The following is a 54,541-nucleotide window of genomic DNA, read 5'->3' as shown; positions in this document are numbered from 1 at the left end:
ATCGACACCGGCCTGCTGCGCGCCATCTGGCCGTCCATGGTGATCGGGGTCGCCATCGGCACGGTGCTGGCGATCTGGCTGCACGGGCAGGCGCTCTCGGCGGTCTTCGCCACCATCGCCCTGCTGGTGGCGCTGAACATGGGCTTCACCGGCGTTGACTTCAAACTGCGCGACATCACCCCGCGCGGGCCGCAGCTCTGGAGCATCGGCGGCTTCATCGGCGGCATCTCGGCGATGATGGGCATCGGCGGCGGCACGGTGGGCGTGCCCATCCTCTCCATGTTCGGCACGCCGATCCGTGCGGCGGTGGCCACCTCCTCGGTGTTCGGGCTGATCATCTCCATCCCGGCGACGATCGGCCTGATCTGGGGCGGCTACGGCAATCCGCTGCTGCCGCCCTTCTCAGTGGGCTTCATCAACCTGATCGGCTTCGCGCTGATCGTGCCCAGCTCGATCCTGGCGACGCCCTGGGGCGTGCATCTCGCGCACACCATCCCGCCGCTGGCGCTGAAGCGCGCCTTCGCCGTGTTCCTGGCGATCACGGCGCTGCGGATGTTCTACAGCCTGATCTTCTGAAAGGGGCCCGGGGGAGGGAATTCCCCCGACCTCGCTAGCCCCGCAGCCGCTCCATCCGGTCCCGCAACCGGTACCAGCCGCCCACCAGCGGCAGGAACCACGGCCTGCCGTCATAGCCCGGCACGGTGGGGAAGTCCGGCCCGTCCAGCGCGAAAGGCTCGTTGGCGGCGCCGGCGATCTTCAGCGCGACGTTGTGGCCGAGCCAGGTCGCCATCGCCACGCCGGAGCCCTGGCAACCGGCCGCGTAGTAGATGCCCTCCTGGTGGCCGATATGCGGCAGCCCGTCGAAGGTGAAGGCGACGTTCCCCGTCCAGGCGTGGCTCAGCCGCACCGACTTGAGCTGCGGGAAGACCTTGCGCATCATGCCGTGCAGCACCGGAGCGGCGGCCTCCGGCGTGGTCGGGCCGAAGCTGGCCCGCCCGCCCCAGAGCACCCGCCTGCCGTCCGGCGAGGGGCGGAAGTAGCTCAGCACCCGCCGGCTGTCGCTGATCATGCGGCGGCCGGGGAACAGCTCCTCGATGGTCTCCTCCGGCAGTTCCTCGGTGGCGATGATGTAGGAGCCCACCGGCACCAGCCGCCGCGCCAGCCACGGCATTGGGCCGCCGCCCTCCGCGCCGCGGGTATAGCCGTTGGTGGTGACGAGCACGCAATCGGCCGCGATCTCGCCCTTGTCGGTATCGAGGCGGAAGCCGGCGCCCTCGGGGCGGATGCCCTGCACCCGCACCCCGTCCGCCAGCGCGGCGCCGGCGCGTTCCGCCGCTTCGGCGAGGCCGCGCGCGAACTTGCCGGGGTGCAGGCTGCCGGTGGCCGCCACCGCCATGCCGCCGTGATAGTAGTCGCTGCCCAGCATCTCGCGCTGCTCCGCGCGGGGCACCATGCGCACGGGCATCCCGGTCAGCTCTGCGAGCCTGGGCGCCCGGAGCGACATCTGCGTGTAGTGGCGGGGCGTCCAGGCCGGCGAGAAGCGGCCGCAGCGGATGTACTCGCAGTAGATCTCCTCGCGCTGCAGCAGGTCCTCCAGGAAGCGGAGGCTGGCGGCCGCCGCCTGCGCGATGGCCTGCGCCTGCTCGGCCCCGAAGCGGCGCTCCAGCGCGCTGCCTGCCACCTTCAACCCGCCGGAGACCATGCCGCCGTTGCGCGAGGAGGCGCCCCAGCCGATCCGCTCGGCTTCCAGCACCAAGGGGCGATGGCCCATCCGCGCCAGGGTGAGCGCCGCCGAGAGCCCGGCATATCCGCCCCCCACGATGGCCACGGCCGCATGGTCCGGCAACGGCGTCTCGCGCGGCTCCGGCTCCGCCTCATCCCACCAGTAGGGAGCGGCGCTGAAGCCGGGGGCGAAGAGGCGCTCGTAAGGGTTCATTCGGTCCTCGGCCATGGCGCGCGGAAGGGAGCAGTTTCTCTCATGACGGTGCCGTGACAAGAGCCTGCCTGCCTCTTGCGCAGCGTGATCAAACCGGTAGCTCCCCAACCCTTGCCGGGCCGTTATCGCGTGGTGCCGGGGCGGCCTGGCCCCTGGACGCGAGACGAGCCACGGCGCAGGCTTCGCGGCGCTTGAAGAATGACAGGGGATTGGCGGCGCGGTGGCGACAGTTCTGGTGAAGTCCGGTGGCGAGGCGGCGGTGGCGGAGTGGCGCGAGGCCTTCCAGGCGGTGGACCCGCGCTTCCGCGTGCACTGGTGGGAGGACCCCTCCGTGGCGCCCGAGGCAGTGGACTATGTGGTCGTCTGGGAGCCGAGGCCAGGATGGCTGCGCGGCCTGCCGAAGCTGAAGGTGGTGTTCTCCTCCGGCGCCGGGGTGGACCATATCACCTGCGACCCGGCCTGGCCGCGCCACCTGCCGCTGGTCCGCATGGGCGGGGCGGGAACGGAGCAGCGCATGGGCGAGTATGTCGTCTGGGCCTGCCTTTCCCTGTTGCGCGAGGCGAGGGCCTTCGCGCGGGCCCAGGCGGAAGGCGCGTGGCTGGGCCGGGACACCACCCGCTCGGCTGCCATGCGCCGGATCGGAATCCTGGGGTTGGGCAATCTGGGCTGCCGGGCGGCGGCGATGCTGCAGGCCGTCGGCTTCCCCGTGCAGGGCTGGTCGCGCTCGCGCAAGGACATGCCGGGCGTGCGCAGCTTCGCCGGGCCGGAGGAACTGGATGACTTCCTCGCCAGCACCGATATTCTGGTCTGCCTGCTGCCCTCGACGCCCGAGACGGCGGGGCTGATCGACGCGCGGCTGCTGGCGCGGCTGCCGCGGGGAGCGCAGGTGGTGAATGCCGGCCGCGGCTCGCATGTCGTCCTGGCGGACCTGCTCGCCGCGCTGGATTCCGGCCAGCTTGACGGCGCGGTGCTCGACGTGTTCGAGCAGGAGCCGCTTGCAGCCGGGAGCCCGCTCTGGGCGCACCCCAAGGTGACGGTGACGCCGCATGTCGCGTCCCTGCCGGGCCGGCCGGAACGTGCGCGCTACGTGGCCGCCGCCATCGCCGATTTCGAGGCCGGCCGCCCGCTGCCCAACCTCTACGACCCCGAGCGAGGCTACTGATGCCGCTTCCGCCGCCCCCCAGCCGCCCCGATCCGGACCATCAGCCCGGCGAGCGCGAACTGCGCGAGGACCTCGCCTGCGCATACCGCCTGCTGGCGCATTTCGGCATGACGGACCTCGTCTATACCCACCTCTCCATGCGCATCCCGGGGGAGGGGCACCGGTTCCTCGTCAATCCCTATGGGCTGCTGTTCGAGGAGATCACCGCCTCCTCCCTCGTGGTGGTGGATGCCGAGGGCGAGCCGCTGCAGCGGACGAGCTGGCCGGTGAACCCGGCGGGCTTCGTCATCCATTCGGCGGTGCACCGCGCGGTGCAGCGGGCGCAATGCGTGATGCACACCCACACCCTGGCCGGCATGACGGTCGCCGCGCAAGCCGGCGGGCTGCTGCCGCTGAACCAGATGAACATGGAGCTGCATGGCCGCGTGGCCATCCACGAGTATGAGGGCGTGGCGGCGGAGGACAATCTCGGCGAGCGGGAGCGCATCGTGCGCGACCTCGGCGACAAGACCTGCCTGATCCTGCGCAACCATGGCCTGCTGACCATCGGCCGCACCGTCGCCGAGGCCTTCTACTGGATGTACTACCTGGAGCAGTCCTGCCGTATCCAGGTCTCGGCGCAGTCCAGCGGCGCCCCGCTCTCGGTGCCTGCGCCGGAGGTGGTGGAACGGGTGCGTGCGCAGTCCTCCGACTCTCCCAGCAAGGGCTGGCTGCCCTGGCAGGCGCTGAGGCGGAAGATGGACCGCGAGCAGCCGGACTATCGGGAGTAAGGCGCTTGAGCGGAGCGACCGGCCACGCCCTGGCCCTGCAGGGCATCGCCAAGCGCTATGGCGGATTCACCGCGGTGGAGGGGGTTGACCTGGCGGTGGAGCGCGGCGAGTTCCTGACCCTGCTCGGCCCCTCCGGTTCGGGCAAGACGACGCTGCTGATGATCATCGCCGGCTTCGTCGAGCCCAGCACCGGCAGCGTGACGCTGGATGGGCGGGACATCACCGCGCTGCCGCCCGAGCGGCGCGAATTCGGCATGGTGTTCCAGGGCTATGCGCTGTTTCCGCACATGACGGTGGCCGAGAACGTCGCGTTTCCGCTGCGGGTGCGCCGCCTGGGCCGCGCCGAGCAGCAGGCCAAGGTGCGCGCGGCGCTCGACCTGGTGCAGCTCTCCGCCTTCGCGGACCGGCGGCCGGCGCAGCTCTCCGGCGGCCAGCAGCAGCGCGTGGCGCTAGCCCGCGCGCTGGTCTTCGATCCGTTGCTGCTGCTGCTCGACGAACCGCTCTCCGCGCTCGACAAGAAGCTGCGCGCGGAGCTGCAGGAGGAGCTGAAGGCGCTGCACCGGCGCATCGGCCGCACCTTCGTCAACGTCACGCATGACCAGGAGGAGGCGCTGAGCCTCTCCGACCGCATCGCCATCCTGAACCGCGGGCGCGTGGTGCAGCAGGGCCGGCCTTCGGAGCTTTACGAGAACCCGCGCACCCGCTTCGTGGCGGACTTCCTGGGCAAATCGAACTTCCTGCGAGGAGTGGGCGAGGGCGGCGGGGTGGTGCGTGCGGGCGGCACCCGGCTGCGCGTCGCCACGGCGCCGGCCGGCCCGGTGCTGCTTTCGCTGCGCCCGGAGAAGATCGCCCTGCTCCCCGAGGGTGCCGAGGCGGAGAACAGCGTCAGCGGGCGCATCGCCGGCTGGTCCTATCTTGGCGCCGGCTTCAGCCTCACGGTGGAGACGGCGGAACTGGGCGAGCTGCGCGTCGCGCTTCCGAGCTGGGGCGCGGCGCTGGCACCGGCCGAGGGCCTGCCGGTGCGGCTCGGCTGGAGCGCCGTCGCTGCCGTGCCAGTCGAGGACGATCAGGCACGGGCAGCCTGAGGCGACGCCAGGCAGGACTGCGCCGGATCAGGCCGGCACAGGCGGCGTGATGATCCCCGGCCAGCGTGAAAGCGCTGGCGAGATCGCCAGGACTCGTCCGCTTCCCGGCCTCGCCACGCTCGCACCGCCGGCGCGGGCCGTGCCGTTCGCGGCCCCGGGGGAGCCGGCCTCCGCGAAGGTGGCGCGGACTGACATGTCTTTTGCCTTGAAGCCAAGCCCGGCCGCGGTGGCGCGCCTGGAGTGGTCATGATGGTGTGGGCGTCGTCGTGCCCCGCCGAGGGCTGCGGCGGGAGACAGCGCGGCCGGACCCTTCTCAAGCCGGGATGCGTGCCCCTTTCTGGCGATGCGTGGGCGGAAGAGTGCCCGCAGGTCGGGCCATCCGGAACGCCCTGCGATCGGGAGGTATCGCACTGCAATCAGGCTGCGCCTGGAAGCCGCGTACCCGGCCCATGGCATGTGCAGCGACGAGGCGATTTTGCCTTGCTCCGGGGCAGCGTCCGACTGCGCCATCCATTTCACGCGTGACAGATGATTGACGGTTTGCCTCCGCACTGATGACATCCGGCGGAGCTGAGGGAGCCGGCCGATGAACGTCGCCACACCGCCAACCCGGATGACCTGTTCCGAGGAGGAATGGCGCGTCCGCTGCGATCTCGCTGCGCTGTACCGCCTGGTCGCGCATTTCCGCATGACGGACTTCATCTACACCCACATCAGCGCGCGGGTGCCGGGTCCGGAGCACCACTTCCTCATCAACCGCTACGGCGTGCTCTTCGACCAGATGCGCGCCAGCGATCTGGTGAAGATCGATCTCCACGGCAACATCGTCGAGGAAGGCGCGGAGACCAAGCAGGTCAACGCCGCGGGCTTCACCATCCATTCCGCGCTGCACATGGCGCGGGAGGACGCGGTGTGCGTGGTGCACACCCACACCGCCGCCGGCATCGCGGTGTCCGCGCAGAAGGACGGGTTGCTGCCGATCAGCCAGCACGCGCTGAAGTTCTACGGCCATCTCGCCTATCACGGCTATGAGGGCGTCGCGCTGGACCTCGACGAGCGGGAGCGGCTGGTGGCCGATCTCGGCCAGCACAAGGCGATGATCCTGCGCAACCACGGCCTGCTGGTGGCCGGGCGCAGCATCCCCGAGGCCTTCAACCTGATCTATTACCTGGAGCGCGCCTGCCAGGCGCAGGTGGCAGCCATGTCGGGCGGCGCCGAGCTGGTCTTCCCGCCTGAGGAGGTACGCCAGAAGACCGCCGCGCAGTTCAACGGCGACCCGGCGCGCTCGTTGGCGCACAGCGAGTGGGCCTGGGGTTCGGCGCTGCAGCTCATCGAGGGCTCCAGGCTGGATTGGCGCGCATGAGCGCCGACCTGCTGATCACCGGCGGCCGCATCTTCCGAGGCCTGAAGGGCGGTTTCGCCGAGGCGCTGGCGGTGAAGGGCGGCCGCGTGGCCGCCGTCGGCACGCTGGACGAGGTGGCCTCGCAGGCCGGCGCCGGCACGCGGCGCATCGACCTCGGCGGGCGCGTGGCGATGCCCGCGCTGAACGAGGCGCATATGCACCTGCTGCCCTATGGCCTCGCCCTCACGCAGGTGAACCTGCGCGCCGAGGAGGTGCGCTCGCTGGACGAGGTGCTGAAGCGCATCGCCGCCGCCGCGCGCAACACGCCGAAGGGGCAGTGGATCCTGGGCCGGGGCTACGACCATGGCGAGCTGGACATCCGCCGCCATCCGCTGGCCGAAGAGCTGGATCGCGCCGCGCCGGACCATCCGGTTTTCATGGTCCGCACCTGCGGGCATGTCGGCGTGGCCAATAGCGCCGCGATGAAGCTGGCCGGCGTCGGCCACAACACGCCGGACCCCGAGGGCGGCGCCATCGAGCGCAAGAACGGCAGGCTGACGGGGCTGTTCCAGGAACGCGCCATGCGGCTGGTGCGCGACAAGGTGCCCGCGCCCTCCGAGGTGCAGATGGTGGACGCCATCGAGGCCGCCGGGCGCAACCTTGCCGCGCTGGGCTTCGCCTCCGCCACCGACATGAACGTTGGCATGAGCGCGGGCATGGCCGAGATCGGCGCCTATCGCCGCGCGGAGGCCGAGGGCCGGCTGATGCAGCGCATGTGGCAGGTGCTGGCGGGCAATCCCGAGGGCATCGCGGCACAGGCCTGGGAGGAGGGGCTGCGGCCGAACGTCGCGGCCGGCCCGACCGCCGAGGCGCTGCTCGCCTGGGGCGCGGTGAAGACCTTCGCCGATGGTTCCGCCGGCGGGCTGACCGCCGCCTTCTTCGACCCCTATCTGGAGAGCGCCGGCGGCGGCACGGGAATCTTCTGCTTCCCGGACGAAGCGCAGTACGAGATGCTCGCCCGCTACCACCGGCAGGGCTGGCAGCTCGACATCCACGCCATCGGCGACGCCGCCATCGAGCAGGTGCTCACCGGCATGGAGAAGGCCGACGCGCCGGATGCGCCGATCGCCGGCCGCCGCCACCGCATCGAGCATTGCGGCTTCCTCAACCGCGACCAGCGCGCGCGGATGCTGAAGCACGGCATCATCCCCGTGCCGCAGCCTTCCTTCATCTGGGAGTTCGGCGACCTCTACGTCACCAATCTCGGCCGCGCGCGCGCCGAGGTGGCCTATCCCATGCGGACCTGGCTGCATGAGGGCCACCATCCGGCGGCCTCGACCGACAGCCCGGTCTGCTCGGTCGATCCCTTCCCGAACCTCTACACCATGGTCACGCGCAAGACCTCCAAGGGTACCGTGCTCGGCCCCGAGGAGACCTTGACGGTGGAGGAGGCGGTGCACTGCTACACCTGGTGTGGTGCCCACAGCCAGTTCGCCGAGGGCGAGCGTGGCACGCTGGAGCCGGGCATGCAGGCCGATATCACCGTGCTCTCGCGCGACATCTTCGCGAGTGCGCCGGAGGAGATCCTGACCACGCGGGCGGACCTCACCCTTCGCGGCGGCCGCGTGCTCTTCGACCGCAACGGCGAGGCGGCCGCGCTCGCCGGCGCCGCGGACTGACCCGATGCTTCGCCATGTCCTGCAGCGCCTGCTGACGACGCTGCCCGTGATGCTCGGCGTGCTGCTGATCGGCTTCCTGCTGATGCAGGTGGTGCCCACCGACCCGGCCGTGGTGCGCGCCGGGCCGACCGCCACCGCCGACGTCATCGCCGCCATCCGTACCGAGCTGGGGCTCGACCAGCCGCTCTATGTCCAGTTCGGCATCTATGTCTGGCGCCTGCTGCATGGCGATCTCGGCGTTTCCATCATCAACAACATGCCGGTGACGCAGGAGCTGGGCGGCACCATTGGCCCGACCCTGGAGCTGATGTTCGCCTCGCTCTTCTGGGCCATTCCGCTCGGCATCCTCCTGGGCACCGTGGCGGCCTATTTCCGCGGAACGGTGCTGGACCGCGCCATCACCGCGCTCTCGGTGGCGGGCGGCTCGGTGCCGGTCTTCTTTCTCGGGCTGATGCTGATCTGGTTTGTCGGCTTCCGGTGGCAACTGCTGCCCTTCACCGGGCGCGGGGGCCCTCTCTGGACCGTCGAGGGCTGGCAGGCCATCGCCCTGCCGGCACTGACACTGGGCGGCGTGTTCGTCGCGCCGGTGGCGCGCATGACCCGCACCGCCGTGCTGGAGGTGCTGGGGGCCGAGCACGTCCGCACCGCCCGCGCCAAGGGTCTGACGGAGCGCGCCGTGGTGCTGCACCATGCGCTGCGCAACGCGCTGATCCCGGTGGTGACGCTGATCGGCCTGCAGATCGGCTTTCTGCTCGGCGGGGCGGTGGTGACGGAAACCGTGTTCTCCTGGCCGGGCGTCGGGCGACTTGCCGTGGGCGCGATCCTTTCCGCCGACTTCCCGATGGCGCAAGGCACCATCATCGTGCTCTCCATGGGCTTCATTCTCGTCAATCTGGCGGTCGATGTGCTGTATGTCGCGCTCGACCCGCGCATGCGGGGGGCGTGAGCATGTCCGGCGTCAATTCCACCGCCGCGGCCGCCGCCACGCCGGTCGCGCCCAGTGTGCCGAGGCAGCCGGGCACGCTGAAGCGGCTGCTGCGCGAGCCGGTGGCGGCCATCTCGCTGGTGCTGGCGGTTCTGCTGGTCCTGGCGGCGGTGCTGGCCCCGCTGCTGGCGCCAACCGATCCCTTCGACAACAACCTTTCCACCGCCATGGCCGTGCCGGGCACGCCCGGCCTGCCGCTGGGCGCCGACGGGCAGGGGCGGGACATGATCACCCGCATGCTCTACGGCCTGCGCGCGACGCTGGTGATGGGGGCCGCCTCGGTGCTGCTCGGCGGCGCGGCCGGCGCGCTGGTGGGTTTCGCCGCCGCCTTCTACCGGCGGCTCGACGGGCTGTTGATGCGGGTGATGGACGTGCTGCTCTCCTTCCCCGCCATCCTGTTCGGCCTCGCCATCGCCGCCATCTTCGGCCCGGGCATTCCGGCGGTGATCCTGGCGCTCTCCATCGCCACGGTGCCGTTGATGGCGCGCATCGTGCGCGGCAGCGCACTGGTGGTGATGCGGCAGGACTATATCGAGGCGGCGCGCGCCACCGGCATGAGCGATGCGCGGCTGATCCTGCGCCATGTGGCGCCGAACTGCCTTTCGCCGATGTTCGTCTTCGCCACGCTGCGCTTCGGGCAGGTGATCCTGCTGGGCTCCGCGCTCTCCTTCCTCGGGCTTGGCGCGCAGCCCCCGGTGGCCGAGCTGGGCGCGATGGCGGCAGAGGGCCGCACCTTCCTGTTCTTCGCGCCGCACGTCGCGGTGCTGCCCTGCGTGCTGATCTTCGTCGTCGTGTTGACCTTCAACCTGCTGGGCGATGCGCTGCGCGACGCCCTCGACCCACGTCTTCGCGTCTGAACTGAACGAGAAAGGGCCAAGGATGTCTGGATTCCTCAAGACGGGGCGCCGCCGCGCCGCCGCGCTGCTCGGCGGCACCATGCTTTCGCTCGCGGGCCTGCTGCCCGCCGGCCAGGCCGCGGCGCAGATGGCGCCGAAGGGCACGCTGGTGGTGCTGCGCGAGATCGACGCCGACCGCTACGACCCGCACCGCACCACCGCCACGGCGGCCGGCGAGGCGCTGTTCCTGCTGACCGACACGCTGGTCTCGATGGATTGGGACCAGAAGACCATCCGCCCCGGCCTCGCCGAGAGCTGGAAGGTGAGCGAGGACGGCAAGCTCTACACCTTCAAGCTGAAGCAGGGCGTGAAGTTCTGCGACGGCAAGCCTTTCACCGCGAAGGATGTCGTCTACAGCATCAACCGCTGGATCGACCCCGCGACGCGCAGCCCGGTGAAGTGGCGTGCCGGCCCGGTGAAGGAGGTGCGCGCGGTCGATGACCACACGGTCGAGTACGAGCTGAAGGAGCCTTACAGCGAGTTGCTGCTCCAGCTCGCGCAGTATTTCGCCGGCATGGTCGATCAGGCGACGGTGGAGAAGCTTGGCGACAACTTCGGCGTCCAGGGCTTCAACGGTGTCGGCCCTTATTGCTGGGCAAGCTGGACGCCGCGGCAGGAAATGGTGCTGACCAAGAATCCCGCCTACAACTGGGGTCCGCCGATCTACAAGAACCCCTCGCCGCAGGTGGACCGCATCAGCCTGCGCGTCATCCCCGAGGCCAACACGCGGCTGGCCGCCATCCAGTCCGGCCAGGGCGACGTGACGCAGTGGATCCCCTATTTCGCGCTGGATGGGCTGAAGCGCATCCCGAACCTGAAGCTGGTGCAGCAGCCGAACTACTTCTACGACAACTTCATGGGCTTCAAGGTGGACAAGCCCGTGATGAACGACCCGGTCATCCGCGAGGCCATCAACATGGCCGTGGACAAGGCGGCCATCAACAAGGCGGTCTGGTTCAACGCAGGCCAGGTCGCGGATTCCTACATCAATCCGAATGCCCTGGACTACAGCGCCAAGGCGGCCTCGGAGATGCCGGAATACAGCCCGGACAAGGCGCGCAAGCTGCTGGATGACGCCGGCTGGAAGCCGGGCAGCGACGGCATCCGCGAGAAGGATGGGCAGCGCGCCAGCTTCCTGCTCTACGGCATCCAGCAAACCTACAACAACGGCATGATGCAGGCGGTGCAAGCCGACCTGCGGCGCATCGGCATCGAGATGCGCATCCAGCTCTGGGATGCCACGGTGGCCTGGGGCAAGCTGGCGACGCAGGAATTCGACGCCTTTGTCATGTCCTACCCCTATGCCTCGGCGACGGACGCGCTCTCGCTCTACTTCCCGAGCGGCAACCGGCCGACACCGAACCGCATGAACTGGAGCAACCCGGAGACCGACCGGCTGATCTCCGACGCCAAGACGGCGCTGGAGCCTGCGGCGCGCGCCGAGGCAATCGGCAAGGTGCAGCAGCAGCTCACCGAATCCTATCCCTGGGTGCCGCTGATCCGCCAGCCGCTCTGGGTGGTGTCAGGCCCGCGCGTGGAGGGTGTCCGCCCGCACGGCATCTACGGCGTCGCCCTCTACAAGGGCCTCGACATCCGCCTGACGCGCTGAAGGGAAGGGCAGGGACCATGGCCACCACCGTTATCCGCAACGCCGACCTCGTCATTGCCTGGGACGGGGCCGCGCAGCAGCATGTCTACCTGACCGATGCGGAGGTGGCCTTTCGCGACGGGGCGATCACCTTCGTCGGCCGTGGCTATGATGGCCCGGCCGAGGAGGTGATCGACGGCAAGGGCATGATGGTCATGCCCGGCCTCGTGAACATCCACTGCCACCCCTCCAGCGAGCCGATGAACAAGGGGCTGATCGATGAGATCGGCTCCCCCGGCCTCTACAACTCCTCGCTCTACGAATACATGCCGATCTTCCGCGCCGATGCGGAAGCGGTGCCGCATTGCGTGCGGGTGGCGCTTTCCGAGCTGCTGCTCTCCGGCGTCACCACCGTGGCCGACCTCTCCATGGCGCATCCGGGCTGGATGGACCTGCTGGCGGAAAGCGGCATGCGCGTCTGCGTCGCGCCGATGTTCCGCTCGGCGCGCTGGTTCACCAAGAACGGCCATGTCGTCGAGTACGAATGGGACGAAAAGGCCGGCGAAAAGGCGATGGGCGAGGCGTTGCAGCTGATGGAGCGCGCCGAGCAGCACCCGTCGGGCCGGCTCTTCGGCATGGTGGTGCCGGCGCAGATCGACACCTGCTCGGAAACGCTGCTGCGCGAAAGTTTCGAGGAATCCCGCAAACGCGGCCTCGCCTGGCAGATCCACGCGGCGCAGAGCGTGGTCGAGTTCCACGAGATCACCCGCCGCCACGGCCTGACGCCGATCGGCTGGCTGGACGAGATGGGGCTGCTCTCCGAGCGCTCGATCATCGGCCACGGCATCTTTCTCGATGACCACCCGAGCACCCGCTGGCACACCGAGAACGACCTGGACCGGCTCGCCGCCACCGGCACCACGGTGGCCCACTGCCCAACGGTTTTCGCGCGGCGCGGCATCACGCTGAAGCATTTCGGCCGCTACCGGAAGCGCGGCGTCAACATGGGCATCGGCACCGACACCTATCCGCACAACATGCTCGACGAGCTGCGCCTGGTTTCCTATCTCGCGCGCACGCAGTCCGGCGATCCGCGCAGCCTCACCTCGACCGATCTCTTCGACGCCGCCACCATCGGTGGCGCCAAGGCGCTGGGGCGGGACGATATCGGCCGGCTCGCGCCCGGCTGCCGCGCCGACTTCGTGACGGTGGACGTGACGCACCCGATGATGCGCCCGGCCCGCGACCCCATGCGCAGCCTGATCTACGCCGCCGGCGACCGCGCCATCCGCTCGGTGCACGTGGACGGCGAGGCGGTGGTGAAGGACGGAAAGCTGCTGACGATGGACTACGAAGGCGCCGCCGCCGCGCTGGATGAGGCGCAGAAGCGCATCCTGGACCGCGCCCCGCAGCAGGACTGGGCGCACCGGCCGGTCGAGAAGATTTCCCCGCCGACCTTCCGGTGGGCGTGATGGCGGAGGATCTCCTGCGCGTCGAGGGGCTGCGGACGGTGTTCCGCAACTCCTCCGGCCTGATCCGCGCGGTGGACGGCATCGACCTTTCCGTGCCGCGCGGCCGCACGCTTGGCATCGTCGGCGAGAGCGGCTGCGGCAAGTCCATGCTTTCGCTCTCTATCATGCGGCTGGTGCCGGCACCGGGGCGCATCACCGAGGGGCGCGTGCTGCTGGAGGGGCGGGACCTCCTGAAGCTCTCCACCGCCGAGATGCGGCAGGTGCGCGGCGGGCAGATCGCCATGATCTTCCAGGAGCCGATGACCTCGCTGAACCCGGTGCACAGCGTCGGCCGGCAGATCACCGAGGCGATGCGCGTGCACTCGCCGAAGGAGAGCGCCGGCGCGCTGAAGGAGCAGGCGATCGCCGCGCTGAAGCGCGTGCGCATCCCGTCCCCCGAGCGCCGCTTCGACGAGTATCCGCACCAGCTCTCGGGCGGCATGCGCCAGCGCGTGATGATCGCCATGGCGCTGGCCTGCCGGCCGCGCCTGCTGATCGCCGACGAGCCCACCACCGCGCTCGACGTCACCGTGCAGGCGCAGATCCTCGACCTCCTGCGCGAGCTGCAGGAGGAGACGGGCATGTCGATCATCCTCATCACGCATGATCTCGGCGTGGTGGCGGAGATGGCCGACGAAGTGGCCGTGCTCTATGCGGGAAAGGTGGCGGAGCGTGCGCCGGCCCGCGCGCTGTTCGAGGACCCGCAGCACCCCTATACGCTCGGGCTGCTCGGCTCCGTGCCGCGGCTGGACGAGGAGCGTGACCGGCTGCTCGCCATCGAGGGCGCGGTGCCGCCGCCTTTCGCCTTCCCGGAGGGCTGCCGATTCCACCCGCGTTGTCCCTTCGCCATCGGGCCCTGCCGCGAAGGCCAGCCGCCGCTGCGCGAGATCGCGCCTGGCCACCATGCCGCCTGCATCCGAGCGCCGGTCGAGGCCTCACTCGCCCTGGAGGACGCGGCATGAGCGGCCTGCTGGAGGTTTCCGGCCTCGCCCGCCACTATCCGGTCAAGCGCGGCGTGGTGCTGCAGAAGCAGGTCGGCACCGTGCGCGCCGTGGACGGCGTTTCCTTCGACCTGGCGCGTGGCGAGACACTGGCGTTGGTGGGGGAATCCGGCTGTGGCAAGTCCACCACCGCGCGCCTGGTGATGCGGCTGATCGAGCCTTCGGCCGGCACCATCCGCTTCGACGGGCAGGATGTCACCAATGTCGGTGGCGGCGCACTCCGCACGCTGCGGCGGCGGATCCAGATCGTGTTCCAGGACCCCTATGCCTCGCTGAACCCCCGCCTGACGGTGGGCGAGGCGATCGCCGAGCCGATGGCGGTGCATGGCATCGGCGATGCTGCCAGCCGCCGTGCCAAAGTCGAGGAGTTGCTGCGGCTGGTCGGCCTCGCGCCCTTCCATGCCGCGCGCTATCCGCATGAATTCTCGGGTGGGCAGCGGCAGCGCATCGGCATCGCGCGTGCGCTCTCGGTCGAGCCGGAGCTTGTGGTCTGCGATGAGCCGGTTTCCGCGCTCGATGTCTCGATCCAGGCGCAGGTGGTGAACCTGATGAAGGACCTGCAGGCGCGGCTGGGCCTTTCCTACCTCTTCATCGCGCATGACCTGGCGGTGGTGAAGCACATGGCGGACCGCGTCGCCGTCATGTACCTCGGCCAGATCATGGAGATCAGCGACAAGCGCACGCTCTTCGCCGACCCGCGCCACCCCTACACGCGCGCCCTGCTGGCGGCCATCCCGCATCCTGATCCGTCGCGGCGTGGCCGTGTCACGCCGCTTGGGGGCGACGTGCCGAGCCCGATGGCCGTCCCGCCCGGCTGCCGCTTCCACACGCGCTGCCCATTCGCGCAGGAGCGCTGCCGCCAGGAGATACCGGCGTTGCGGGAAATCGCGCCGGGCCACCGCACGGCCTGCCACTTCGCGGAAACCCTGCCGGATCCCGGCCTGGATTACTCCGGCGGGCTGACGGAAGCCGCTGCGCGCCGGCTCGCGCTCTATGACGCGGCACGGCGCAAGTCGGCCGCCTGAGCTGTCGAGGCGACCGGCGCCCGGGCCGGACCTGCCCTCCGCCGGAGGGCGCATGGAGCGGGAGGCGGCGTCTCGCGGCTGCGCGCGGCTAGGCTCGGGTGCTGGCTGAGGGGGGAGCGTCCAGCATCTCCAGGACCGCGGCGGCGGCGGCTTCGCTGGAAAGACCCTCGGGGGGCCGCAGCATCGTCAGCACGCGCGCGAAGCCGGCGCGCTGCGCGGCGGCGGCCTCCGGCTCCGTCAGCAGCCGCACCAGTTCGGCCGCGAGCAGTTCGGGGGTGCAGCGCTCCTGCAGGTATTCCGGAATGATCGCCGCATCGGCCAGGAGGTTGACGATGGAGACGTGCCTCACCTGGATCAGCCGCCGCGCGATGGCCGCGGAGAGCGGGTTGACGCGGTAGCCCACCGCCATCGGCACGCCGGCCAGCGCCACCTCCAGGGAGGAGGTGCCGGACTTGATCAGCCCCACCCCGCCGCTTTCCCGCGCGGCGGCGAAGGCATCGTACTTCTCCGCCACGCCATGCAGCAGGACCGGCGCCGGGTGCCAGTCCGCGGCCGCGGCGCGCACCACCTCTTCCACCGGTCCGGCCAGCGGCACCACGGGGCGCAGGCCGGGCACACGCGCCGCCGCCAGCCGCAGCGCCGCGCCGAAGACAGGGAGAAGGCGCCCCACCTCGCTGCGCCGGCTCCCCGGCATCACCAGCACCACGCGCTCGCCCGGTGCGATGCCATGCGCAGCGCGGAAACCTGCGGCATCGCCCTGGTCGGCACCGGATTCCAGAATGGAATGCCCGACGAAGCGCACGGGAATGCCGGCCTTCTCGAAGAAGGGCGCCTCGAAGGGCAGCAAGGCGAGAATGGCGTCCACCTGCTGGGCGATCTTCTTCACCCGGCCTGGCCGCCAGGCCCAGACCTGCGGCGCGACGTAGTGCAGCACCCGGAAGCCCTGCGCCCTCGCGCGAGTGGCGACGCGGAGGGTGAAGCCGGGGCTGTCGATGGTCACCACCAGGGCGGGCCGGCGCGCGGCGATGTCGGCCGCCGTCTCATCCAGCCTGCGGGCCAGGCGGCGGATGTTCGGCAGCACCTCCAGAAATCCCATCAGCGCCAGCTCGCGCATCGGAAAGAGGCTGTGGAATCCCTGTTCCGCCATGCGGTCGCCGCCGACGCCGGCGAAGCGCAGGTCGGGCCGCGCGCGACGCAGCGCGGCCATCAGCCGCGCGCCGAGCATGTCGCCCGAAGCCTCGCCGGCGACAAGATAGACCAGCGTCACGCGAAGGCGGCCGGGCGGGGGGAGGGGAAGCTCTGGCGCGGCCAGTCCCGGTGGTTGAACACCGCGCCCTCGCGCCGCACCGCCTCGATGCGCGCAGGGTCAATATCGGCAAAGACCCACTGGGCCCGGTCCAGCCTGCCCTGGGCGATCACGCCATCCTCCGGGAAGCCATGGTCGATCGGGCCGAAGACAGCGGCGAAGCCCCGGTTGCGGTCCAGAGCGGCGGACCAGCTGGCCTCGCCCACCGTGGGCGCGATGCCGACGAAGCACTGGTTCTCCAGCGCCCGCGCGGCGGCGGAGAAGCGCACACGGTTGAAGCCATGCAGCGTGTCCGTGCAGGTGGGCACCAGCACCAGCCAGGCGCCGGCCTCCACCTGGGCACGGACATGCTTGGGGAACTCGCTGTCGTAGCAGATGGAGATCCCGATCCGCCCCCAGGGCGTGTCGAACACCGCCGGCGCGGCGCCGGCCGATACGCCCCATCGCTCGCTCTCGAAGCGCGTCATGGCGTGCTTGTCCTGGAAGGCGAGGCTGCCTTCGGGCGTGATCAGCGGCGCCCGGTTGCGGAGGGCGCCATCAGGGTCGCGCATGGGCAGGGAGCCAGGAACCAGCCACAGCCCTGACCGTCGCGCGGCGCCACGCATCGCCTCCAGGATCGCCGGCGCCGCCTCGACCATGGCCTCCAGCTCCTCGCGCTCCGCGGCCGGAGATTGGCCGGCGAGGGCGGAGCCCAGCTCGACGCAGGCATATTCCGGCAGGACCGCCAGCTCGGCGCCGCCCCCTTTCGCCTCGAACAGCCATCGGTCGAGCTTGGCGGCCCAGGCGGCGACGCCTTCGGGCCGTTCGACCGGATATTGCAGCAAGGCAAGGCGCAGGGGGCGGGGCGGGGTCACGGCAGGCATGGCTTCCAGTTCGGGCATCGTCGGGCGTGGGCGGAAAGGGAGCGCTGGGGTCAGAGGCGCTTGTGCCAGAAGTCCAGGCGGTGCGGGGTTTCCTCGGTGGCGCCGACCTCCCGCCAGCTCATGGTGCAGGAAAGGCCCTCAAGCGGCGTGTAGCCCCGCTTGCGCCAGAAGGCGTCGAGCGGCACGTAGGCGGCGGGCCTGCGCGGATCGGCGGGGTCGCGGCGCACGCCGCAGAAAGTGGTGAGCGCGGCGCCGGTTTCCAGCGCATGGGCCTCGCGCAGCTGGAAGAAGCGCACCCCCACCCCTTGGCCGCGATAGGCCGGCAGCACCACGCTTTCGCCGAAATAGCAGTAGCGGGCGGGGTCCAGCCCGGCGGCGAGGAAGGCGTCGCGCACCGTGCCGTGGGTCTCCGTCATCGGCCCGCAGGTGGCGGCACCGACCGGCCGATCGCCGTCGAAGGCGACAATCATGGCTGCGCCCGCGCCGTCCGCATAGGCGCGGAGGTAACGCTGCTCATAGGCGGCGTCGCCCTCGTAGAGATAGGGCCAGTCACGGAAGACGGCGATGCGCAGTTCGGCGAGGGTCGGCAGCCAGGGGTGCAGCGCCGGGCCGCGCAGCGTTTCGAACCGGAGCGGAGCAGGGGCCATGCCCCCGGATAGAGCAGAACGGCCGCCCAGGCGAGGCCGGCGCGGCCTATTCGGCGTAGATCATCTTCCGCGTCATGCCGCCGTCGGCGACGAACTCGCTACCGGTGACGAAGCCGGATTCAGGCCCGACCAGCCAGGCGACCATGGCCGCGACGTCCTCCACCCGCCCAACGCGGCCGGCCGGGTGCTGGGCATGGTCCTCCGGGCGCAGCGCCTCGCCCGCCACGTCGATCCAGCCGGGGCTGACGCAGTTCGCGCGCACCTCCGGCCCCAGGCTGATCGCCAGCGCATGGGTCAGCGCCAGGATGCCGCCCTTGCTGGCCGAGTAGGATTCCGTGTTGGCCTCCGACATGTGCGCGCGGGTGGAGGCGATGGTGACGATGGCGCCGCGCGCCGCCTTCAGCAGCGGCACGGCGGCGCGGGTGAGCAGGAAGGCGCTGGTCAGGTTGGTGCCGAGCACACGGTTCCATTCGGAGAGGGAAAGCTCTGCCACCGGCTTGCGCACCATGATGCCGGCATTGCAGACCAGCGCATCCAGCCGCCCCTCCCGCTGCGCGACGCCTTCGACCAGCGCCATGGCCGCCGTCTCGTCGGCGACATCGGCCAGGACGTGGCGGGTACCGGCCTCGCCGGGGTTTAGGTCGGCGGTGACGACGCGCCAGCCGTCCTGCTTCAGGCGACGGGCGATGCCGGCGCCGATGCCGTGCGCGCCGCCGCTGATCAGGGCGACGGGAGAGGGAGACGTTTCAATCATGGTGCGGCGGAAACGCCGCCTGCGCGGGCCGGTGGCATCACAAAGCAGGGCGTGGCCGAAGCGCGGCCGCCGTGCTTTGCTCAACGGGGAGCAGCCCATGACCGCGATCTTCGACGCCCATTTCCATATCTTCGACGCGCGCTTTCCGGCGCCGGGCCATGACGGCTTTGCGCCACCGGCCTTCACGGTGGCGCAGTACCGCGCCGCCGTCGCGGTGCTGGGGGTGACCGGCGGCGTGCTGGTGGCCGCCTCCACGCACGGGCTCGACCCGGAGCCGCTGCTGGCCGCGCTGAAGGAACTAGGGCCGGGCTTTGTGGCGGTGGCTGCCGCCGACCCCGCCATGACGGACACGCGCCTCCGCGAACTGGCGGCACGTGGCGTGCGCGGGCTGCGCTTCAACCTCTACCGCAACATGGTGGACGGCTCGCCGGAGAGCGCGCTGGACCTGGCCGACCGTGCCCATGCCGCGGCCGGGCTGCACGCCCAGTTCTATGCTGACGCGGCCCTGCTGCGCCCGCTGCTGCCGCGCCTTCGCGGCATGGCCGGCCGGCTGGTGATCGACCATCTCGGCATGACCGAGGCGGGGCTGCCGGTGGTGCTGGAACTCGCGGCGGCGGGCGCGAAGGTGAAGGCCACCGGCTTCGGCCGGGTGGAGCTGGACGTCGCGCCCGCCCTGGAGCGGATCGCTGCGGCGGCGCCATCGGCGCTGATCTTCGGCACCGACCTTCCCTCGACCCGCGCCCGGCGCCCCTTTGAGCCGGCGGACATGGCGCTGCTGCGCCGGATCGCCGGGGCGGCGCCGTTCCGGGAGAACGCCGCCGCCTTCTACGGCTTCGCGCCGGCCGGCTGAGGGTCAGATCACCGGGCCGACGCGCGCCAGGTCGGTGAAGATGTCGCGCACCGCGTCGGTCAGGGTGCGGCTCAGCTCCTGCTGCTCGGCCAGGGCGTCGATGCGGGGCTGCACGCTGTCCAGCTCATGCGAGGCGAGCAGCAGGGGGAACAGGCCGGCGGCGCGCACCAGCCCGATCAGCAGCGCGTCGCGAGGGCTCGGCATGTGGTCGTCGAAGATCACCGCCATCAGCCGTCCCTTCACCTCCCGCTCCTCCTTGTCGGAAATCTGCGGGTAGCGTCGCTCGGGAAAAATCCAGAGGAAGCGGCCCTCCTCCAGCTTCAGCACGCCGCGCTCCACCAGCCGGTCGAAGTAGTGGTCGCGCAGCCCCTCGGCCTCGCTGCCGAGCGTCTCGATCCACCAGCGCGTGCCATGCGCTGTCGTCTCGGCCCTGATGCGGGCCAGCACGCCGTCCAGCGCGGCATCGCCGGTCGGCGCGGGGCTGGTGACGGCGAGGTGCTCGGGGTCCGTATGGATGCGGTCTTCGAGCAGCAGTTCGGCGAGCACGCTGGCCGCCAGCGCGTAGTCGCCGGAGGGCGCCGCCCGATCGAACAGCCGGCCGGACTCGTCATCGAGCATGAGGAGCAGCAGCTCCTCCGGCATGGTCAGCGACATGGGGGCGCACTCCGGGTTGCAAGTTTCCGCCGAAGAGGGAAACGCGGCCAGGGCGACCCGTCAACGGCTGCCTAGCCGCCAGCGATGGTTCGCTGACCACTTGCTGCATCACAGAACGCGGCGATGCCCTCCTCGATCACGCTGCGCGGCAGGTCGCGGAGGATGAAGACGATGCTGGAGCGGCGCGGCTGCCCTTCCGGCCAGGCCGGAAGCAGGGTCGGCGCATGCCAGACGCTTTGCACGCCGTGGATCACCACCGGCTGCGCCTGCCCCTCGAGATCGAGAATGCCCTTCACCCGCAGCACCGCATCGGCCCGCGTCGCGGTCAGCATCTCCAGCCAGGTGCCGAGGCCGTCCCATGGCAGGGGGGTGTCGAAGTTCAGGCAGAAAGCGTGGATGCGTTTGTCATGCCTGTTCGGGTCGTGGGGGCTATGCTCGTGGTGGTGATGGTGATGCCCCTGCGATGGCTCGCTCCAGGCTTCGGCATCCAGCCAGCGGCGCAGGTCGGCGTCGCGCCGCGCGAAGGGGGCGCAGCCCAGCAGGTCCGCCGCCCGTGCCGTGCCGGCCGGCATCGGCCGGGCGCCCGGGTTCAGCCCGCGCAGCGCGGCATGAAGCGCCTCCAGCCCCGCCGCGCCGGCGAGGTCCGCCTTGCTGACCAGCAGCCGGTCGGCCACGGCGATCTGCCGTTCCGCCTCCGGCTGCCGCCCCAGCGTGGCCAAGCCGTTCACCGCGTCCACCAGCGTCACCACGCCGTCCAGCGTGAAGTGGCGGCAGGTCGCGCTGTCGGCCATCAGAGTCTGCAGGATGGGCAGCGGGTCGGCGAGGCCGGTGGTCTCGATCACCACGCGGCGCAGGTCCTGGCCCTTCCGCACCCGCTCGGCAATCCCCTCCAGCGCGCGGGCGAGATCGCCGCGGATGGTGCAACACAGGCATCCGGCCTGCAGCAGCACCGCTTCCTGGTCCAGCGTCTCCACCAGCAGGTGGTCCAGCCCGATCTCGCCGAACTCGTTGATCAGCACCGCCGTGCCGGCCATTTCCGGCTGCAGCAGCAGGCGGTTCAGCAAGGTGGTCTTGCCGGCGCCGAGAAAGCCGGTCAGCAGCGTGACCGGCAGGGGGAAGGCGGCGTCAGCGGCCATAGAGCACCGCGGGGTCCACCTCCGGCGTCGAGACCGGCACCAGCTCGCCTTCGCGCAGCGCCTGGTAGAAGCAGGAGCGGCGGCCGGTGTGGCAGGCCACGCCCTGCTGCTCCACGAGCGCCAGGATGGTGTCGCCGTCGCAGTCCAGCCGGAGGTCCTTGAGCTGCTGCACCTGGCCCGAGGTTTCGCCCTTGCGCCAGAGCGCGTTGCGGCTGCGGCTGAAATAGACCACACGTCCGGTGGCGAGGGTTTCTTCGAGAGCTTCGGCGTTCATCCAGGCCATCATCAGCACCTCGCCGGTGTCGTGCGCCTGAGCGATCACGGGCACGAGCCCCTGTTCGTTGAACCGCGTGGCGGCCAGGAAGCGGGCGCGGGCGGCAGGATCGGCAACCGGCATGAACGGCTCCTCGAAAGCTGGTTCGGTTACTATATAACACAGGCTGGCACGCAGGAGGTCCGGGCATGACGACAGGGCAGGGCAGCGCGGCGGAAATGCCCGAGGGGCGGGCGCAGGCGCTGGCGGCAGCCGAGGCACGCTGCCTTCGGGCCGGCGCTCAGCTCACCGAGCTGCGCCGCCAGGTGCTCGCCCTGGTGCTGGAGGCGGAGCAACCGCTCGGCGCCTATGCCCTGCTCGACAAGCTCAAGGCGCAGCGTCCGGGAGCCGCCCCGCCCACGGTTTACCGTGCGCTCGACTTCCTGCTGGAGCATGGGCTGATCCACAAGGTGGAGCGACTGAACGCCTTTGTGGGTTGCGCCGAAGCGACCCACGACCACGGCCGCGCCCATGACCACCCGCACCAGTTCCTGATCTGCGGCGACTGCGGTGCAACGGTGGAGATCAGCGACACCGCGGTCGCGCATGCCCTCGCCGACGCCGCGGCGCGGGTCGGCTTCCGCGTCGGCAACGCGACCGTGGAAGTGGAGGGTCGCTGCGCCGCCTGCACAGCGCAGGTGCCGGAGCGGGCCTGAGCAGGCCCGCCTGCTTCAGCGCCTCGGCTGCATGGCGGGCAGCGAGGCGGGCGGCGCGGCATCCTGCTCCCGCCGCGAGCGACGGCGCCGCTTGAGGCTGAACAGCAGCAGTGAGCGGCCGGTAACCGTGTAGGTCTCGCCGATCGGGAATTCCGGCTCCTCCTCCTCGTCCTCACCGTTGACGTTGGTGTCGAGCAGGCGCACCCAGGCCACGCCATCCGAGCTTTCGGGCAGAGTGAACTCCACCGCATCGTGGTACGCGTTCAGGATCAGCAGCAGCGTCACGTCATGCGCGGCGACGCGGATGCCGCTCTCCTGCGCGCGGCCATCCAGCATGCGCGCGAAGCAACGCGTGTTGGGATCATCCCAATCGGCGCTTTCCATCTCCTCGCCGCTTGGCTTGTACCAGGAGAGGCCCTTGACACCGCTGACTTCATGCGAGGCACCAGAGAGAAAACGGGACCGGCGCAGTATCGGGAACCGGTTGCGCAACTCCGCCAGGCGCTGGGTGAAGGCAACCAGGCGCTCGCCCTTCTCGCCCCACTCCCAGTCCAGCCAGGAAATCTCGTTGTCCTGGCAGTAGGCGTTGTTGTTGCCCTGCTGGGTGCGGCCGAACTCATCGCCCGCCAGCAGCATCGGCGTGCCCTGGGAGAGATAGAGCGTGGCGAGCATGTTCTTGATCTGCCGCTCGCGCACGGCGTTGATCTCGGGATCGTCGGTCGGGCCCTCGACGCCGTAGTTGTAGCTGTAGTTGTGCGAATGGCCGTCGCGGTTCTCCTCGCCATTCGCCTCGTTGTGCTTGTCGTTGTAGCTGACGAGGTCGTTCAGCGTGAAGCCGTCATGCGCGGCCAGGAAGTTCACGCTCGCCCAGGGGCGGCGGCCGTTGTGGTCGAACAGGTCGGCCGAGCCGGAGAGGCGGCTGCCGAGATCGGCCGCCTTGCCTTCCTCGCCCACCCAGAAGGCGCGCACGGTGTCGCGGTACTTGTCGTTCCACTCGGCCCAGCCCGGCGCGAAGTTGCCGACCTGGTAACCGCCGGGACCGATGTCCCAGGGTTCGGCGATCAGCTTCACGTCGGCCAGCACCGGATCCTGCATGCAGGCCTTGAGGAAGGCGGACTGGTCGTCGAAGCCGTGCGGCTCGCGCGCGAGGATGGTGCCGAGGTCGAAGCGGAAGCCATCGACATGCATCTCGTTGACCCAGTAGCGCAAGCTGTCGTTGACCATCTGCAGCACGCGCGGGTGCGAGAGGTTCACCGTGTTCCCGGTGCCGGTGTCGTTGATGTAGTAGCGCTTCTGGTCGGGAAGCAGGCGGTAGTAGCTGGCGTTGTCGATGCCCTTGAAGGAGAGCGTCGGCCCCTTCTCGTTGCCCTCGGCCGTGTGGTTGTAGACGACGTCCATGATGACCTCGAGCCCGGCATCATGCAGGCGGGCCACCATCTCCTTGAACTCGGCGAAGGCGAAGTCGGGCGTGCGGGCGTAGCGCCGCGCGGGCGCGAAGAAGCCGAGGGTGTTGTAGCCCCAGTAGTTGGTCAGGCCTTTGTTCAGCAGGTAGTCGTCGTTCAGGAAGAAGTGGATCGGCAGCATCTCGACCGCGGTGACGCCGAGCGACTTGATGTGCCGGATGACCTCCCGCGTGGCGAGGCCGGCATAGGTGCCCTGCATCTCCGCCGGGATCAGCGGGTGCCGCTTGGTGATTCCCTTCACATGCGTCTCGTAGACCAGCGTGCGCTCCCAAGGGATGCGCGGCCGGCGGTCGTTGCCCCAGGTGAAGGCGGGATCCACCACGCGGCATTTCGGCATGAAGCGGGCGCTGTCCCGCTCATCGAAGGAGAGGTCCTCGTCCTCATGGCCGATGGTGTAGCCGAACAGCGCATGGTCCCATTTCAGGTCGCCAACATGGGAGAGGGCGTAAGGGTCCAGCAGCAGTTTGTTGGGGTTGAAGCGGTGGCCTTCCTCCGGCGCATAGGGGCCGTGCACGCGGTAGGCATACACCGTGCCCGGCCGCGCGTCCGGCAGGAAGCCGTGGAACACCTCATTGGTGTATTCCGGCAGTTCGATACGTTCCAGCTCGGTCTCGCCGGAGGCATCGAAGAGGCAGAGCTCGACCTTGGTGGCGGCGGCGGAGAACAGGGCGAAATTCACGCCCAGGCCGGTCCAGGTGGCGCCAAGCGGATTCGGGCGCCCTTCGGAGATGCGGGAAACATTGATGGCAGGCGGCACGGATGGGATACCTCGGGTGGGAAGCGCAACGGACTAGACGCGCCAGAGGCCGCCGGGTTGCTGCGCCTTGACCTTCCCCACGCAGAGGTGCGTGCCGGTTGGGGGAGGCTGCCCGCCTCCCCGCCATCCGCTCAGCGGGGCAGGCGCTCCAGCCCGGCCGCGAGGTCGGCGATCAGGTCGTCCGTATCCTCCAGGCCGATGTGGAAGCGCACCGTCGGCCCCTCCAGCGCCATGCCGCCGCCGGCCGTGCGGGTGATGGAGGGCTGCGTCGGCAGGGCGAGGCTCTCATAACCGCCCCAGGAGGCGCCGATGCCGAACAGCTTCAGCCCGTCCACCATCGCGTTGATCTGCGCGGCGGTGTGACGCGGTTGGAACACCACGCCGAAGAGCGAGCAGGCGCCGGTGAAGTCCCGCTTCCACAGCGCGTGCTGCGGATGGCTGGGCAAGGCGGGGTGCAGCACGCGCGACACCTCCGGGCGCCCCTCGAACCACTTCGCCACGGCGATGCCGGCGGCCTCCTGGTGCCGCAGCCGCACCGCCAGGGTGCGCAGGCCGCGCAGCGCCAGCCAACAGTCGTCAGGGCTGGCGTAGTGCCCGACCTCGCGGGCGGCGCCGGCGACAATGGCCCAGTCCTCCGGCGAGTTGACGGTGATGCTGCCCAGCAGCACGTCCGAATGGCCGCCGACATACTTGGTCAGCGCCTGGATGGAGACGTCCACGCCGTGTCTGAAGGGCTGGAAATGGTGGATGCCCCAGGTGTTGTCCATCAGCACCTTGGCGCCATGGGCGTGGGCTACCTCGGCGAGCGCGGGGATGTCCTGCATCTCGAAGGTGTGGCTGCCCGGGCTCTCCGTATAGACCACCTTGGTGTTCGGCCGCAGCAGGGCGCGCAGGCCCTCGGCGCCGATGGTCGGATCGTAATATGTGGCCTCGATGCCGAAGCGGGTCAGCATGCCGTTGGCGAGGCGGCGCACCGGGCCATAGACGGAATCCGGCACCAGCCAATGGTCGCCGGCCTTCAGGTAGGCCATCAGTGGCAGGGAGCAGGCGGCGAGGCCGGTGCCGACGATCAGGGCGCGCGTGCCGCCCTCGATCTCCGCCACCATGTCCTCCAGCGCGTAGTGCGTCGGGCCGCCGGCGGTGCCGTAGGTCATCACCTGCTCCAGCGAGCGGGCGCCCAGCGAGACGCGCGCCTCGCAGGAGGGGTAGAGCACGGTGGAGCCGCGATGCACGGGAGGGTTGACGAAGCCATGCGCGCGGGTGCCGGCGCGGCCGCCATGCGACATGCGGGTGGCGAAGCCTTCGCCGTCGTGCTTGGCGCCAGGGGGCAGGTTGTCGGGCATCAGGGCGTGCTTTCCTTCGACGTTTCGGGGCGGCTGGCCCATTCGGTCCAGGAGCCGTCATAGACGGCCGGTTCGGGCAGCCCGGCGCGCACCAGGCCAAGCGCCAGGATGCAGGCGGTGACGCCGGTGCCGCAGGAGGTGACCAGCGCCCGGCTGCCGTCCGCCCCGGCCTGGGCGAAGCGGGCGCGGAGCTGCTCGGGCGGCAGCATGGTGCCGTCCGCGGCCAGCAGGTCGCTGGCCGGCACGCTGGCGGCGCCGGGCATATGGCCGGAGGGCAGGCCAGGGCGCGGCTCGGGCGCGGTGCCGTCGAAGCGGCCCTTGGCGCGGGCATCCAGGATCAGCGCCGAGCGGTCGGCGACGATCTGCTTGATGTCGCCGATGCCGGCGAGGCGGCGGGCGATAAAATCGGCCCAGAAGTCCTGCCGCGGCACGGCGTGGGCGGGGCCGGCCTCGGTCGGGCGGCCCTCCTTGAGCCATTTGGGCAGGCCACCATCCAGCACGGCCGCCCGCTCATGCCCGAAGAGGCGCATCAGCCACCAGCCGCGCGCCGCCGAGAACAGGCCCTTCTGGTCGTAGAACACCACGCGGTGGCGGTTGGAGATGCCAAGCGCGCCGAGCTGGCGCGAGGCGCGGCCGGGGGTAGGCGCCATGTGCGGCAGGTCGGTCTCCGGGTCGGCCACCGCGTCGATGTCGAAGAAGCCGGCGCCCGGGATATGCGCCTGCGCGAACTCGGCCTGCGCGTCCCTCGGCTCGTTCGGCAGGTATTTGGTGGTGTCAAAGACCAGCAGGTCCGGCGCGCCCAGCTCGGCGGCCAGCCATTCGGTGGAAACGAGGTCCTGCATTGCCCTTACTCCTCCAGCACCAGGTAGACCCGGCGGTTCTGCTTGCCCTTGTTCTCGAGCTTGGTGACGGTGATGGTGCCGATCTCGCCGGTGCGCCGCACATGCGTGCCGCCGCAGGGCTGCAGGTCCACCGGCGCCGGATCCGGCCCGATGCGCACCAGCCGCACCTGCCCGGCGCCGCGCGGCGGCTTCACCGAGAGGGTGCGCACCAGGCCCGGGTTCTCGTCCAGCTCGGCCTCGGTGATCCATTGTTCGCCCACCGGATGGTCGGCGGCGGCGAGTGCGGCGAGGCGCTCGGAGAGCCATTCCTTGGTCGGCGGTTCGGCGAGGTCGAAGTCCAGCCGCGAGCGCTCGGCACCGATCTGCCCGCCGGTGACGCCGGCACCCGGGATCAGCGAGCAAAGCAGATGCAGGCTGGTGTGCATCCGCATCAGCCGGTGGCGGCGCTCCCAGTCCAGCGCGGCGGTCACCTCGGCGCCGGGGGCGGGCAGGGGGGCGCCCTCGGCCGGCTTGTGCAGCACCGTGCCGTTCTCGCCCTTAACCGCATTGGCCACCGGCATCTCCTGAGCGCCCTCCCCCTCGGTCCAGCGCAGCCAGCCGGTGTCGCCGGGCTGGCCGCCGCCCTGGGCGTAGAAGACGGTGCGGTCCAGCACGACCCCCTCCGGGCCGGCGGAAAGCACCTTCGCGCGGCAGTCACGGGCATAGGCGTCGGTGCGGAACAGCATCTCGGTCATCAGTCGCTCGTCCATTCGGTGGTGAGGCGCGGCGTGTTGAGCTGCAGCCACATCAGGGCCAGCGCCGCCGGGCTGTTGCGGATCTCGTTGCGCGCGACCTGGGCGAAGGCCTCCTCGGCCGGCAGCAGCACGAGGCGGGTCTCCTCGTGTTCGTCGGCGAGGCCCCGGGTGCCGGGGGCGGCGGCCTCGGGCAGGCGCACGCGGCCGCAGAAGAAGTGCAGGACCTCGTCGGCGCCGCCCTGCATGGTCATGAACTGGCCGATCTTCTCGATGCGGTCGGTGGTGAAGCCCGTCTCCTCCCGCAACTCGCGCCGCACGGTGGCTTCTGGATCCTCGCCCTTCTCCAGCAGCCCGGCCGGGCACTCCCGCATGACCGGCTCCTCGCCGGCAGCCAAAGCCGGCAGGCGGAACTGCTCGATCAGCGCCACGCGCCGGCTCCAGGGGTCATAAGGCAGGATCAGCGCGCCATCGCCGCGCCGCCACATCTCCCAGGTGAGCAGGCCGGAGGGCGTGCCGTCGGCACGGCGGTAGCGGAAGCGCACCCGCTGCACGGGGAAGCGGCCGTCCCAAACCACCTCATCGCTTTCGGGGATGTAGAGCGGATGCGCCGGCACCGGCGGTGCCTTCGGCGGTCTGGCCTTCATGCGGTGGGCAGCCTAACCTCGACAGTGAAACGCCACGATCATGAGCCGCCCCATCCCCATCGTCCATGCCCCGCCGCCCGAAAGCGACGCGGGCGCCGCGCGCCGCCGGGCCATTCTCGCGGTGATGGGCGCCGCCGCGACCTTCGCCCTGGCCGCCGCGGCGGTGAAGGCGCTGGGCGGGGCGATCCCGGTCACGCAGGTCGTCCTGTTCCGCAATCTCTTCGCCATTCCCGTCCTGCTCGGTCTGGCGCTGGCCTCGGGCGTGCCGGGGCGGCGCTGGCGGGTGCTGGCCACCCGGCAGCCCTGGGCGCATGCGCAGCGCATCTTCTATGGGCTGGTGGGCATGTTCGGCAGCTTTTACGGCTATGTCCACCTGCCGCTCGCCACCGTGACGGCGCTCGGCTTCACCATGCCGCTCTTCCTCACCGCGCTTTCGGTGCCGCTGCTCGGGGAGAAGGTGGGCTGGCGCCGCACCAGCGCCGTGCTGGTGGGCTTCCTCGGCGTGCTGGCGATGCTGCGGCCCGGCCTTGGCGCCGCGCCGCTTCCGCTGCCGGCGGTGGCGGGCGTGCTGGCGGGAGCTGTCGCCTGGGCCATGGCCATGATCACCATCCGGCGCATGGGCGAGCGTGGCGAATCCGGCGCCACCATCACGCTGTGGTTCGCCCTCGGCGGCTGCCTGGTGGGCGGGGCGCTGGCGCTGGCGGACTGGGTCTGGCCAACACCTGCGCAATGGGCGCTGCTGGCCTTCATCGGCCTGATCTCCGCCCTGGCGCAACTCCTGATGACGGCCGCCTACCGTAGCGGCGAGGCCACGCTGATCGCTCCCTTCGAATATTCCGGCATCATCTGGACGATGGCGCTGGGCGTCCTGCTCTGGGGCGAGCGGCCGGTGATCATGGACTTCCTCGGCATCGCCGTGCTGGTCGCCTCAGGCCTCTACATCTGGTACCGCGAGGCGCGGCTGCGCGCCTGAGGCATCCGGGGGCGCAGGTCCCGGGCCGGTTTCACTCCCCGAAGCGGTTGGAGCGGGGAAAGCCGTTGGGCGGCTGCTTGCCGGCGCCGGCACGGTTGCCGCGCCAGGTGGTGAGGTCGCTCTCCATCCGCACCCGCTCGCCGATCCGCCAGGTGAGCCCGGCGCTGGCGGCGAAGACCTTCAGGTCCGCCATGCCGCCGTCGCGGTAGCCTTGCAGCGCCACGCCGCGCCCGCGCACCATCTCCGGCACCTGCTCCAGCGGGAAGACCAGCAGCTTGCGGTTCTCGCCGACGATGGCGACGGTATCCCCCTCAACCGGCACGCAGGCGGCGGCCTCGTTGGGCGGATCGACCGTCAGCACCTGCTTGCCGGTGCGCTTCTCGGCCAGCAGGTCGTCGCTCTTCACCACGAAGCCGCGCCCGTCCCGCGCCGCGACGAGGTACTTGCGGCCCTCCTGCCAGACGAAGAGGTCCACCACCTCGTCCTCGTTGGTGAGGTCCACCATCAGCCGCACCGGCTGGCCGTCGCCGCGCCCGCGGGGAAGGACGTCGGCCTTCAGCGTGTAGCTCTTGCCGTTGGTGGCGAAGAGGCAGAGCCGGTCCGTCGTCTCGGCATGCAGCGCCACGCGCAGCCGGTCGCCCTCCTTGAACTTGTGCTCCGTCTCCATGGGCACATGGCCCTTGAGCGCGCGGATCCAGCCCTTCTCGGACAGGATCACGGTGATCGGCTCACGCTCGACGAAGGCGCGTTCGTCGATCACCACGGCGACGGGGGCGGCGTCGATCGTGGTGCGCCGCCGGCCCAGCGCGGTCTCCTCGCCGAACTTCTGGCGGGTCTCCTCGATCTGCTCGGCAAGCTTCTTCCAGCGCAGCTTCTCGCTGCCGAGCAGCGCCTGCAGCGACTTCTGCTCCGTGCTGAGCTTCTTGTGCTCCTTGCGGATCTCCATCTCCTCCAGCTTGCGGAGGGAGCGGAGACGCATGTTCAGGATCGCCTCGGCCTGCACGTCGGTCAGCCCGAAGGTCTGCATCAGCGCCGGCTTGGGGTGGTCCTCCTCGCGGATGATGCGGATCACCTCGTCGAGGTTCAGATAGGCGATCAGGTAGCCGTCGAGGATCTCCAGCCGGCGGGCGATGGCGTCCAGCCGGTGCTGGCTGCGGCGCACCAGCACCTCGTGCCGGTGGTCGAGCCAGGCGCGCAGCACCGCCTTCAGCCCCATCACCTGCGGCGTGCGCTCGGCGTCCAGCACGTTCATGTTGAGCGAGACGCGGGATTCGAGCGGCGTGGCGCGGAACAGCGTCTCCATCAGCACGGCCGGCTCCACCGTGCGGCTCTTCGGCTCCAGCACGATGCGGACGACGTCGGTGCTCTCGTCCCGCACATCGGCCAGCAGGGGGAGCTTCTTCTCCTCCATCAGCGCGGCGATCTGCTCGATCAGGCGGGACTTGGCGATCTGGTAGGGGATCTCGGTGACGACCACCTGCCAGGTGCCGTTCTTCAGCGCCTCCTTCTCCCAGCGGGCGCGGATGCGGAAGCCGCCGCGGCCGGTGGCATAGGCCTCGCGCACCGCCTCCGCGCTCTCCACCAGCACGCCGCCGGTGGGGAAATCCGGGCCGGGCACGTGGCGCAGCAGGTCGTCCACCTCGGCCGCCGGGTTGCGGATCAGCTCCAGCGCGGCGGCGCAGAGCTCACTCGCATTGTGCGGCGGGATGGAGGTCGCCATGCCAACGGCGATGCCGTTGGCGCCGTTGGCCAGCAGGTTGGGGAAGGCGGCGGGCAGCACGATCGGCTCCCGCTCCTCGCCGTCATAGGTGGCGCGGAAATCGACGGCATTCTCCTCGATCCCCTGCAGCATCACCTGGGCGATCTCGGTCAGCCGCGCCTCGGTGTAGCGCATGGCCGCCGCGTTATCGCCGTCGATGTTGCCGAAGTTGCCCTGGCCCTCGACCAGCGGGTAGCGCGCCGCGAATTCCTGGGCCAGGCGCACCATGGCGTCGTAGATCGCGGCGTCGCCATGCGGATGGTACTTACCCATGACGTCGCCGACGATGCGGGCGCATTTCTTGAATCCGGCCGCCGGGTCAAGCTTGAGCTGGTGCATCGCCCAGAGCAGCCGGCGGTGCACCGGCTTCAGCCCGTCCCGCACGTCCGGCAGCGAGCGCGCCGTGATGGTGGACATGGCATAGGCCAGGTACCGCTCCGACAGGGCCGCCGAGAGGGTAGTCGGCTTCACGGCCCCGCCTTCGGGCAGCGTGGCGATGTCGTCGGGCATGGGTGGAACTCCTGGCGGTCTCGGCGCGATATCGGCTGGCCCGGGCTAGCGCAGCGGCGCCGCGCGCGCCAGTGCCAAGGCGGACGCGCAAGAACATAGCAAGAACTTAAAGTCCAGCAAGCCGTCTCCCAAGGCCGCAGGAGCTTGCCGCCGCCTGGGCGACGAGCCCTGGGTGAACCGCCACCCTCGTATGATCACACGGGTCCGTGCCGGGATGAACAAGACCTGACGCAGGGGAGAAACGGAACAGGTGCAGACGTGGAGTGACTTCTGCGCCCGAATCAGGCGCCCATCGACGAGCCCTCCCATCTACCCTTGAGGCCGTGATGGGGCCACCGGCCGGCTGGCGGCCTTCGCCGCTTGCGATCTGCGCCTTGATCGCCTCGGCGATCCGCCGCGTCGCTGACTGGTCCACTCGATTCGTCCCGGACTGGCCGTTCCGCCTGGGCTAGTCTTTGCGCAAACCTGTGGGGCAGCAAGGAGACCCGCCATGTACACGCCGCCGGCTTTCCGCGAGGACGACCTTTCGGCCCTGCATGCGACCATTGGGGCGGCACGCCTTGCGAACCTCGTCACGGCGGGGGCGGAAGGGGTCATGGCGACGCCGCTGCCGCTCTTCCTGGATCCCGCGGAGGGTTCGCGTGGCGTCCTCTACGGCCACCTCGCCAGGGCCAACCCACAATGGAAGGCGGCCTCATCGGGCGAGGCGCTGGCCATCTTCATGGGGCCGGACGCCTATGTGACGCCGTCCTGGTACGCCGCCAAGCGCGAGACGGGGAAGGTGGTGCCGACCTGGAACTACGTCGCCGTCCATGCCCATGGCCCGGTGGAGTTCTTCGAGGATACGGAGCGCCTCCTCGCGGTGGTCACGCGGCTGACGGAGCGGCACGAGGGCGGCCGCGCCGCGCCCTGGGCGGTGGGCGACGCACCGGAAGGCTTCATCCGCGCGCAGTTGCGCGGCATCGTCGGGCTGCGGATGCCGATCACGCGGCTGGAAGGCAAGCGCAAGCTGAGCCAGAACCGCAGCGCCGAGGACCGTGCCGGCGTCCGCGCGGGCCTGGCCGCCAGCGACGACGCGGCGGACCGCGCCGTGGCCGCCCTCATCCCGCGGTAAGGGGCGGGAGGCGCGCTTCAGCGCCGCGCCTGGGCGTCCTCCAGGAGCTTGGCCAGCAGTTCGATCTGGCGTTGCTGCTGCTCCAGGAGGGCGTTGATCTGCTCGGCGCGCATCCGGTCAAGCTTCTCGTGCAGCCCCATGATCTCGATCTCGGCCTTCAGGTTGACCTCGTAGTCATGCGCGGCATCCAGCCGGTCCTTCGCCGCCTGCCGGTTCTGGCTCATCATGATGATGGGCGCCTGGAGGGCGGCGATCATTGAAAGGATCAGGTTGAGAAAGACGAAGGGGTAGGGGTCGAAGGGCCGCCGCAGCAGCACCGCGTTCATCGCGACCCAGAGGGCCAGCAGCAGGACGCTGAGCAGGATGAAGCTCCAGGAGCCGCCAAAGCTCGCCACCCTGTCCGCCAGCCGGTCCCCGACGCCCAGCCGCGCGGCGAAGGCCTCGTTGGGATCGCGCGAGAGCGGCCGGCCCTCCAGCGCACCCGTCAACGCACGATGCTCGGCCGCGGTGAGGGTTTCCCTCTTATCGAACCAACGCCGCGCCGCACTGGCGAAATCGGGATGGACCTGTTGCATCGTCGCGTTCTCTACCGGCGGGGCGGGCGAGAATTATTCCAGTTGCTCCACTAACGACAAGCGTCGCGACCTGGTTCGCAGCGTCTCCGCTGGCCAAAAATTGACAAGCCTGCTTCGCGGCGCGGCCTGTACCTTGCCGCGCAGGCGTTCCACACCCACGGCACGCGGCGAGCGGAATTCCGCGCAGGCGGATTGGCGCCGCGATGGCACAGTGGACTGATGCGGTAAGGAGAGAAGCATGAAGGCTGTTCTGACAGCCGCGGTGCTGGTTGCGTCGCTGGCGTGGTGCGGGCCGTCGCAGGCGGCTCCTCCATCGGCAGAGCCCTATGCGGACCAGAAGGTTGTCTACCACAACGATGGTGGACACACCTCAATTTCGATCTTCAAGCGAGTTTACCTGATGATGCGCGGGCTGGTCTCCGACGAGGACGTCGCCGGCGAGGCCAACGAGGCCTACTTCCAAGGCCTGCTCGGCAACATCCGCAACCACATCAACGCCGTCGGCAAGGAGCATGTGCGGATCAGCGTGGTGGACCACTCCGCCGGCGTGGAGATGTTCAAGCTCGCCAACCGCGACAAGGCGCTGGCAGCCAAGATGGATGCGCTCCGCGCCGATGGCGTGCGCTTCTTGATCTGCGCCAACACGCTGAACGCGACGCATATCGACTGGCGCCAGCTCCATGGCGTCAATGAGGAGGACGTCGTGCCCAGCGGCGTCGCCGAGATCGCGAAGCTTGAAGGTCAGGGCTACGTCTACATCCATCCCTGAGCAGCGGCGGCGCCGGCGCGGGTCTCGTTGAACCAGGCGCCGAGCGCGAGCCAGGGCCGCGCATCCCAGAAGCGGCTCGCCTGCCCGGAGGTGGAGGGCAGCACCCAGACCGGCGGGAAGTCAGCCGGTCCCTCGTTCCTGCCGTAATGCAGCGCGCCGGTGCGCCGCCCGAGAAAGGCGGCGGCCGGCGCCTTGGCGGTGAAAGCCAGCGCGGCCGGCCGCGCGGCGCGAATGCGCGCGGCGAAGCCTTCCGGGTCATAGGCGCCCGGGGGCAACTCGTCGTCGTTGCCGGAGGCGTGCTTCGCCATGTCCGTCAGGCCGATGCCGAGGCCGAGCAGCGAGGGATACTCGGCCGGCGCCAGCCGTCGCGGCGTGAAGCCGGCCTGGTGCAGGACCGACCAGAAGCGGTTGCCGGGATGCGCGTAGTAGGCCTGCCGTGCGGCGGAAACCGCGCCGGGCGCCGAGCCGCAGAAGACCAGCCGCAGGCCCGGCGCCAGGAGGTCCGGCAGCACCGGCTCAGGCATCGGCAACGGCCTCCGCGGGCGGCGGAAGCAGGGCGGCGATGCGCGCCTCCAACCATCCCCGTGCCGGCGGCAGCGGCTGCTGACGCGCGCCGAAGGCGTCACGGGCCAGGAAATGGCCGGTCAGGCGCAGCCCGGCGAGCCACTGCGCCGGATCGGTCTCCGCCTGCCCGCCAAGCAGGAAGGAGGGCAGGGGCAGCAGCCGGTCACGATATGGCGCGGCCGCCTCGGCGCTCACCACCCGGCCGGTGCGCGGGGAGACATGCGTCAGGTGCTCGCGGCTGCCGGTGACCGTGCAAGCGGAAAGGTCGAGCCCATAGCCAAGCACCTCCAGCAGCAGCCCCTCCCAGCGGATGTAGTCCGCCACGAGCGTGGTGGCGCCGCGGCCGAGATTGGCCATCAGCGCCAGCAGGCCAGAGAAGATGCGGGGCTGCGCTTCCCGCTCCGGCAGGGCGCTCGCGGCCAGGGCGCAGGCGGAACTCAGCAGGGCGAGGCTGAGCGGGTCGTCCATCGCCAGCGCGGCAGAGGGGTGCACCATTTCGCCGGCGAAGGCGCCGAGCTGCTCCGGCAGGCGGCCGATCCAGCGCACCTCCACGAGGTTCCCCGGTTGCCAGAGCCCGGCCTGCGCACGCGAGCCACCGCCCTTTGCCAGCCCGGCGTGACGGCCGTGCTCCTCGGTGAGCACGCTGACCACCGCGCCGCCCTCGCCATGCGGCCGCGTCTCCAGCACGATGGCGGGCGCCTGCCATTCCATGGCCGGTTCTCAGCGCGTTGCCGGAACGGAGGCGCCGGTTGCCGGAGGAGTGTCGGAAGCCGTCATCGGCGCAGGCCCTTCAGGTGCTCGTCACGCCTCAATGTAAGCCGCCGCGCCGCGGAATCCACGGCATCGCGGCTCAGCCGGCGTCGTCCAGCCCGATGGCGCGCAGGCGGGCACGCTCCTCGTCCCAGCCCTGCCGCTCCTTCACGTTGAGGAAGAGGTGCACGCGCCGTTCCAGCAGCTTCTCCAGCTCGCCGCGGGCGCGGCGGCCGATCTCCTTCACCCGCGCCCCGCCGTCGCCGATGATGATCGCCTTCTGCGAGGCGCGGCCGACATAGATGGTGCAGTCGATCCGCACCGAGCCGTCCTGCCGCTCCTGCCAGGCCTCGGTCTCCACCGTGGTATGGTGCGGCACCTCCTCATGCGTCTGGCGCAGGATCTGCTCGCGCACGATCTCGGCCGCCAGCATGCGGTCGGGCAGGTCGGAGAGCTCATCCTCCGGAAAGAGCCAGGGGCCGTAGGGCACGCGGGCGGCGAGCTTCTCCAGCAGGCGGTCCAGCCCGTCGCCGGTCTCGGCGCTGACCATCAGCGTCTCCTCGAAGGAGAGCTGCTCGTTCAGGCTGGCGGTCAGCGGCAGCAGGCGCTTGGTGTCGATCAGGTCGGACTTGTTCAGCACCAGCCAGATCGGCACCTTGCTGCGCTTCAGCACGGAGATGATGGACTGCACCGCCTCGGTCATTCCGGCGCGGGCGTCCACGATCAGCAGCGCGAGATCGGCGTCCTGCGCGCCTTCCCAGGCGGCGGCCACCATGGCGCGGTCGAGCCGGCGGCGCGGCGCGAAGATGCCGGGCGTGTCGGTCAGCACGAGCTGCGACGGGCCCTGCATCACCACGGCCCGGATGCGGAAGCGCGTGGTCTGCGGCTTGGGCGAGACGATGCTCACCTTGGTGCCGGCCAGCCGGTTCACCAGGGTGGACTTGCCGGCATTCGGCGCGCCCACCACGGCGACGATGCCGCAGCGGGTCGGCCCGTTCTCCATGGCCCCGGAAAGGGGGGAAGGGGTGTCTTCGGTCATGTGCTCTCCCGCCCCGCCTGCTGCGCCCCGGTCTGTTGGGACCCGCTCTGTTGGGACCCGCTCTGTTGGGCCTGGGCCAGCCAGGTCTCGGCCGCCGCCTGCTCGGCCGCGCGCTTCGACTCGCCCCGCCCCTCAGCTTCCCGGCCCGCCGCGCGCACCGCGACGACGAAGACCGGCTTATGCGACGGGCCGGTGGTGGAGACCAGGCGGTATTCCGGCAACCCTTCGGCCCGGCCGAGCGTGTGTTCCTGCAGGCGGCTCTTGGCAGACATAGGGGGCGTCAGGTCGGCTTCCAGGAAGCCCGCCCATTCGCGCCGGACGAAATTGCGCGCCACCTCCAGCCCGCCGTCGAGGTAGAGGGCGCCGATCAGCGCCTCGGTGGCGTCCGCGATGACGGTGACGCGCCCGCGCAGGCCGGTGCGGCCCTCGGCGGGCGGCACGCGCAACGCGGCGGGCAGGCCGATCGCCTCGCCCACCTTGGCCAGCGTCTCGGCCGCCACCAGCACGGAAAGGCGCTTGCCCAGCGCGCCCTCCCGCTCCTCGGGGAAGCGCTCGACCAGCCATTCGGCCGTGGCCAGCGCCAGCACGCGGTCGCCGAGGAACTCCAGCCGTTCGTTGGAATCGAGCATGCCCCGCCGCGGGTCGGCGGCGGAGCGGTGGGTGAGTGCCTGCGACAGCAGCCCAGGATCGGTGAAGACGTGCCCGAGGCGCGACAGGAAGCCGGCCCCGGCCGGCGCGGCGGGACCGTTCCCACTCATGCGGCGTGCTCCGTCAACGGACGACCTGAAACAGCCGGCTCCAGCGGATGGCGAAGGGCCAGTCCCACACCTCCCACCAGGCGGCGCTGCCGTCCACGCTGAAGAAAATCATTTCCGCCCGCCCGACCAGGTTCTCCACCGGCACGAAGCCGACGCCACGGTCCATGTCGCGGCTGTCGAGGCTGTTGTCCCGGTTGTCGCCCATGGCGAAGACATTCCCCGGCGGCACGACGAATTCCGGCGTGTTGTCGTAGGGGCCCTCGTCCGACGCCTCCAGGATGCGGTGCTGCACAGGATCGCCGCCGGGCGAGGCCGGCAGCCGCTCGCGGAACAGCCGCACCGTCATGCGCGGCCCGTCGCCCTCGACCGTGTAGAGGCCCAGGGACTCGCGCGGCACTTCCTGGTTGTTCACGTAGAGCCGGCCGCCGCGCATCTGGATGTGGTCGCCCGGCAGGCCGACGATGCGCTTGATGTAGTCGGTCGTGTTGTCGCGGGGGAACTTGAACACCGCCACATCCCCGCGCTCCGGCAGGCTGCCGAGAATGCGCCCCTGGAACAGGTCGGGGCTGAACGGGATCGAGTGCTTCGAATAGCCGTAGGCGTATTTCGAGACGAACAGGTAGTCGCCCACCAGCAGGGTGGGGATCATGCTGCCCGAGGGAATGTTGAACGGCTCGAAGGCAACCGTGCGGATGCCGACGGCGATCAGGCCGGCATAGACCACGGTCTTGATGCTTTCGAGCCAGCCGCCCGTCTTCTTGCTCATCGGTGGGTTCGCGCGAGGCCCTGGTTCGGATCGTCGCGCCAGCCGCCGCGACCGTGGAAGGGGGTAGAGCGCGGGGTGCCTCGCCTGTCAAGGAACGGCCGCCTTCGCGCTGCCCGGAAGGTCGAAGGCGCGGGCCAGCAGCCGCACGGATTCCCGGCGGGCGGCGGGGTCATGCACCGGGCTCAGCACCGCGATCTCCTCCGCGCCCATCTCCGCGGCCAGCGACTCCAGGCGCGCGCGCACCTGCTCCGGGGTGCCGATGATGGCGCGCTCGCGCATCCGCTCCATCTTCGCCGCCTCGGCGGGGGTGGCGGGATAGGCCTCGGCCTCCGCCACGCTCGGCAGGGGCGGGTAGATGCCGCGGTCGCGCGAGAGGCGCCAGACGGCGCGCGAGAGGAAGAGGCGCTGCGCCTCCGCCTCCGTTTCCGCGCAGAGGGCGAAGACGCCGAGCGCGGCGTGCGGCGCGGCCAGCCGCCCGGCCTCGGGGCGGAAGGTCTGGCGGTAGAGCGAGAGCGCCTCCGCCGCGCCGGCGCCATCGGTGATGAAATGCGCGAAGCAGTAGGGCAGGCCCAGATAGGCGGCGAGCTGGGCGCCGTATTCGGAGCTGCCCAGCATCCAGACCTCCGGCCGCGTCGGCCCCTCGGGCTGGGCACGGATGGTGCGGAAGGGGTGGTTGTCCGGCAAGCCTTCGCCGAGCCAGCCCAGCAGCTCCTGCACCTGGGCGGGAAAGCGGTCGGCGCCCTGCTGGGCGGCGAGCGGGTTCAGCGCATAGGCGGTGCGGCCGTCGCTCCCCGGCGCGCGGCCGACGCCGAGATCCACCCGGCCCGGCGCCAGCGCCTCCAGAACGCGGAACTGCTCGGCCACCTTCAGCGACGCGTAATGCGGCAGCATGATCCCGGCCGAGCCGAGGCGGATGCGCTGCGTGGTGGCGGCAATGCCGGCCAGCAGGATCTCCGGCGCCGCCCCGGCATGGCTCTGGCTGTTGTGGTGCTCGGCCAGCCAGTAGCGGGCATAGCCCAGGCGATCGGCGAACTGCGCCATCGCCAGGCTTTCGCGGATGGCTGCGTCCGCCGTGCGGCCGGAGGCGATGGTGGACTGGTCGAGGATCGAGAGGGTGAGGGCCATCCAGGCAGCCTAGCCGGTCTGGCGGCGGAGGAGGAGCTTCGCCGCAACGGACAAGGGCATCCTCGTGGCTTCGCGAGGGGCCGGCCGCCCGGTGCTTCCGGGGTTGCCGGCGCGGCGTTGCCGTTGGCGCCCCATGCTGCTCCGGAGGCGCTTCCCGCAGGAAGGTCCGGCGTTCCGATCGCAGAGCAGCCGCGGACGAGTATCGCCATCCGCAGCCGGATCCGCCTTGGCGGTCAGCGCCGCAGCCGCAGCGCGGCGGCCGCGCGGCGGTGCTCCCAGCCTTCCCGCTCCAGCTCCGGCTGCTCCTCGGCCTGCGGCGGCCATCCCAGGCAGAAATACCCGATCAGCCGCCAGGAGGCCGGCACCTCCAGCGCCGCCAGCACCGCCGCGGGCTCCAGGATCGAGACCCAGCCCAGGCCGAGCCCCTCGGCGCGGGCGGCCAGCCACAGCGTGTGCAGCGCCATGACGGCGGAATACGCTACCGTCTCCGGCATGGTGGCGCGTCCGAGCCCATGCCCCTGCGCCGGGTCCGGCTCGACGCAGAGCGCGAACTGACAGGGTGCCTGGTCCAACCCTTCCAGCTTGAGCCTGGCGTAAAGCGCGGCGCGGGTGGATCCCTGCCCGGCCAGGGCCGTGGCGTTGCAGGCCAGAAAATTCTCGCGGATGGCCGCGCGCCGCGCCGGCTCGTCCACGGTGACGAAGCGCCAGGGCTGGCTGAGACCGACCGAGGGGGCGAGCGCCGCCGTCTCCAGCAGGCGTCCGAGCAACGCTTCCGGAACCGGATCGGGGCGGAAATGCCGTACGTCGCGCCGCCACGCGAAAAGGGTGTGCAACTGCTCGCGAAAGGCAGCGTCGAACTCCGGCGGGATCATCGGGTCAGGCGCCCGAGGCCGGATGCCGATGAGCCAGCCCGTCGAGCGGCCCTTCAACCATCCAGTCCAAACCCTCGGCGGTGGCGAAATCCGGTCCCAGCGGCGCCTTGCCGGCCCCGCCGGGCAGGTCGAGCACGTAGGTGGGCCAGGCGAGGCCGGTCAGCCTCCCCCGCAGCGTCCGCAGGATACGGCGGCCTTCCTCGATGGGCACCTCGAAGCGCGCGGTGCCGGGCGCGCGGTCGAGCTGGTGCAGGTAATAGGGCTTCACCCGCGCGGCCAGCATGGCGCGGAACAGGGCTTCCAGCGCCTCCGGGCTGTCGTTCACGCCCCGCAGCAGCACGCTCTGCCCGAGCAGCCCCACGCCGGCTCCTGCCAGCCGCCGCAGCGCCGCGCGGGCAGGGGCGGCGAATTCCCTGGCATGGTTGGCATGGACGCACAGGAACAGCGCCTTCTCCGTCTCCAGCGCCTCAGCCAGTGCCGGAGTGATCCGCTCCGGCGCTGCCACCGGAACGCGGGAATGAAGGCGGATGATGTCGATATGCGGCATCGCCGAGAGCCGCTGCACGACATGGCGGAGCCGCCGGGGCGAAAGCATCAGCGGGTCGCCGCCGGTCAGGATCGCCTCCCGCACCTGCGGGCTGCCCGCGAACCAGTCCAGCGCCGCCTCCAGCTCCGCCGCCGTGAGCAGCCCGCCATCCGGCCCCACCACCTCGCGCCGGAAGCAGAAGCGGCAATAGACCGGACAGGCCAGCAACGGCTTCAGCAGGGCCCGGTCGGGGTAGCGGTGCACCACGCCCTTCACGGGGGTGAAGGGAGCATCGCTGGTCGGGTCGCTGCGCTCCTGCGGCAGGGTGACCAGCTCGGCCGCATCCGGGATGTATTGCCGGGCGATCGGGTCCGCCGGGTCGGCGGGGTCGATCAGCGCCTGAACCGCGGGAGAAACGGCGATGGCATAGGTCGCGGAAAGCCTGGCCAGCCCAGCCTGGGCCTCGGGCGGGATCAGCCCGGCCTCGGCCAGGCTCTGCGCGTCCCGCAACGTGCGCGGCTTCAATTGGGGGGAACCGTCGGGCATGGTCGGGCGCCTTACGCCCGGAGGCCCCGCGCCCGCAATGCCCGATCCCGCCGACCTGCCATCCGCCCCGCCATCCTGGCACCCGCACAGCCTTGCCGCACGCTTGCCGGCGCTGCGCCGCCGCGCCCGCCTGCTGGCCGAGACACGGGCATTCTTCGGCGCGCGCGGCTATTGCGAGGTGGAAACGCCCGCCCTGGTGCCGGCGCCCGGCATGGAGGTGCATCTCGCCGCCTTTCGCAGCGAGTTCCGCCCGATTCTGGGGGAGGGCAGCTTCCTGCTCTGGCTGCGCACCTCGCCCGAGCTGGCGATCAAGCGGCTGCTGGTGGCGGGGGCGGGGCCGGTCTTCGAGATCGCCCGGGTGTGGCGCAACGGCGAGGTCAGCGAGCGCCATTCGCCCGAGTTCACGATGCTGGAATGGTACCGTCCCGGCGCGGGGCTCGGCGCGCTGATGGACGAGACGGAGGCCTATCTCCGCGCCGTGCTGCCGTCGCGCGTCGCGCATGGCGGCGTGGAAACCGACCTGGCTTCGCCCTTTGAACGCCTCACCATGGCCGAGGCCTTTCGCCGCCACTGCAACGGCCTCGACATCCTGGCGACGCTGGGCGCCGGGGGCGAAGGGGATGCCGCCGCCCTGCGGGCCGCCGCCCGCGCGGCCGGGTTCGGTCCGCGCCCCGGCGAAGGCTGGGAGGACCTGTTCTTCCGCCTGCTGCTGGAGCGGATCGAGCCGCATCTCGGGCGGGGCCGCGCCACTTTCCTGACCCACTGGCCGGCGCCGCAGGCCGCGCTGGCCCGGCGCGATCCGGCCGACCCGCGCGCGGCGCTGCGCTTCGAGCTGTTCGTCGCCGGGCTGGAACTGGCCAATGCCTTCGACGAGCTGACCGATGCCGCCGAGCAGGCCGAACGCTTCGCCCATGACGTGGCGGAGCGGCGGCGCCTCTATGGCGAGGGCTGGCCTGTGGACCAGGACTTCCTGGACGCCCTGACCCTGGGAATGCCGGCCACCGCCGGCATCGCGCTCGGCTTCGACCGGCTGGCCATGCTGGCAGCCGGGGCGGAAAACATCGCGGAAACGCTTTGGCTGGGGCGCTGGCCCTATTGAGGGCTCAGGACGCCGGTGAGCATCGCCGGTTCGGCCGAGGCGCGCTCGTCCAGCGGGCGCCAGGCGCCACCGGTGAGGATCTCGCTGGGCCGGAAGCGCGCCTTGTAGGCCATCTTCCGGCTCTGGGGCACCCAGTAGCCGAGATAAACGTAGGGCAGCCCCATTTCCACCGCCCGCCGCACCAGCCAGAGCACGGCGAAGGTGCCGAGCGAGCGCTTCTCCAGCGATGGCTCGTAGAAGGAGTAGACGGCGGAAAGCCCGTCGCTCAGCCAGTCCGTCAGGCAGGCGCCCAGCAACTGCCCGGTCGCGCCGTCGCGGAACTCCACGAGGCCGGTGGTGATCGGCGTGTCCTCGACCATGGCGCGGTAGTCGTAGAAGCCCATCGCGGCCATGTCGCCGTCCTGGTGGCGGGCGCGCTGGTAGCGCTGGAACAGCGCGAACTGCTCCGCGGTGGCGCGGGCGGGCGTCGCCTCGCCCGCCACGGTCTCGTTGGCGCGCAGGATGCGGCGCTGGGTGCGGTCGGGCACGAAGCGGGTGGCGTCGATGCGGATGGGGATGCAGGCCTGGCAGCCCGGGCAGACCGGCGAATAGGCGATGTTGTGGCTGCGGCGGAAGCCGGCGCGGGAGAGGCGGTCGTGCAACGCCTCGGCCTCCGGGCCGGTCAGTTCGGTCACGATCTTCCGCTCCATGCGGCCGGCCAGATAGGGGCAGGGCAGCGGAGCGGTCGTGTAGAAGAAGTGCGGGCGGCGGGCCGAACGGTGCAGCATGTTTTTCCTACTTTCTCCGCCCGCAGCGACGGATGCAACTGCCGATGCGCCACGGCTTGCACTCCATCAGCGCGGCGCCAGCGTGAGCTGGCCCCCCCGCGCCTCCGAGCCGCGGCCGAGCTGCAGCAACAACGGACCATCCTCGGCGCGCGGCGCGGCCCAGAGCGGCGCCTGATCCCCCCAGTGGGCCGAGAGCGGGTTGCCCGACTGGCCGGTGCCGATCACCGCCCAGACACCTTCAGGGCCGGAAAGATCGAACACCGCGCGCAGGCCGGGGCCGTGGACATGCGCGAAGCCGGCGCCGAGGCCGCCCCGGTTGACCGTCTCGCCGTCGCCGGGTGTCGGGACGGCGATGGTGCTCCACTCGCCCAGCACGGGCAGGAAGCGCAGCAGCGGATGGGTGAACCGCGCCTGATGCGCCTCGCCCCAGCGCCAGGCGGCGGGTTCCGGCCCGTAGCGCCCGACCAGTTCTGCCGCCGCTTCCTCAAGGGCCTGCGTGGCCAGGGCGGCGCAGGCTCCGCCAGGCGCGAAGGGCGGCGCCGCTTGCGGCTGGCCGGCTTCGGCTCGTGGGCGGCACCAGTGCGCGCCGGCGCCGTCGGGCCGCAGCACGAAGCGCAGGAATTCCGCGGTGGCCGGCCAGGCGCCTTCCGGCACGCCGCCATGGGCCAGGGCGAGCCGCGCCGCTGCCCGCCACCAGGCGTTGAAGATCAGTGGCTGAGGACGGTCGGTGGCCATGCTGCCGTCCCAGGAGAGCAAGAGGTCGCGCGCCGCGCCCGCCGTGCCCGCGGGGCGGGGAAGGGCGCGCAGCACCGGCAGGGTGTCCCGGGCGAAGAGGCTGATCGAATCCCGCTGCATGACGGCGAGATCCTGCGGCGCCTGCCGCTCGCGCTGCGCCAGGAGATCCTGGATACGGCGAAAGCGCCAGTCGCCGAACCAGTCGCGGCCGAGATAGGGCTCCGCATCCCCGGGCTGCACCCGGTTGTTGGCATTGACCAACTGGCCGCCGGGCGGGTTCTCCCGATGCGGCATCTCGTCGAAGGGCACGAAGCCGACCCAGTCGTGGCTGCCGTCCCAGCCCGGAGCGGGCTGGCTGCCATCGCCCGCGCGGCGGATCGGCGTCCGCCCGGTCAGGTACATGGCGATGCCGCCCGCCGCATCGGCCACCATCAGGTTCTGCGGCGGCGAGGTGATGAGCGCTGCCGCCGCCCGCGCCTCCGCGAGCGAGGTGGCGCGGTTCAGCGCCAGCAGTCCGGCTGCCGCGCTGTCCTCCGGCTCCAGGTTGGCCATGCGCACGGCCAGCACGGTGCCTTCCTCCGGGCTGCCTTCCAGGTCGCTCACCACCGGGCCGTGCCGGGTCTCGCGCACCCGCAGCAGCTCGGGCGCGCGCCCACGCACCGGGATGGCTTCCTCGCGAAGGGTGAAGGGCCGGGGGCCATCCGGCGTCTCATAGCGGTCCGACCCGGCGAGCCGCTCGACGAAGACGTCCTGCGTGTCCGAGGAGGTGGTGGTGAATCCCCAGGCGATCCGCTCGTTGCGGCCGATGACCATGAAGGGAACACCGGGCGAGGTGGCGCCGGCGAGAAAGCGGCCCTCCGGCAACTCAACGCGGACGAGGTACCAGAGGATCGGGGCGTTGAAGCCGAGATGCGGATCGGAAGCGAGCAGCGGCGCCCCCGTTACCGAATGGGCGCCGTTCACCGCCCAGACGTTGGATGCGGTGGCGGGCAGCGGCGCATCCTCGGGGAAGTGCGGCACGGCGGCGGCGAGGCGCGCCAGCCGGTCCGGCGCCAGGGCAGCGCGCTGATCGGGGCGTCCCGGACTGCCGTCGGCCGGCCACAGCTCGGCCAGCCAATCGGGCGGGAGCAGCGACGCAAGCCGGGCGCGATCGATCTCGGTGCGCCAGTTGCCGGAAAGCCACAGCCCCATCGTCTTGGCCCAGAGCAGCGAATCCCAGGGACGCCAGGGCTCCGGAATGCCGAGCGCCAGGAATTCCGGCGCTGCGAGCCGGCCCTTGGCCTCCATCCAGGCATTCACCCCATCCGCATAAGCCTGCAGGATGTCGCGGGTTTCGGCGGGAAGAGCGGCGAAATCCTTCTCGGCGCGCCCCTCCAGCCCAAGTGTGCGATGGAAGCGGTCCAGCCGCAGGGCGGCGGGGCCGGCGAGTTCCGCCAGCCGCCCCGCAGCGTTGCGGCGCATCAGCTCCATCTGGAAGAGTCTGTCCCGCGCATGCAGCCAGCCCAGCGTCATCGCGGCGTCCCGCTCGCTGGCGGCCGTGATCCGGGGGATGCCGAAGCCATCCTCCACGACCTGCGCGGGAGCGGAGAGGCCGGGCAGGGCAACGCGCCCGGAATGCGGCGGCAGGCTGGCCCAGAGCAGGCCCGCCACCCCGGCCACCGCCAGAACCAGCAACAGCGTGGCCGTCAGCAGGCCCCGCATCAGGAAACGGCGGAGCCGCCCGGGTCGTTGTCGCATGCCGTTGGTGTAGAGGAATTCGGCCCGTCTCCACAGAGCCGGTTGCGCCGTGTCGCATCCGCGTGAACAGTGGCGCCATGCCTGTCGCCGAAGCTTCGAACGCCTCACCCGTCCGTCGCGCCGCCGAGGCGCGTGGGCGTGCGGCGGAGGAACGCGTCGCCCTGCGCCTGGAGGCGGAAGGATGGCGCATCCTGGCTCGTCGCTGGCGCAGCGGCGCGGGAGAAATCGACCTGATCGGCGAATGCCGGGGCCTGCTGGCCTTCATCGAGGTGAAGGCGCGCCCGCGTCTGGCGGAGGCTGCCTTCGCGCTTGGCGCGCGCCAGCAGGCGCGATTGCTGGCTGCCGCCGAGGCCTGGATGGCAGCGAATCCCGGCCACGGATCCGGCGGCATCCGCTTTGACGTGGTGCTGGTGGACGGCGAAGGCCGGATGCGGCGGATCAAGGACGCACTCCGCGCCGGGGGATGACGGTCCTCCCGCAGGGCGGCGGCGGCATGCATCCCAGTTCCAGCGTACGGGCGCGGGTCATGCGGCGCAGGCCCTCGGCCGCCCCGATCTGGCGCATGGGCCCCTGCCGCGTGCGTTGGAAGCGGCATCCGGCTTCGCGGAAGCCGGTCCCGAGGGGTCGCGCGGGCTGCAAAGGATCACGCTGCCCCGGCGGAATTCGCATCCGCACCGCGCCGCAGGCCGCATTGAGCCGCCAGTCCCATATTTCGGCGCACCCGCGACAACTCTTGGAGGCGCTTGCAGGACGGCGGCGGAACACAGGACGGGGGGAGGGGCAGAGCCGCTCGCGAAACAAGCAGTCGCTTTCCGCACCTCCGCATTTTCCCTCGCGATCCTGTCGGCGCAGCACGGAAGGGGCGAGCCCGCACCATGAGGCAGAAAACAACTTGCCTGAAGCAGATATTCATCTGACTTTGGCAGCGGGTTTGCGGAGGAAGGAGAAGGGGCGTGCCGAATCCTGCCGATGGGGGTGCCGTCGCGGCCGTACGACGTTTCAGCCGCTTCTACACGCGCCGCCTGGGCCTGCTACGCGAGGGGTTGCTGGGTGGTCCGCTGCCGCTGACGGAGGCGCGGATCATCTATGAGCTGGGCGAGCGTGGCATCACCACCGCCACCCTTCTCGGCGCGGAGCTGGAACTCGACTCCGGGTATCTCAGCCGGGTCCTGCGCGGGCTGGAGGAACGCGGCCTCATCGCAAAGACCCCTTCGCCCCAGGACGGCCGCCAGCTCCTGCTTTCCTTGACACCGGCAGGGCGCGTCACCTTTGCCGAGCTGGACGGGCGCTCCCGCGAGGCGGTGGGCGCGATGCTGCGCGCCATGCCTGAACGGGACCAGGAGCGGCTGACCGAGGCTCTTGCCGTCGTTGAACGCCTGCTGGGTGGCCAGGCGCCGGAGGGCGTGGCGGCGCCCTTCCTGTTGCGGCCGCCGCGCCCCGGCGACTACGGCTGGGTGGTGCATCGCCACGGTGCGCTCTACGCGCGCGAGTACGGCCTGGACGAAAGCTTTGAAGCGCTGGTGGCGGAGATCGTGGCGCAGTTCATCCGCACCTTCGATCCCCAGCGCGAGCGCTGCTGGATCGCGGAGCGGCAGGGCGTGGTGGTTGGCTCCGCCTTTCTGGTGCGGGAGTCGGATACGGGCGGCAAGCTGCGCCTCGTCTATGTGGAGCCGGAGGCGCGTGGCCTCGGCATCGGCCGCGCGCTGGTCAGGGAATGCATCCACACCGCGCGCGCACTGGGCTACGCGCGGCTGACGCTCTGGACCAACGACGTGCTGGTGGCGGCCCGCAGCATCTACGCGGCGGAAGGCTTTCGCCTGGTTTCCGAGGAATCCTACCACGGCTTCGGCCGCGACCTCGTGGGCGAGCAATGGGCGCTGGAGCTGTAGTGCTCCGCCTGAGAGCCCGTTTGAGTGGGGCGGCGGAGGGCCGGCGAGGGGCTTTTCGCGCCGGTCGGAAAGATTCGCCAGAGCGACCCGCAGCCATTCTCGAACGGGCTCTTAGAGGGGCGCGAGGCGCACCGCAGAAATGATGACGATGGCCTGAGCGTAGGGATACTCGTCGGTCATGGTCAGGCTGACCTGCGCGCCGTGGCCGGGAGGCGTGATCGTGTCCAGCCGCTTGGCCGCGCCGCCGGTCAAGCGCAGCGAGGGTTGCCCGGTGGAGAGATTGATCACGCCGAGGTCGCGCCAGAACACGCCGTCGCGGAACCCGGTGCCGAGCGCCTTGGAGGCCGCCTCCTTGGCGGCGAAGCGCTTGGCGTAGGTGGCGGCACGCAGCTTCTCCGCTCGGCTCTCCGCCTTCTTCCGCTCCAGGGGCGTGAAGACGCGCTCCAGGAAACGCTCGCCGTAGCGCTCGATCGAGCGCTCGATGCGGCGGATGTCCACGATGTCGTTGCCGAGGCCGATGATCATGCCGCTGCCTTACCGCCGGGGAGGGCCGGCGTCACCCCTTGGGGTCACCCCTTGCTGCGCTCCACCTGGATGATGCCAGGGCAGGCCCGGAGCGCCGCGACGACGTTGGAAAGGTGCCTGAGGTCCGACACTTCCAGGTCCACCACCACCTCCGCGAAGTCGGCGCCACGATGGGCGAAGCGCAGGTTGTGCAGCCGCCCGTTCTGCTTGGCGATGGCCACCGTCATGGCGGCGATGGCGGCGTCCTCATTGCTCGTCACCACGTCCAGGCGGCCAAGATGGGCGCCGCTGGAGCCGGCCTCGTAGTCCCAGTCGATGTCGAGGAAGCGCTCGGGCGTCGCCGCCAGGGCTTCGAGGTTGTGGCAGTCCGCCCGGTGCACCGTCACGCCCTTGCCGGTCGTGACGATGCCGACAATGCGGTCCCCCGGCACGGGATGGCAGCAGCCGGCGAACTGCACGGCCATGCCCGCCACCAGCCCGGTGATGCCCGAGCTGGCCTCGCGCCGCCGCTCGGTGCGGACCACGGTGGCGCCCGGCTTGCCGCGGGCGCGGGCGAGGGGGAGGTTGTCGAGCGGCCGCGGTGGCCCGCGCAGCTCCGGAATGGCGGCGTGCAGCACCTCGCGCCCGGTGATGTGCCCGGCACCGACCGCGACGCAAAGCTCCTCGAAGCCCGGATACTTGAAGACCTTGAGCGCCGGCTCGACCAGCTTCTCCGAGAAATCCACCCCTTCCTGCCGGAAGGCGCGGGCGATCGCGCTGCGGCCCTGCTCCTGGTACTCCGCGCGCTGCCGCGCCATGGCGAAGCGCTTGATGCGCGCCTTGGCCTTGCCGGTGACGACGAAGCGCTCCCAGGCCGGGTTCGGCGTGCCGCCGCGCGCGGTGATGATCTCGACCTGGTCGCCATTCTCAAGCTGGTGGCGCAGCGGGACGATGCGGCCGTTGATCTTGGCGCCGACACAGGCATCGCCGACCTGGCTATGGACCTGGTAGGCGAAATCCACCGGGGTGGCGCCGCGCGGCAGGGCGATCAGGTCGCCCTTGGGCGTGAAGCAGAAGACCTGGTCCTGGTGCAGGGCGAGCTTGGTGTGCTCCAGGAAGTCCTGCGGCTCGGCGGCCGTCTCCAGGATCTCCAGCAGCTCCCTCACCCAGGGATAGCGGCGCTTCTTCGGGGAATCCTCCGGCGCGCCGCCCTGCTTGTACATCCAGTGCGCGGCGACGCCGTACTCGGCGATCTCGTGCATGTCCGGCGTGCGGATCTGCACCTCGATCTTGGCGTTGCGCCGCTCCGGCACCGTGACGCCCGTGTGCAGCGACTGGTAGCCGTTGGGCTTGGGCGTGCTGATGTAGTCCTTGAAGCGCCCGGGCACCACGCGATAGGCGGAGTGGATGGCGCCGAGCGCCGCGTAGCAGTTCGCCTTGTCCGTGGTGACGATGCGGAAGGCCATGATGTCCGAGAGCTGCTCGAACTCGACCTTCTTCTCGTGCATCTTCATCCAGATCGAGTAGGGCGACTTCTCGCGCCCGTTCACCTCGATCACCGGCACCTCGGCCGCCTCCAGCTTGGCGCGGAGATCGGCGGCGATCTCGTCGATCAAGTCGGCGCCCTGGCCGCGCAGGAAGGCGAGCCGGGCGGTGATGGTCTGGTAGGCGTCCGGCTGCAACTCGCGGAAGGAAAGCGACTGCAGCTCGGTCTTGACCGCGTCCATGCCGATGCGCTCGGCCAGCGGCGCGTAGATCTCCATGGTTTCGCGGGCGATGCGCGCGCGCTTCTCGGGCTGCGGCTTGAAGTGCAGCGTCCGCATGTTGTGCAGCCGGTCAGCCAGCTTGACCAGCAGCACGCGGATGTCCTCGCTCATGGCGAGGACGAGCTTGCGGAAGTTCTCGGCCTGCTTGGTGCGCTCCGACTGCAGCTCCAGCCGGGTCAGCTTGGTGACGCCGTCCACCAGCCGGGCGATGTCGGAGCCGAAGCGCTTCTCCAGCTCCGGCAGGGAAATGCCGGTATCTTCCACCGTGTCATGCAGCAGGGCGGTGGCGATGGTGGCGGTGTCGAGCCGGTAGCCCGCCAGGATACGGGCGACGGCGAGCGGATGGGTGATGTAGGGGTCGCCGTTCTCGCGTGCCTGGGAGGCATGGGCGGTGGCGGCGAGATTATAGGCGGCCTCGATCAGCGCGACATCGGCGCGCGGGTCGTAGGCGGCCACCTGCCGGGCAAGGTCCGTGCCCGGCGTCTCGATGACGGGTGCGGCCGCCGCGGGATCGGGCGACGGCGCCGGGTTGAGGAGGTCGGTCCCGGCGTCCCGCTTCAAGCGCGCCTCCGGCTCAGCGGCGGTTTCCGCCGCCGAGCTCGGCCGCGATGGCGGCCTCGATGTCATCGGGCGAGAGGTCTTCGCCCGCGCCGCCTTCATTGCCCTGGTCCTCGTTGACGTCCATGACGCCGAAGATGTTCTCGTCGGTGGCGATGAGGTCGATGACCTCCTCCTCCACCGGCTCGGGCTCAGGCGCACGCAGCAGGGACTTGATCAGGTCCTGCTCCAGCGCGGCCGTCTCGACCGTGTCCTCGGCGATCTCGCGCAGGGCAACGACCGGGTTCTTGTCGTTGTCGCGATCAAGAGTGAGTTCCTCGCCACGGCTGATGTTGCGCGCGCGCTGGGCCGCGAGCAGCACCAGCTCGAAACGGTTCGGGATCTTCAGGACGCAGTCTTCGACCGTGACGCGGGCCATAGGTGGCCTCCAAATTCCAGTGGCGTGCCGAACCTCCCAGATAGCCATCGCGGGTGCGAAAGGCAAGTTTCGCGGGAGGGGGCACCTAGAGCCTTCGCATCGCGGCTGGCGGCAGCCCGGCCAGCAACGCCTCAACATCCTGCCCGAGCCGCGGATGCACCCAGCCTGGCGCCACCTCGGCCAGCGGCTCCAGCACGAAGCGGCGCAGATGCGCGCGGGGGTGCGGCAGGATCGGGTCCGGCGCGTCCCGTACCGTCTCGCCCAGGGCGATGATGTCGAGGTCCAGCGTGCGCGGCGCGTTGGGGTAGGGGCGCTGCCGCCCCGCCGCCTGCTCCAGCTTCTGCAGCGCAGCCAGCAGCGCCGCCGGCTCCGGCGCCCCCTCGCAGCGCGCCACGCCGTTGACATACCAGGGCGCGCCCGGCGCGGGCGGCTCCGGCGCCGTTTCCCACCAGGAGGAGAGGGTGGTGACACGCAGGCCGGGGATGCCGTCCAGCGCCGCCGCCGCCGCCTGGCAGGTGGCCAGCGGCACCGACCCGTTCATGCCGGGCAGGTTGGCGCCGAGCGCGATCAGGATCATGCGCCGTGCCGCCTCAGACCCGCCCGGCGAAGTCGGGCGCCATGCGCAGCGCGTCGGTGGTGTCGAAGTCGCGCAGCACGGCGTCGTTGGCCATCTCCACCTCGGCCACGCGCTCGGCGTATTTTCCGGCCAGGTGGCGGGCGCCGACATCGCCGGTGATCTCCATCATCTCCGGCAGGAAGGCGCGCGACCACAGCATCGGGTTGCCCTGCTTGCCGCGGAAGGTCGGCATGACGATGGCCCGGCCCTCCTCGGGGTCGAAGGCGCCGATCAGCCGGTCGAGCATGGCGCCGGTCACCAGCGGCATGTCGCCCAGGCAGACCAGCACGCCTTCCGTTTCCGGCGGCAGCGCCCCGAGCCCGGCCTTGAGCGAGGCGGAAAGCCCCTCGGCATAGTCCTCCGTATGGGCGAAGTGCACGGGCCTGCCGGCCAGCGCCTCCTCCACGCGCTGGCTCTCGTAGCCGGTGACGACGATCACCGGGCGGGCACGGCTTTCCAGCGCGTTGCTCACCACCCGCGCCACCATCGGCACCCCCTTGTCGTCGGGCACCAGCAGCTTGTTCAGCGGCGCCATGCGGCGGGAGCGGCCGGCGGCCAGCACCAGCACCGCCACCTGGCGCGGCCGGCGCGGCGCGGCGCCGGACACGGTCTGCCGCGCGGCGGCCTCACGGGGCAAAGGGCGGCTGTCGATCTCCTTCAGCAGCCCGCCGACGCCCATGCCGGCGACGTCCTTTCCCGTCACCGGCAGGCCGGCGAAGAGACGCTGCAGCACCCAGTCGAACCCGTTCAGCTTGGGGCTGCGGGCGCAGCCGGGCAGCACCAGGGCGGGCACCTCGCCGATGCGGCCGAGGCAGATCAGGTTGCCCGGGTCCACCGGCATGCCGAAATGCTCGATCCGCCCCCCGGCGCGGACCACGCCCGCCGGCCCGGCGTCGCGCCGGTCCACCACGGCGGAGGCGCCGGCCACCAGCAGCATCTCGGCGCCCGCCTTCCGCAGCCGGCCCAGCGCCTCGGCAATGGCGCCTTCCTCATGCCGGCAGCGCTCGGGCGGCAGGAGCTGGCCGGCGAGGGCGGTGACCCGCGCCTCGGTCGCCTCCACCGCGCCTTCCATGATGCTTTCCTTGAGGCCGGGCAGCTTGGTCAGCACCAGGCCCACCTTCAGCGGCCGGAAGGGATGGATGGCGAGCGCCCTGCCGCTGCGCGCCACCGCCTCGGCCACCTGGAGAACCCCGCCGGGCACGGCGAAGGGGATGACCTTCACCGTCGCCAGCATCTCGCGCGCCGCGACCGGCGTGTGGTTGGGCAGGGTGGCGAGCGTGACGCTCTCGTCCAGCGCGTTGAGCCGGTTGACCAGCGTCTCGTTCACCACCAGCAGCCCGGCGGCATCGGCCTGGATGTTCACGCGGCCGGTGGCGGCGCGGGTCCGGGCCAGCAGCGGCCCGAGCAGCGCTTCGCCAAGGCGATGGGCGGCCTCGTTTTCCGGCACGTCGCCGGATTCCAGCCGGGCGGCGATCACCTCCGCCTTGCCGGCCTCGCGCAGCGCGGCAATGGCCTCGGCGTCCAGCACCGTACCCTTTTTCAGGACGCGACCCGGCAGGCGCAGCGTATGAGCGAGGATGGCGCCCTGCGCCTCGTCGAGCGGGGTGGGGCCGAACTTCATGCGGATTTCCTGTCGGCCAGCGCGGCACCGCGGCGGCGGGCGACGATCTCGGCCAGGATGGAGAGTGCGATCTCGGGAGCGGTGACGGCGCCGATGGAAAGGCCGACCGGCGCGGCGATGCGGCCGATCTCGGCCTCGGTCAGCCCGGCCTCGGTGAGGCGTGCCACCCGCTTGGCATGGGTGCGCCGGCTGCCCAGCGCGCCGATGTAGAAGGCGGGGCTGCGCAGCGCCACCTCCAGCGCGGGGTCGTCGAGCTTGGGGTCGTGGGTCAGTGTCACCACCGCCGTGCGGGCGTCGGGGGCGAGGCTGGCCATGCCCTCGTCGGGCCAGTCGTCCACCAGCGTGACGCCGGCGCCGAAGCGCTCCTCGGTCGCGAAGGCGCGCCGCGGGTCGATGACGGTGACGGCGTAGCCAAGCCCCGCCGCCAAGGGCACCAGCGCCTGGGCGATGTGCACCGCGCCCACCACGATCAGCCGCAGGGGCGGGTTGTGCGGCTGAATGAACCAGGCCGTGCCCTCATGCTCCAGCGTGGTGGCGGCGTCCTTCGCCAGCGCGGCCCCGGCGGCCTCCGCGAGCGTGGTCGGCGCGGCTTCGTCGGGGTAGAGGAGCTGGGCGCCATCAGCCAGCCGGGTCAGGACCGCGACGGCGCGGCCCGCCATGCGTGCAGCCTGCAGGCGCTGGAGGAAATCGGCCTCCATCTCAGCGCTTCCCGTCCAGCCGCTCGACGAAGACCTTCAGCTTGCCGCCGCAAGCCAGGCCGACCTCCCAGGCGCGCTCGTCGCTGATGCCGAAGTCGAGCAGCTGCGGCTGGCCGCTCTCCATGGTCTGGCGGGCGGCATCGGCCACCGCGCCCTCGATGCAGCCGCCCGAGACGCTGCCCGCCATCCGCCCCGAGGCGGTGACGGCGAGCTGCGAGCCGGCCGGGCGGGGCGAACTGCCCCAGGTCTCCACCACGGTCGCGAGGGCCACCGTCTCGCCATGGGCGAGCCAGCCGGCGGCGGTGGAGAGGATGTCCTCCTGATCGCTCATCGCGTTCCTCCGGATACGGGGCGCGGCGCGCGGCCGGAAAGCGTCTCGACCAGGTCGCGCAGGCTCTCGATGTTGTGGACCGGGCGATGCTCATGCACCAGGGGGAGCATGACACGGATGCCCTGGGAGCGTGGCTGGAAACCCGCGAAGCGCAGCAGCGGGTTCAACCAGATCAAACGGCGGCAGGAGTTGCGCAGCCGCTCGGTGGCGGCGCCCAGCCGCGCCAGTTCCTCCGGCCCGCCACGCTCCAGCCCGTCGGTGATCAGCAGCACCACCGCGCCCTGGCCGAGCACGCGGCGGGCCCATTGCTTGTTGAACAGGTCCAGCGCCTCGCCGATGCGGGTGCCGCCGGACCAGTCCGGCACGATGTGGCTGACCATCTCGAAGGCCGCCTCGGGGTCGCGGTGGCGGAGCTGGCGGGTGATGTTGGTCAGCCGGGTGCCGAACAGGAAGCTGGCCACCCGGTCGCGCTCGTTGGTCACGGCGTGCAGGAAGTGCAGCAGGATCTGCGCGTAGCGCGCCATGCTGCCGGAGATGTCGCAGATCACCACCAGCGGCGGCGGGCGCACCACCCGCTCGCTGCGGCGCAGGTCCAGGATCTCGCCGCCCTGGTGCAGGCTGGCGCGCAGGGTGGCGCGCAGGTCGGCGCGGCGGCCGGCGGCGGAGGGGCGGAAGCGGCGGGTCGGGCGGGCATCGAGCGGCAGGACCAGCTTGCGGATCTCCGCCTTGGCGGCGGCGATCTCCGTGGCGCCCATCGCCTCGAAGTCCATCCTGCGCAGCGCCTCGCTGGCGCTGGTGGTGAGCGTCGCGTCGAACTGCCGCTCCTCCTTCGGCGGCTCGGGCGGGGGCGGCGGGCGGTGGCCGGCCATGGCCTCGGCCAGGCGGCGGCTGCCCGGGCCCGGCTTGGGCGGCGGCTTGGCCCCCTGCATCGCCTCCGTGGCGGCGGCGTGCTGCCCCGCCTCCGGGTCGCGCCAGTAGATCAGGAAAGCGTGGTCGAAGATCTCGGCATGCTCGTGCCGGTGCACCATGGTCGCGCGCAGGGCGGCGCGCACGACGCGGCGGTCACCGATGTCCACCAGCGTCAGCGCCTCGGCCCCGGCCAGCACCTCGGTCGGGCCGACCGGCAGGCCGGCGCGGCGCAGCAGGCGGCCGAAGCCGAGCAGGTTGGCGGCCAGCGCCCCGCTCATGCCGCCGCCCCTGCGGCGCTCAGAACG

At 70.9% G+C, this 54,541-nt stretch carries 54 protein-coding genes (2 of these 54 running past the window's edge); 20 read left to right on the top strand and 34 right to left on the bottom strand.

Annotated features, from left to right (window positions below):
• Window positions 1–576, top strand: partial view of a sulfite exporter TauE/SafE family protein gene (locus E0493_RS01570; RefSeq protein WP_160935147.1) — the 3' portion only. Its footprint begins 255 nt before the window's first position; 576 of the gene's 831 nt are visible here — the last part of the coding sequence; the start codon falls outside the window, past its left edge; its stop codon occupies window positions 574–576.
• A 34-nt stretch (window positions 577–610) separates the two neighbouring features.
• Here E0493_RS01570 and E0493_RS01565 read toward each other — a convergent pair whose 3' ends face one another.
• Complete coding sequence (locus E0493_RS01565) at window positions 611–1,936, bottom strand: NAD(P)/FAD-dependent oxidoreductase (protein ID WP_160935146.1); 1,326 nt, start codon at window positions 1,934–1,936, stop codon at window positions 611–613.
• A gap of 220 nt (window positions 1,937–2,156) precedes the next feature.
• Here E0493_RS01565 and E0493_RS01560 point away from each other — a divergent pair, with 220 nt between their 5' ends.
• The 11 genes from E0493_RS01560 to E0493_RS01510 all read left to right on the top strand — a co-directional run bounded on the left by E0493_RS01560 (window position 2,157) and on the right by E0493_RS01510 (window position 14,980).
• Window positions 2,157–3,098, top strand: a complete 942-nt coding sequence (locus E0493_RS01560; RefSeq protein WP_160935145.1) for a 2-hydroxyacid dehydrogenase — start codon at window positions 2,157–2,159, stop codon at window positions 3,096–3,098.
• A complete protein-coding gene (locus E0493_RS01555; RefSeq protein WP_160935144.1) occupies window positions 3,098–3,868 on the top strand; it encodes a class II aldolase/adducin family protein in 771 nt (256 codons plus the stop codon). The genes E0493_RS01560 and E0493_RS01555 overlap by 1 nt, the downstream gene beginning before the upstream one ends.
• A 5-nt stretch (window positions 3,869–3,873) precedes the next feature.
• Complete coding sequence (locus E0493_RS01550; RefSeq protein ID WP_160935143.1) at window positions 3,874–4,953, top strand: ABC transporter ATP-binding protein; 1,080 nt, start codon at window positions 3,874–3,876, stop codon at window positions 4,951–4,953.
• A gap of 586 nt (window positions 4,954–5,539) precedes the next feature.
• Window positions 5,540–6,316: a class II aldolase/adducin family protein gene (locus E0493_RS01545; RefSeq protein WP_160935142.1), complete on the top strand. Its 777-nt coding sequence runs from the start codon at window positions 5,540–5,542 to the stop codon at window positions 6,314–6,316.
• Complete coding sequence (locus E0493_RS01540) at window positions 6,313–7,974, top strand: amidohydrolase (RefSeq protein ID WP_160935141.1); 1,662 nt, start codon at window positions 6,313–6,315, stop codon at window positions 7,972–7,974. The genes E0493_RS01545 and E0493_RS01540 overlap by 4 nt, the downstream gene beginning before the upstream one ends.
• Before the next feature lie 4 nt (window positions 7,975–7,978).
• Entirely contained in the window at window positions 7,979–8,920 is a 942-nt protein-coding gene (locus E0493_RS01535; protein ID WP_160935140.1) for an ABC transporter permease, read from the top strand.
• 2 nt (window positions 8,921–8,922) lie between these two features.
• Window positions 8,923–9,816, top strand: a complete 894-nt coding sequence (locus E0493_RS01530; protein WP_160935139.1) for an ABC transporter permease — start codon at window positions 8,923–8,925, stop codon at window positions 9,814–9,816.
• 22 nt (window positions 9,817–9,838) lie between these two features.
• Window positions 9,839–11,464 carry an ABC transporter substrate-binding protein gene (locus tag E0493_RS01525; protein ID WP_160935138.1) on the top strand — a complete coding sequence of 542 codons (1,626 nt, stop codon included), beginning with the start codon at window positions 9,839–9,841 and terminating at the stop codon, window positions 11,462–11,464.
• A gap of 17 nt (window positions 11,465–11,481) precedes the next feature.
• On the top strand, window positions 11,482–12,915 hold the full coding sequence (locus E0493_RS01520; RefSeq protein ID WP_160935137.1) for an amidohydrolase family protein: 1,434 nt from the start codon (window positions 11,482–11,484) through the stop codon (window positions 12,913–12,915).
• A complete protein-coding gene (locus tag E0493_RS01515) occupies window positions 12,915–13,916 on the top strand; it encodes an ABC transporter ATP-binding protein (RefSeq protein WP_160935136.1) in 1,002 nt (333 codons plus the stop codon). The genes E0493_RS01520 and E0493_RS01515 overlap by 1 nt, the downstream gene beginning before the upstream one ends.
• Complete coding sequence (locus E0493_RS01510; protein WP_160935135.1) at window positions 13,913–14,980, top strand: ABC transporter ATP-binding protein; 1,068 nt, start codon at window positions 13,913–13,915, stop codon at window positions 14,978–14,980. Before E0493_RS01515 ends, E0493_RS01510 begins: the two co-directional genes overlap by 4 nt.
• An 88-nt stretch (window positions 14,981–15,068) precedes the next feature.
• Here E0493_RS01510 and lpxB read toward each other — a convergent pair whose 3' ends face one another.
• The 4 genes from lpxB to E0493_RS01490 are packed head-to-tail and all read right to left on the bottom strand — an operon-like array spanning window position 15,069 to window position 18,550.
• Window positions 15,069–16,247, bottom strand: a complete 1,179-nt coding sequence (lpxB, locus tag E0493_RS01505; RefSeq protein ID WP_160935134.1) for a lipid-A-disaccharide synthase — start codon at window positions 16,245–16,247, stop codon at window positions 15,069–15,071.
• A complete protein-coding gene (locus tag E0493_RS01500; protein WP_160935133.1) occupies window positions 16,244–17,149 on the bottom strand; it encodes a carbon-nitrogen hydrolase family protein in 906 nt (301 codons plus the stop codon). The genes lpxB and E0493_RS01500 overlap by 4 nt, the downstream gene beginning before the upstream one ends.
• 50 nt (window positions 17,150–17,199) lie before the next feature.
• Entirely contained in the window at window positions 17,200–17,796 is a 597-nt protein-coding gene (locus E0493_RS01495; protein ID WP_160935132.1) for a GNAT family N-acetyltransferase, read from the bottom strand.
• 46 nt (window positions 17,797–17,842) lie between these two features.
• Window positions 17,843–18,550 (bottom strand): SDR family oxidoreductase, encoded by a 708-nt coding sequence (locus E0493_RS01490; protein ID WP_160935131.1) that lies wholly within the window; start codon window positions 18,548–18,550, stop codon window positions 17,843–17,845.
• Between the two features lie 97 nt (window positions 18,551–18,647).
• On the opposite strand from E0493_RS01490, the gene E0493_RS01485 reads away from it, so the two are divergent.
• Window positions 18,648–19,400: an amidohydrolase family protein gene (locus E0493_RS01485; protein WP_160935130.1), complete on the top strand. Its 753-nt coding sequence runs from the start codon at window positions 18,648–18,650 to the stop codon at window positions 19,398–19,400.
• 3 nt (window positions 19,401–19,403) lie between these two features.
• On the opposite strand, the gene E0493_RS01480 is transcribed toward E0493_RS01485, so the two are convergent.
• From E0493_RS01480 to hisI, 3 genes are all read right to left on the bottom strand, one after another.
• The gene (locus E0493_RS01480; protein WP_160935129.1) at window positions 19,404–20,054 is read right to left on the bottom strand and encodes a GOLPH3/VPS74 family protein; all 651 of its coding nucleotides are present in this window, start codon (window positions 20,052–20,054) and stop codon (window positions 19,404–19,406) included.
• Window positions 20,055–20,125: 71 nt separating this feature from the next.
• Window positions 20,126–21,190, bottom strand: coding sequence for a CobW family GTP-binding protein (locus E0493_RS01475; protein ID WP_160935128.1), 1,065 nt, complete (start codon window positions 21,188–21,190; stop codon window positions 20,126–20,128).
• A complete protein-coding gene (hisI, locus tag E0493_RS01470; protein WP_160935127.1) occupies window positions 21,180–21,587 on the bottom strand; it encodes a phosphoribosyl-AMP cyclohydrolase in 408 nt (135 codons plus the stop codon). The genes E0493_RS01475 and hisI overlap by 11 nt, the downstream gene beginning before the upstream one ends.
• Before the next feature lie 65 nt (window positions 21,588–21,652).
• Here hisI and E0493_RS01465 point away from each other — a divergent pair, with 65 nt between their 5' ends.
• Window positions 21,653–22,159 carry a Fur family transcriptional regulator gene (locus E0493_RS01465; RefSeq protein WP_160935126.1) on the top strand — a complete coding sequence of 169 codons (507 nt, stop codon included), beginning with the start codon at window positions 21,653–21,655 and terminating at the stop codon, window positions 22,157–22,159.
• Window positions 22,160–22,174: 15 nt separating this feature from the next.
• Here the strand turns inward: E0493_RS01465 and glgX are convergent, their stop codons facing one another.
• The 5 genes from glgX to E0493_RS01440 all read right to left on the bottom strand — a co-directional run bounded on the left by glgX (window position 22,175) and on the right by E0493_RS01440 (window position 27,942).
• Complete coding sequence (glgX, locus tag E0493_RS01460; RefSeq protein WP_160935125.1) at window positions 22,175–24,379, bottom strand: glycogen debranching protein GlgX; 2,205 nt, start codon at window positions 24,377–24,379, stop codon at window positions 22,175–22,177.
• A 131-nt stretch (window positions 24,380–24,510) separates the two neighbouring features.
• A complete protein-coding gene (gene metC, locus E0493_RS01455; RefSeq protein WP_160935124.1) occupies window positions 24,511–25,722 on the bottom strand; it encodes a cystathionine beta-lyase in 1,212 nt (403 codons plus the stop codon).
• The gene (locus E0493_RS01450) at window positions 25,722–26,564 is read right to left on the bottom strand and encodes a sulfurtransferase (protein ID WP_160935123.1); all 843 of its coding nucleotides are present in this window, start codon (window positions 26,562–26,564) and stop codon (window positions 25,722–25,724) included. The genes metC and E0493_RS01450 overlap by 1 nt, the downstream gene beginning before the upstream one ends.
• A gap of 5 nt (window positions 26,565–26,569) precedes the next feature.
• Entirely contained in the window at window positions 26,570–27,298 is a 729-nt protein-coding gene (locus tag E0493_RS01445; RefSeq protein ID WP_160935122.1) for an alanyl-tRNA editing protein, read from the bottom strand.
• Window positions 27,298–27,942: an NUDIX domain-containing protein gene (locus E0493_RS01440; protein ID WP_160935121.1), complete on the bottom strand. Its 645-nt coding sequence runs from the start codon at window positions 27,940–27,942 to the stop codon at window positions 27,298–27,300. Before E0493_RS01440 ends, E0493_RS01445 begins: the two co-directional genes overlap by 1 nt.
• Window positions 27,943–27,982: 40 nt before the next feature.
• On the opposite strand from E0493_RS01440, the gene E0493_RS01435 reads away from it, so the two are divergent.
• Entirely contained in the window at window positions 27,983–28,915 is a 933-nt protein-coding gene (locus E0493_RS01435) for a DMT family transporter (RefSeq protein WP_160935120.1), read from the top strand.
• A gap of 31 nt (window positions 28,916–28,946) precedes the next feature.
• Here the strand turns inward: E0493_RS01435 and parC are convergent, their stop codons facing one another.
• Entirely contained in the window at window positions 28,947–31,184 is a 2,238-nt protein-coding gene (parC, locus tag E0493_RS01430; RefSeq protein ID WP_160935119.1) for a DNA topoisomerase IV subunit A, read from the bottom strand.
• A 490-nt stretch (window positions 31,185–31,674) separates the two neighbouring features.
• Here parC and E0493_RS01425 point away from each other — a divergent pair, with 490 nt between their 5' ends.
• Window positions 31,675–32,298, top strand: a complete 624-nt coding sequence (locus tag E0493_RS01425) for an FMN-binding negative transcriptional regulator (protein WP_160935118.1) — start codon at window positions 31,675–31,677, stop codon at window positions 32,296–32,298.
• 17 nt (window positions 32,299–32,315) lie between these two features.
• Here E0493_RS01425 and E0493_RS01420 read toward each other — a convergent pair whose 3' ends face one another.
• Window positions 32,316–32,873 (bottom strand): DUF1003 domain-containing protein, encoded by a 558-nt coding sequence (locus E0493_RS01420; protein WP_160935117.1) that lies wholly within the window; start codon window positions 32,871–32,873, stop codon window positions 32,316–32,318.
• A 238-nt stretch (window positions 32,874–33,111) separates the two neighbouring features.
• On the opposite strand from E0493_RS01420, the gene E0493_RS01415 reads away from it, so the two are divergent.
• On the top strand, window positions 33,112–33,642 hold the full coding sequence (locus E0493_RS01415) for a DsrE family protein (RefSeq protein ID WP_160935116.1): 531 nt from the start codon (window positions 33,112–33,114) through the stop codon (window positions 33,640–33,642).
• Here the strand turns inward: E0493_RS01415 and E0493_RS01410 are convergent.
• The 8 genes from E0493_RS01410 to E0493_RS01375 all read right to left on the bottom strand — a co-directional run bounded on the left by E0493_RS01410 (window position 33,627) and on the right by E0493_RS01375 (window position 40,588).
• On the bottom strand, window positions 33,627–34,166 hold the full coding sequence (locus E0493_RS01410; RefSeq protein ID WP_160935115.1) for a mismatch-specific DNA-glycosylase: 540 nt from the start codon (window positions 34,164–34,166) through the stop codon (window positions 33,627–33,629). The genes E0493_RS01415 and E0493_RS01410 overlap by 16 nt on opposite strands.
• Window positions 34,159–34,917, bottom strand: a complete 759-nt coding sequence (gene recO / locus E0493_RS01405; protein ID WP_160935114.1) for a DNA repair protein RecO — start codon at window positions 34,915–34,917, stop codon at window positions 34,159–34,161. Before recO ends, E0493_RS01410 begins: the two co-directional genes overlap by 8 nt.
• Before the next feature lie 139 nt (window positions 34,918–35,056).
• Window positions 35,057–35,959 carry a GTPase Era gene (era, locus tag E0493_RS01400; protein WP_160935261.1) on the bottom strand — a complete coding sequence of 301 codons (903 nt, stop codon included), beginning with the start codon at window positions 35,957–35,959 and terminating at the stop codon, window positions 35,057–35,059.
• Between the two features lie 32 nt (window positions 35,960–35,991).
• Window positions 35,992–36,753, bottom strand: a complete 762-nt coding sequence (rnc, locus tag E0493_RS01395) for a ribonuclease III (RefSeq protein ID WP_160935113.1) — start codon at window positions 36,751–36,753, stop codon at window positions 35,992–35,994.
• 13 nt (window positions 36,754–36,766) lie between these two features.
• On the bottom strand, window positions 36,767–37,519 hold the full coding sequence (lepB, locus tag E0493_RS01390; RefSeq protein ID WP_160935112.1) for a signal peptidase I: 753 nt from the start codon (window positions 37,517–37,519) through the stop codon (window positions 36,767–36,769).
• A gap of 87 nt (window positions 37,520–37,606) precedes the next feature.
• Complete coding sequence (locus tag E0493_RS01385) at window positions 37,607–38,644, bottom strand: LLM class flavin-dependent oxidoreductase (RefSeq protein ID WP_160935111.1); 1,038 nt, start codon at window positions 38,642–38,644, stop codon at window positions 37,607–37,609.
• A 233-nt stretch (window positions 38,645–38,877) separates the two neighbouring features.
• A complete protein-coding gene (bluB, locus tag E0493_RS01380; RefSeq protein ID WP_160935110.1) occupies window positions 38,878–39,516 on the bottom strand; it encodes a 5,6-dimethylbenzimidazole synthase in 639 nt (212 codons plus the stop codon).
• Between the two features lie 4 nt (window positions 39,517–39,520).
• Window positions 39,521–40,588: a lysine-2,3-aminomutase-like protein gene (locus E0493_RS01375; RefSeq protein ID WP_160935109.1), complete on the bottom strand. Its 1,068-nt coding sequence runs from the start codon at window positions 40,586–40,588 to the stop codon at window positions 39,521–39,523.
• A 37-nt stretch (window positions 40,589–40,625) separates the two neighbouring features.
• On the opposite strand from E0493_RS01375, the gene epmA reads away from it, so the two are divergent.
• Window positions 40,626–41,687, top strand: coding sequence for an EF-P lysine aminoacylase EpmA (gene epmA, locus E0493_RS01370; RefSeq protein WP_160935108.1), 1,062 nt, complete (start codon window positions 40,626–40,628; stop codon window positions 41,685–41,687).
• Here epmA and E0493_RS01365 read toward each other — a convergent pair.
• Window positions 41,681–42,454: an arginyltransferase gene (locus E0493_RS01365; RefSeq protein WP_160935107.1), complete on the bottom strand. Its 774-nt coding sequence runs from the start codon at window positions 42,452–42,454 to the stop codon at window positions 41,681–41,683. The genes epmA and E0493_RS01365 overlap by 7 nt on opposite strands.
• Window positions 42,455–42,520: 66 nt before the next feature.
• Window positions 42,521–44,926 carry a penicillin acylase family protein gene (locus E0493_RS01360; RefSeq protein WP_160935106.1) on the bottom strand — a complete coding sequence of 802 codons (2,406 nt, stop codon included), beginning with the start codon at window positions 44,924–44,926 and terminating at the stop codon, window positions 42,521–42,523.
• Window positions 44,927–45,003: 77 nt separating this feature from the next.
• Here E0493_RS01360 and E0493_RS01355 point away from each other — a divergent pair, with 77 nt between their 5' ends.
• Window positions 45,004–45,393 carry a YraN family protein gene (locus tag E0493_RS01355; protein ID WP_160935105.1) on the top strand — a complete coding sequence of 130 codons (390 nt, stop codon included), beginning with the start codon at window positions 45,004–45,006 and terminating at the stop codon, window positions 45,391–45,393.
• A gap of 486 nt (window positions 45,394–45,879) precedes the next feature.
• Window positions 45,880–46,815, top strand: a complete 936-nt coding sequence (locus tag E0493_RS01350; RefSeq protein ID WP_160935104.1) for a bifunctional helix-turn-helix transcriptional regulator/GNAT family N-acetyltransferase — start codon at window positions 45,880–45,882, stop codon at window positions 46,813–46,815.
• 111 nt (window positions 46,816–46,926) lie between these two features.
• Here the strand turns inward: E0493_RS01350 and acpS are convergent, their stop codons facing one another.
• The 9 genes from acpS to E0493_RS01305 all read right to left on the bottom strand — a co-directional run.
• Window positions 46,927–47,340 (bottom strand): holo-ACP synthase, encoded by a 414-nt coding sequence (gene acpS / locus E0493_RS01345; protein WP_160935103.1) that lies wholly within the window; start codon window positions 47,338–47,340, stop codon window positions 46,927–46,929.
• Window positions 47,341–47,384: 44 nt separating this feature from the next.
• Window positions 47,385–49,712, bottom strand: coding sequence for a RelA/SpoT family protein (locus tag E0493_RS01340; RefSeq protein ID WP_160935102.1), 2,328 nt, complete (start codon window positions 49,710–49,712; stop codon window positions 47,385–47,387).
• Complete coding sequence (gene rpoZ / locus E0493_RS01335; protein ID WP_160935101.1) at window positions 49,660–50,061, bottom strand: DNA-directed RNA polymerase subunit omega; 402 nt, start codon at window positions 50,059–50,061, stop codon at window positions 49,660–49,662. Before rpoZ ends, E0493_RS01340 begins: the two co-directional genes overlap by 53 nt.
• Before the next feature lie 85 nt (window positions 50,062–50,146).
• The gene (gene folK / locus E0493_RS01330; RefSeq protein ID WP_160935100.1) at window positions 50,147–50,638 is read right to left on the bottom strand and encodes a 2-amino-4-hydroxy-6-hydroxymethyldihydropteridine diphosphokinase; all 492 of its coding nucleotides are present in this window, start codon (window positions 50,636–50,638) and stop codon (window positions 50,147–50,149) included.
• Between the two features lie 13 nt (window positions 50,639–50,651).
• Entirely contained in the window at window positions 50,652–52,298 is a 1,647-nt protein-coding gene (locus E0493_RS01325; protein WP_160935099.1) for an NTP transferase domain-containing protein, read from the bottom strand.
• The gene (locus tag E0493_RS01320) at window positions 52,295–52,996 is read right to left on the bottom strand and encodes an XdhC family protein (RefSeq protein WP_160935098.1); all 702 of its coding nucleotides are present in this window, start codon (window positions 52,994–52,996) and stop codon (window positions 52,295–52,297) included. The genes E0493_RS01325 and E0493_RS01320 overlap by 4 nt, the downstream gene beginning before the upstream one ends.
• Before the next feature lies 1 nt (window position 52,997).
• On the bottom strand, window positions 52,998–53,327 hold the full coding sequence (locus E0493_RS01315) for an XdhC family protein (protein WP_160935097.1): 330 nt from the start codon (window positions 53,325–53,327) through the stop codon (window positions 52,998–53,000).
• Entirely contained in the window at window positions 53,324–54,514 is a 1,191-nt protein-coding gene (locus E0493_RS01310; RefSeq protein WP_160935096.1) for a vWA domain-containing protein, read from the bottom strand. The genes E0493_RS01315 and E0493_RS01310 overlap by 4 nt, the downstream gene beginning before the upstream one ends.
• Window positions 54,515–54,533: 19 nt before the next feature.
• Window positions 54,534–54,541 carry the 3' portion of an AAA family ATPase gene (locus tag E0493_RS01305; protein ID WP_160935095.1) on the bottom strand. Its footprint extends 925 nt past the window's final position, so the window shows 8 of its 933 coding nt (coding positions 926–933); its start codon lies beyond the right edge, outside the window; it ends in the stop codon at window positions 54,534–54,536.

It is taken from the genome of Teichococcus coralli (genome assembly GCF_009829925.1).
Classification (GTDB): domain Bacteria; phylum Pseudomonadota; class Alphaproteobacteria; order Acetobacterales; family Acetobacteraceae; genus Pseudoroseomonas; species Pseudoroseomonas coralli.
This window is presented reverse-complemented; position numbering and strand designations above follow the sequence as displayed.

Excerpts from the sequence above, each read along its gene's own strand:
- E0493_RS01565 (WP_160935146.1), bottom strand. The coding sequence starts at position 1,936 with ATGAACCCTTACGAGCGCCTCTTCGCCCCCGGCTTCAGCGCCGCTCCC.
- E0493_RS01555 (WP_160935144.1), top strand. The coding sequence starts at position 3,098 with ATGCCGCTTCCGCCGCCCCCCAGCCGCCCCGATCCGGACCATCAGCCC.
- E0493_RS01545 (WP_160935142.1), top strand. The coding sequence starts at position 5,540 with ATGAACGTCGCCACACCGCCAACCCGGATGACCTGTTCCGAGGAGGAA.
- E0493_RS01540 (WP_160935141.1), top strand. The coding sequence starts at position 6,313 with ATGAGCGCCGACCTGCTGATCACCGGCGGCCGCATCTTCCGAGGCCTG.
- E0493_RS01535 (WP_160935140.1), top strand. The coding sequence starts at position 7,979 with ATGCTTCGCCATGTCCTGCAGCGCCTGCTGACGACGCTGCCCGTGATG.
- E0493_RS01530 (WP_160935139.1), top strand. The coding sequence starts at position 8,923 with ATGTCCGGCGTCAATTCCACCGCCGCGGCCGCCGCCACGCCGGTCGCG.
- E0493_RS01525 (WP_160935138.1), top strand. The coding sequence starts at position 9,839 with ATGTCTGGATTCCTCAAGACGGGGCGCCGCCGCGCCGCCGCGCTGCTC.
- E0493_RS01520 (WP_160935137.1), top strand. The coding sequence starts at position 11,482 with ATGGCCACCACCGTTATCCGCAACGCCGACCTCGTCATTGCCTGGGAC.
- E0493_RS01515 (WP_160935136.1), top strand. The coding sequence starts at position 12,915 with ATGGCGGAGGATCTCCTGCGCGTCGAGGGGCTGCGGACGGTGTTCCGC.
- E0493_RS01510 (WP_160935135.1), top strand. The coding sequence starts at position 13,913 with ATGAGCGGCCTGCTGGAGGTTTCCGGCCTCGCCCGCCACTATCCGGTC.
- E0493_RS01500 (WP_160935133.1), bottom strand. The coding sequence starts at position 17,149 with ATGCCTGCCGTGACCCCGCCCCGCCCCCTGCGCCTTGCCTTGCTGCAA.
- E0493_RS01495 (WP_160935132.1), bottom strand. The coding sequence starts at position 17,796 with ATGGCCCCTGCTCCGCTCCGGTTCGAAACGCTGCGCGGCCCGGCGCTG.
- E0493_RS01490 (WP_160935131.1), bottom strand. The coding sequence starts at position 18,550 with ATGATTGAAACGTCTCCCTCTCCCGTCGCCCTGATCAGCGGCGGCGCG.
- E0493_RS01485 (WP_160935130.1), top strand. The coding sequence starts at position 18,648 with ATGACCGCGATCTTCGACGCCCATTTCCATATCTTCGACGCGCGCTTT.
- E0493_RS01480 (WP_160935129.1), bottom strand. The coding sequence starts at position 20,054 with ATGTCGCTGACCATGCCGGAGGAGCTGCTGCTCCTCATGCTCGATGAC.
- E0493_RS01475 (WP_160935128.1), bottom strand. The coding sequence starts at position 21,190 with ATGGCCGCTGACGCCGCCTTCCCCCTGCCGGTCACGCTGCTGACCGGC.
- hisI (WP_160935127.1), bottom strand. The coding sequence starts at position 21,587 with ATGCCGGTTGCCGATCCTGCCGCCCGCGCCCGCTTCCTGGCCGCCACG.
- E0493_RS01465 (WP_160935126.1), top strand. The coding sequence starts at position 21,653 with ATGACGACAGGGCAGGGCAGCGCGGCGGAAATGCCCGAGGGGCGGGCG.
- metC (WP_160935124.1), bottom strand. The coding sequence starts at position 25,722 with ATGCCCGACAACCTGCCCCCTGGCGCCAAGCACGACGGCGAAGGCTTC.
- E0493_RS01450 (WP_160935123.1), bottom strand. The coding sequence starts at position 26,564 with ATGCAGGACCTCGTTTCCACCGAATGGCTGGCCGCCGAGCTGGGCGCG.
- E0493_RS01445 (WP_160935122.1), bottom strand. The coding sequence starts at position 27,298 with ATGACCGAGATGCTGTTCCGCACCGACGCCTATGCCCGTGACTGCCGC.
- E0493_RS01440 (WP_160935121.1), bottom strand. The coding sequence starts at position 27,942 with ATGAAGGCCAGACCGCCGAAGGCACCGCCGGTGCCGGCGCATCCGCTC.
- E0493_RS01435 (WP_160935120.1), top strand. The coding sequence starts at position 27,983 with ATGAGCCGCCCCATCCCCATCGTCCATGCCCCGCCGCCCGAAAGCGAC.
- parC (WP_160935119.1), bottom strand. The coding sequence starts at position 31,184 with ATGCCCGACGACATCGCCACGCTGCCCGAAGGCGGGGCCGTGAAGCCG.
- E0493_RS01425 (WP_160935118.1), top strand. The coding sequence starts at position 31,675 with ATGTACACGCCGCCGGCTTTCCGCGAGGACGACCTTTCGGCCCTGCAT.
- E0493_RS01420 (WP_160935117.1), bottom strand. The coding sequence starts at position 32,873 with ATGCAACAGGTCCATCCCGATTTCGCCAGTGCGGCGCGGCGTTGGTTC.
- E0493_RS01415 (WP_160935116.1), top strand. The coding sequence starts at position 33,112 with ATGAAGGCTGTTCTGACAGCCGCGGTGCTGGTTGCGTCGCTGGCGTGG.
- E0493_RS01410 (WP_160935115.1), bottom strand. The coding sequence starts at position 34,166 with ATGCCTGAGCCGGTGCTGCCGGACCTCCTGGCGCCGGGCCTGCGGCTG.
- recO (WP_160935114.1), bottom strand. The coding sequence starts at position 34,917 with ATGGAATGGCAGGCGCCCGCCATCGTGCTGGAGACGCGGCCGCATGGC.
- era (WP_160935261.1), bottom strand. The coding sequence starts at position 35,959 with ATGGAGAACGGGCCGACCCGCTGCGGCATCGTCGCCGTGGTGGGCGCG.
- rnc (WP_160935113.1), bottom strand. The coding sequence starts at position 36,753 with ATGAGTGGGAACGGTCCCGCCGCGCCGGCCGGGGCCGGCTTCCTGTCG.
- lepB (WP_160935112.1), bottom strand. The coding sequence starts at position 37,519 with ATGAGCAAGAAGACGGGCGGCTGGCTCGAAAGCATCAAGACCGTGGTC.
- E0493_RS01385 (WP_160935111.1), bottom strand. The coding sequence starts at position 38,644 with ATGGCCCTCACCCTCTCGATCCTCGACCAGTCCACCATCGCCTCCGGC.
- bluB (WP_160935110.1), bottom strand. The coding sequence starts at position 39,516 with ATGATCCCGCCGGAGTTCGACGCTGCCTTTCGCGAGCAGTTGCACACC.
- E0493_RS01375 (WP_160935109.1), bottom strand. The coding sequence starts at position 40,588 with ATGCCCGACGGTTCCCCCCAATTGAAGCCGCGCACGTTGCGGGACGCG.
- epmA (WP_160935108.1), top strand. The coding sequence starts at position 40,626 with ATGCCCGATCCCGCCGACCTGCCATCCGCCCCGCCATCCTGGCACCCG.
- E0493_RS01365 (WP_160935107.1), bottom strand. The coding sequence starts at position 42,454 with ATGCTGCACCGTTCGGCCCGCCGCCCGCACTTCTTCTACACGACCGCT.
- E0493_RS01360 (WP_160935106.1), bottom strand. The coding sequence starts at position 44,926 with ATGCGACAACGACCCGGGCGGCTCCGCCGTTTCCTGATGCGGGGCCTG.
- E0493_RS01355 (WP_160935105.1), top strand. The coding sequence starts at position 45,004 with ATGCCTGTCGCCGAAGCTTCGAACGCCTCACCCGTCCGTCGCGCCGCC.
- acpS (WP_160935103.1), bottom strand. The coding sequence starts at position 47,340 with ATGATCATCGGCCTCGGCAACGACATCGTGGACATCCGCCGCATCGAG.
- E0493_RS01340 (WP_160935102.1), bottom strand. The coding sequence starts at position 49,712 with ATGACATCGAGGCCGCCATCGCGGCCGAGCTCGGCGGCGGAAACCGCC.
- rpoZ (WP_160935101.1), bottom strand. The coding sequence starts at position 50,061 with ATGGCCCGCGTCACGGTCGAAGACTGCGTCCTGAAGATCCCGAACCGT.
- folK (WP_160935100.1), bottom strand. The coding sequence starts at position 50,638 with ATGATCCTGATCGCGCTCGGCGCCAACCTGCCCGGCATGAACGGGTCG.
- E0493_RS01325 (WP_160935099.1), bottom strand. The coding sequence starts at position 52,298 with ATGAAGTTCGGCCCCACCCCGCTCGACGAGGCGCAGGGCGCCATCCTC.
- E0493_RS01320 (WP_160935098.1), bottom strand. The coding sequence starts at position 52,996 with ATGGAGGCCGATTTCCTCCAGCGCCTGCAGGCTGCACGCATGGCGGGC.
- E0493_RS01315 (WP_160935097.1), bottom strand. The coding sequence starts at position 53,327 with ATGAGCGATCAGGAGGACATCCTCTCCACCGCCGCCGGCTGGCTCGCC.
- E0493_RS01310 (WP_160935096.1), bottom strand. The coding sequence starts at position 54,514 with ATGAGCGGGGCGCTGGCCGCCAACCTGCTCGGCTTCGGCCGCCTGCTG.